This is a genomic window from Anoxynatronum sibiricum (genome assembly GCF_039414295.1).
In the GTDB taxonomy this organism is placed as follows: Bacteria; Bacillota; Clostridia; order Peptostreptococcales; family Tindalliaceae; genus Anoxynatronum; species Anoxynatronum sibiricum.
The window spans coordinates 1-57671 of the sequence record NZ_JBCITM010000009.1; the positions used below are offsets into that span (position 1 = coordinate 1).

The following is a 57671-nucleotide window of genomic DNA, read 5'->3' on the forward strand; positions in this document are numbered from 1 at the left end:
GTTGGTATTAGTGGGACTTGGATACTTCTATTATACCACTTACAGGGGGTTCTCTATATGTTTTTCACGAATGTTTATTAGCGATTTTCAAGGTTTTTTTGCTTTCCCTTGGGTGGGAAAGTTGAGTAAAGTATTGTTGATCATTGATCTGTTATTGTCACTTTTCTCTTGCCAAACTTCACATATCTTGGCGTTCACGACGTACACGAAACGAAAAAATATCATTCCGCAGATAATCATAGGCATAAAATACTGGGACGTTACGTTCATCATAATGAATCTGCTTAAGAAGAATCACCGGCGTCGGATTTTTAAGTTGTAGCAGGCTCAGATGGGGATCTTCTCCTTCAGGTACCCTGATCTCGGTATCAGCCCGTACAATGAAAATGCCCAACTCTTCTTCAAGCATCGTAAACAGCGAACCCTCTAAGTGTTGACGCTTCTTCACTAAACAGCCTGCTTCGCTTTCGGCGTCCATGATGGTAACGGTAACCGCCACGGGTTCGCTATCGGCAGTTCTGACTCTTTCGATTACCACGACTTCGGCACCTTCAGACAGATTCAGTGCTTTCGCACATTCCGTGTCACTTTTGATCAGCCGTATGGTCTCTTTCATTTCACCTTCCCGAAGCCCTGCCCAACGAATCATAGATGTGAGACTTTGTAGTTTCTCCAAACTGCTGGGAATACTCTCCAGTGGTTTGATGATAAACGTGCCCACGCCATGCTTCACCAGGAGTTTTCCTTCCTGTTCCAGCAGTTTAACTGCCGCGCGAAAAGTCTCCCGGCTGACGTTGAACCGGCTGGCCATTTCATACTCTGAAGGCAGCCGCACTCCCACTTCCAGCTGTTTATCTTCAATCATGCGGTTGAGTTCGTCGCGAATTCGCAAATAACTTGGTTTCATAGTTTCCCCCCGAGCTTAATGCACTGCGCTTTTCAACCATTATAACAGATGAGCCCCGCTAAAAAGAAGAGGATAGCCATTAAAAACTGCTGTCCCTTTTTAAGAAACAGCAGTTTCGATGGTACTATGGGTAACAGTTTGCTTTCATTTTCTTCTTGAGGGTTTTTCTTTTTGATCCATAAAAAGGGAAGGCTGGGGCTGTTTGGTGTTGGCATACCCATGAATGGCTTTCTTTCCCTGCTGCACCTGGGTAATCTCTTTTTTTAAAGAGGCCATTTGCTTTTTCATGGTTTCACGGTTTTCGTCATCCACCTGCTGAATCGCCTTCAACAACTGCTGCACCTGGCCAACGGCACCCTGCAGCCCTTGCACCTGTTCCCGGGAAATTTCTCCCGCCGGAATCTCTTCCATGGAACTGATACCCAAATGCTCTTTCAAGCTTTGAAAAGCGGTGAGAAACAGGGCATCCACCTTGTCTGCCTGTTCCATGAGCCGTCCCCTTTCTGTCAAAAGAAGGGTGAAGGCTTCCAGGTCAAGATCTTCTGATGTGTTCAGAATTTCCTTTTGTTCCATGGTAAAACGCAGGAGATCTTTTAGGATCCCCTGCTTTTCATTTAGATACTGCGTCAGATTGTTCACCGTTTCATTGATGTCCATAACTTCCTCCTGAAAAAACCTATCCAAACATAGCTCCCATCTGAGCTCCCAGCCAGTTGCCCTGGCTATTCATTTCACTCATGGCTTTTTCCATGGCGGTGAACCGTTTCCAGTAGGCTTCCTCTTTACGGAACAAAACCTGCTCTTCCCGGGCAATACGGGTGTTAAGAGTACTGAGCTCTCTGTCTATCAAGCTGCGGGAACTGTTTTTAGTGACAAAGTCAATGAGCATATTCCCCTGAACTGACCGGTACAGGCTGGCATTTTCGCCGGTGCCTCCCCGTCTTACCAAATCTTTCATCCCGATGACTACCTCGTCATTGATTCGCTGGTACAGACCGCTGTTTTGTGAACGTTCCTTAGAATCGGTAGCGTCAGAGGTTTTAAAGATCAGATTCATCACACCGTCTGCATCAGCAGCAATGGCTTCCCTCAGTTTATCTTCATCTATTACCAAACGTCCTCCATCACGAAAATTGCCGGTGGTGATGCCAATTTGAGTGATTTGGTTGAAGGTGCCTGTGGTATTTTCAACCTTTTCATATAACAGGCTTCGCATGTTTTGAACCATACGTGTCAATGTTTCATCATTGCGCAACAGCCCACTTTTCGACTTTTCTTCCCATTTTTCAATGTCTTTTTCAGTCATGGAAAGCTTTTGCTCATCGGTGAGTGGTGCGTAGCTCTGATGATAAGCTTCGCCGGTTTTCCCGCCGATTAAATCCAGCATCTCATTGTACTGATCTACGAAACCCTTGATTTTGTCCACAATGCCATCCACATTGGTGCTGACATTGATGTTGATGGTGGCATACTCATCAGTAGTGCCCTCCACTAGAGTGGTTTCCTTTAAATTGAGATTAATGCCGTAAATGCTGATGTTATTGGTGTTTCGTTTCACATCCAGGCCATTAAACGTAATTTCAGCATCTTTTCCATTTTTCAGGCGGTTACCTTCTGCAAAGATGTCCGCACCTATGCCGCCGCCCCCAATATTAATCTTTTGACTGGCGCCTGTTGACCGGGTACTGAGCATCAAGCTGCCCACCTCACGGTCATAGGAAGCGCTGAGCCCCAGGGATTTGCCATCGGCATCTGTAGCACGGTTAATCTGGTTCACCAAAGCGAAGACACTTTCCCCCGCTCTTACTGTAAAATTTTTATCGTTAATTACCAGGTTATGGGTTTCTTCGCCACTCAGGTTAAAGGTGTAGCCGTCGGCCTTCAGCAGATCCTCACCGCCCACCTGAACATCTTTCAAGTTCAGGGAGTTGGTGCGCGCCACTTCCGCCAGCTGCTTCACCTGTACCTGGTGGGTTCCCTGCATGGCGTTGGCATTAGCCGTCGCCGTCACCGCTGTTGTATTGGATGACCGGGCACTCTTCACCCAGTTGAACTGCTCCACATTCGTTGCCCGAAACTGTCCTGTGTAGCTAACCTGTGTCAGGCCAAAGCTTTTTCGGGAGTCCAACAGGAAGTTGGCCAGATTTTTGGTCATGTCATGCAGACCTTCCTGACGCCACTGGGTGCGCTGCTCCTGCTGGAGATAGCGATCCACTTTCATGCGCTCCACCCGCATCATCTGATCAATCATTCCCTGCACATCAATACCGGACGCCAGTCCGCCTAATCGCATTGTCATTCTCAAACACTCCTTTCAGCCGGCAATTGCTGCCTTTTCTGTCATGTGCCCCGGATGCTATATCCATTTATCACTTGACCTGCCGTCGCATCGTTTATGCTTTTTCATCCACAATGATCCCGGCTACCTCCAACATATTGGCAACCACGTCCAACAACTTCTCCGGCGGAATCTCCCGAATCACTTGGTCACTGCTGCTGTCAATCACCTTTACCATCACTTTGTTCAGCCGATCATGTACCGAATATTCAAACCGACGGCTGAAGCTCTTAAAGCTTCTATTGGCCTTTTCGATGGCATTTTCCAGTTCTTTCAGATCAGTGAGACGCCCTTGCTCCTCCTGTTGCTTTTCCTTCATGGCAGCTGGTTGCACCGTTTCTGCCTGTCTGGGAAAATGCCCGGTTTCCATACCTGTCACTTCGACTTGCTGGCTTCCCTGCCGCAGAGCTGTTCTTTCAGCAGGCTGCATGCGCTCTACTGCTGCTCCATCAATTTTCATTCAGGCTCCCTCCTATACGTCATTCTCTAATGTAGTTATCGGTATTATTACCCAATGCTTTACCCTTTGCGCCTGTTTTCCACAGGTTTTTTCTTCAGGGCAACTTACTGCTTTTTCATTTTCCTCCGGTATGATACAATAAGTCCGGAATACGGCATGCTTCAAGCCACAGGAGGAATCATACATGAGTCACCGGGAAATTGAAAAATCTTATTTTCTGTTGAATGACCACTTACATGCTGTTGAAGAATTTGATCCTCATCAGGCCACCCGCTATCCTTCCGTATATGAAGTGATTCGAGTCATCGACGGTGTTCCTCTTTTCTGGGAGGCCCATTTGGATCGCATGCAACAGTCGCTGGCACTGGCCGGTGCCTCTTTTCAACTGAATCAGGAAAACCTCCGCCGCCAAATGGATCTGCTGATCCGAAAAAACCAGGTGTTAAACCATAATTTGAAGGTGGTGGTGAATCACTGGGACAACACATTGAGTCCTGATACCTATCTATTCTTCATCACTACCCGATACCCCAGCGACAAAGACCTGCATCAGGGAGTTTCCGTGATCCTGCACCCGGCAGAGCGAAAAAACCCCAATGCCAAAATCATTTCCACCAGCTTTCGGGCACCCATTCTGAAGGCCATGGAATCCACAGGCGCCTATGAAGCCCTGCTGGTGAATCAAGCTGATGAGGTCACCGAAGGCAGCCGCTCCAATTTTTTTGTCATCAAGCAAAATGTGTTTTATACACCGCCGGCAGCTCAGGTGCTTCAGGGAATTACCCGCCAGGTGGTGATGCAACTGGTGCACCGCCTGGGATACCAGATTCAGGAAACCACCATAACCCGCACCTTCTTACTGGAAAGTGAATCCCTTTTTCTTACCGGCACCTCTCCAGGTGTGCTGCCCATCCAAAAAGTGAATGGTCATTCTTTTTCTGTCACGCTGGAACCCCTTCAGAATCTGCAGGGACTTTATCACCATTTTGTACAAACCTATGTGGATATTCATCGTTCTTCCGCAGACTGAGTGTGAGGAAGATCAACAAAGACAACTGCCAAAGAGAACTTATTAATAGAACAAAGCATTGAAAAACAGGGAGGAACAATCATGAAAATGGGAATTGTGGGCTTGCCCACCACCGGAAAAACAACACTCTTTAACTTGTTGACAGGTCAAAATATTGAAACCAGCGGGTTTTCCACAGGAAAGGTGGAAGCCCATACTGGCATGGCCAGAATCCCCGATGAACGGATTGATTTTTTGGCCAGTCAATACCATCCTAAAAAAACCACTTATGCCACCGTTGAACTGGTGGATGTGCCCGGCCTGGTGAAAGGCGCCAGCACCGGCAAAGGTGTGGGTAACCAGTTTTTGGATGCTGTTCGAAAAGCCGACGCCCTCATCCATCTGGTGCGGGTCTTTGACAACCCCCAGGTGATGCACCCTGAAGGCAGCATCGACCCCCTGCGGGATGTGGAAACCATTGCCATGGAACTCTTGTTTTCCGATCTGGGTGTCATCGAAAACCGCATTGGCCGTATTGACGCCGGCAAGAAAATCACCAAAGAGCATCAGGCAGAAAAAGCCGTGCTGGAAAAATGCCAGGAAGCCCTTGAAAATGGCCAGCTTCTTCATGAAATGGAACTGGATGAAGAAGAACAGGAACTGCTGCGAAATTTCGGTTTTCTTTCAGAAAAGCCCATGATGCTGGTGGCCAACATTGATGAGTCTCAATTAACCAGCGGCGACTTTCCCATGAAAGCAGCCCTGGAAGAATACTGTGCTGACCACCGCTTGCCGCTGATTGTTCTCAGCGCCCAGGCAGAACAGGAGATCAGCCAGCTGGAGGCCGATGAACGGGATATGTTCATGGAAGAACTGCATATTCAGGAGCCGGGCATTCACCAGGTGGCGCGCACCGCCTATGATCTGCTGGGCCTCATTTCTTTTCTTACTGCCGGTGAAGATGAAGTGCGTGCCTGGCCCATAAGACGTGAGACAGTTGCCCGCCGCGCTGCCGGAAAAATTCATACCGATATCGAAAAGGGTTTTATCCGTGCTGAAGTCACTGCCTTTGCCGACTACCATGAGCACCCCAGCATGGTCAAACTGAAGGAACTGGGAAAAGTGCGCCTGGAAGGGAAGGAATATGTGGTGCAGGACGGAGATATCATGAATTTCCGGTTTAATGTGTAGTTTTTTCATTGATGTCGGTTACCAGATGTGCTGAACAGGAGGACAGTTGCCTCAGTTGTCATTCCACTGCGGACAAGTGTCCTCCAAAAAGAGGATTGCCGATTATCGAATCTTACGTTATAATGATACCGAACAGTCTGTCATTTTTACGATTCGTGGAAGCTTGCCACAAAATTGGTAACAGGCTTGATTTTTTTCAGAAAGGTTTTCACAGTTTCAATCACCCGGATAAAAACAGACCGCATGCTGAACACCGGCATCGCATAAGTATTCTATTTTCTGAATACTTATAGGTTTGTTCTTTTTTTACCCTAAATTCTGTTTGGTTTTTGTTTAGGGTGGTCTCTGGTTAAAGTTTGTATTTGGGGGTATTGTTTTCTCATAAACTCATCCACCTGATTTAAGCACGCTGAGGCAGCTGCTTCAACGTGTTTGAATAAAAAAGAAGAGAAGGGAGATTTATCATGAACCAAAAGAAAAAGTACATTTTGCTAAGCCTTATGTTGGTACTGGCCCTGATGGTCACTGCATGCGGCGGCAGCGAACCCGCTCCGGCACCTGCAGAACCCAGCGAGCCCGGCGCAGAGACGCCAGTTGTGGAAGCACCACAGACCGACGAGACCCTCATTGTTGCACAGGGGGCTGACCCAGTTTCTCTTGATCCCCACGCCACCAACGACCAACCTTCATCCCGGGTGATGGCACAAATTTATGAGCGCCTCATCGTCCAAAATGAAGAAATGGAACTGGAACCCGGCCTGGCCGAATCATGGGAAGTGATTGATGAAAGAACTTACGAATTCAAACTGAAGCAGGGCGTTCTTTTCCACAATGGTGAAGAATTCAAAGCCAGTGACGTGGAGTTCACACTGCTGCGGGCTCTTGAATCTTCCCATATCGGGCACATCGTGGGTCAAATTGACCCCGAAGGCATTGAAATTGTTGACGATTACACCATTCGCATTTCTACCAAAGAGCCTTTTGGTCCCATTCTGGCCCATCTGGCCCACACCGCTTCCAGCATTCTGAATGAGAAAGCTGTTACCGAAGGCGGCGAAGACTACGGTCAAAACCCCGTGGGAACCGGCCCTTTCAAATATGACAGCTGGACCACCGGTGACCGTGTTGAGCTGGTGCGTTACGATGAGTACCACGGCACACCTGCCAAAGTGGCTCGTGTCATCGTCAGAAATGTGCCTGAAAATGCCAACCGCGCCATTGAAGTGGAAACCGGCGGTGCTCATATCGCTTATGAAATCGCTCCCAATGATGTGAGCCGCATTGAAGGCAACTCCGATCTGAAAATGATCCGCACCCCCAACTTCTCCACCACCTATGTTGGCTTTAATGCCGCCAAAGCACCCTTTGATGATGTGCGTGTACGCCAGGCCATCAACTACGCGGTGAACATGGATGCCATTGTTAACGCCGTTTACATGGGCACTGGTGCCCCCTCCAGAGGTCCTTTGGGTCCCAACGTGTGGGCTTCCAACCAAAATCTGGAACCCTATGGATATGATCTTGAAAAAGCCAAAGAACTGATGGCAGAAGCCGGCTATGCCGATGGCTTCTCCACCACCATTTGGACCAATGAAAACCAGCAACGTATCGACATTGCCGAAATCCTTCAGAACCAGCTGCGTGAAATCGGCATCAGTGCCGACGCCCAAGTGCTGGAGTGGGGTGCTTACCTGGACGGCACCGCTGCCGGTGAACATCAAATGTTCATTCTGGGCTGGGTAACCGTTACAGGCGACCCTGACTATGGTCTGTATGCCCTGTTCCACAGCAGCCAGCATGGCGAAGCCGGCAACCGTACGTTCTACACCAACCCCCGGGTTGACGAATTGCTGGATATCGGTAAGGTGTCCACCGATACCGATGAGCGTGAAGCTGCTTACTTGGAAGCTCAGGAAATCATTCGAAACGACGCTCCCTGGATCTTCACCTGGACCGGTGAAGAACTGACAGCCACCGCGGGTAATGTGGTTGGATTCCGCAATCACCCTGCCGGCCATCACAAACTGTTCAATGTCTCCTTCGAATAGGAAACAAGCAGCACCGGTTACCACATCTACCATTTGAATCGGCCATTCATGCTGATCAATGACACCATGGCGCTTCACACAATCAAGGCGATCACACAATCATGTAGGGCATTTGCCCTACATGATTGTTTATGGGTGGTATTATTTCATCATTCGCACTATTTATCTTTATGCCTGACCTGCGGGGCAGGTAAAGAACTAGGAGGCTGGCGATGTATAAGTATATTCTCAGAAGACTGCTTTTACTGATTCCGGTGATCCTGGGTGTAACCTTCATCATCTTCACCATGATGTATTTTACACCGGGCGACCCTGCACGAATCATTCTGGGAGAACAGGCATCAGAAACAGATGTACAGCGCCTGCGCGCTGAAATGGGCCTGGATGATCCCTTTTTTATTCAGTTTGGCCGCTATATTAAAGACGTGGCGGTAAATCAGGATCTTGGACGGTCTTACCGAAGCAACCGGTCTGTCACCGGCGAACTGGTGGCCCGTTTCCCCACCACCCTGAAACTGGCTGGTTTGGGGGTGTTGGTGGCGGTGGCCATGGGGATTCCCATAGGCATCATATCAGCCACTAAACAATATTCGTTTTTTGATAACTTTTCCATGGTACTGGCGTTGGTAGGGGTTTCCATGCCAAACTTCTGGCAGGGGATGATGCTCATACTGGTCTTCTCCGTTTACCTGGGCTGGTTCCCATCATCAGGCTTCTCAACCTGGAAACACATGATACTCCCCGCCCTCACCATCGGCACTTCCACAGCAGCGGTGATTACCCGTATGACCCGCTCCAGCATGCTTGAAGTGGTTCGCCAGGATTACATACGAACCGCCCGTGCAAAGGGTCAGGTGGAGTCCAAGGTGATCAATCGTCATGCCCTTAAAAACGCGTTGATTCCCATTTTGACTGTTGTAGGCCTGCAGTTTGGATATCTGCTGGGCGGCGCGGTGTTAACAGAAACCATTTTTTCCATTCCCGGTCTGGGAAACCTGATGGTTCAGTCCATCAGAACCAGAGATTTTCCCATGGTGCAGGGAGGCGTTCTGTTTATCGCCGTCACCTTCAGTTTTGTTAATTTGATAGTCGACATCCTGTATGCTTATGTGGATCCCCGGATCCGATCCCAGTACAAGTAACCTGGATGCCGAAGAGGAGGCCTTACGACGATGCAAGATAAACATGAAGAAAAGCTTGTCCTTGATCAAGAACTGCGAGATGATCCTGTTAAAGAGGATCAGCATCGGCACCCGGAGCATCAGATTCATCATGATAGCCAAACCATTGATGCCCCCATTGAATCCACTGTCAACGCAACTGTCAGTTCAGCCATGAAACCCGCCAACCAGAAAAAACGGAGCCAGTGGCTTGAAGTCTGGCGCCGGTTAAAGCAAAATAAGGCTGCCATGGTGGGCCTGTTTATTATAACCATTCTCATCCTCAGTGCTATTTTCGCCCCCTGGATCGCTCCCTATCACTATGATGACCAGGACCTGCTGCGCACCTTCCAGAGCCCCAGCCGGGAGCATCTGCTGGGAACCGACAACTTTGGCCGTGACATCCTGTCCCGCATCATTTATGGTTCCAGAATTTCTCTCATGGTCGGCTTTATTGCCGTGAGTATTTCCCTCATCGTAGGTGGATTTTTGGGGGCCGTGGCCGGCTACTACGGAGGCCGTTTGGATAACATCATTATGCGGGGAATCGACATCCTCATGGCCATTCCTTCCATACTACTGGCCATCTCCATTGTGGCCTCTTTGGGGCCAGGCCTTCGCAACGTGATGATTGCCGTGGGAATCGCCACCATACCCACTTATGCCCGAATTGTACGGGCCTCGGTGATCACCATCAAAGACCAGGAGTTTATTGAAGCTGCCCGGGCTGTCGGTGCCAATGACATGCGTATCATATCAAAGCACATCATGCCCAATTCCCTGGCCCCCCTGATTGTTCAGGGAACCCTGGGTGTGGCCAATGCCATTCTGTCTGCTGCCGGCCTCAGTTTCATCGGCCTGGGCTTTCAACCACCCACACCTGAATGGGGTGCCATGCTCTCCCAGGGGCGCCAGTACATTCGAGATTACTGGCATATGACCACCTTCCCCGGTCTGGCCATTATGACCACCATTTTTGGTTTAAACCTGCTGGGCGATGGATTAAGGGATGCCCTTGATCCAAGGCTCAAGAATTAAGAGGGGCTGATTTGATTGAGTGAAGCAACCAAACTGCTGGAAATAAAAAATTTAACCATTCACTATATCACCCATGAGGGCACCACCAAGGCTGTGAACAACTTGAGCCTGGAGATCAAAGAGGGTGAAACCCTGGGATTGGTGGGCGAAACCGGTGCCGGCAAAACCACCACTGCTTTGGGAATTATGCAGTTGGTGCCTGACCCGCCGGGCAAGGTTCTCAGCGGCGAAATTCTGTACCGGGGAGAAGACCTGCTGAAAAAGCGCCTTTCAGAAATCCGCAAAATCAGGGGTAATAAGATTTCCATGATTTTCCAGGACCCCATGACTTCACTGAACCCGGTGATGACCGTTGGTGACCAGATTGCTGAAGTGATCCAGCTGCACCAAAAAGTGAGTGCTGCCGAAGCCACCAAACGTTCCCTCAACATGCTCACCACCGTTGGTATTCCACCGGAGCGCTCCACCGAGTACCCTCATCAGTTTTCGGGGGGCATGAAGCAGCGAGTCATCATCGCCATCGCATTGGCCTGTAACCCGGAGCTGCTCATTTCCGACGAACCCACCACTGCGCTGGATGTCACCATTCAGGCCCAGGTGCTTGAACTGATGAATAAGCTGAAACGAGAGTTTCGTACTTCCATGATTATGATCACTCATGACCTGGGAATTGTGGCTGAAATCTGCGATAACGTGGCCATTATGTATGCGGGGAATGTGGTGGAAAATACCACCAAAGAAAAACTCTTCACCGACCCTAAACACCCCTACACCCTGGGACTCTTTGGCTCTATTCCCAATATTGAAGAAGACGACGCCCGGCTGAAACCCATTAGAGGGTTAATGCCTGACCCCACCGACCTGCCGCCTGGCTGTCCCTTCCACCCCCGGTGTCCCAAAGCCATGCCCGTATGCTCTCAGAGGGAGCCTGCCCGCACAGAAATTGCACCCGATCACGCGGTGAGCTGTTTTCTTTACGAATCGATTACCCCCGAAGAGGCAGGTGAACTGAATGGCTGAAAAACTGCTGGAAGCCAAACACCTTAAAAAATACTTTCACACCAAAAAAGGCCTGCTTCATGCAGTGGATGATGTGAACCTCTATATTAACAAGGGTGAAACCCTTGGTCTGGTGGGTGAGTCAGGGTGTGGCAAGTCTACCACCGGCCGTGTGCTGTTGCGTCTGCTGGAGGCAACCGCCGGAGAAATCTGGTTTGAAGGCGAGAATATTCTCACCTACAACAAAGATCAAATGCGGAAAATGCGCCAGGAAATGCAGATTGTCTTTCAGGATCCTTTTGCTTCACTGAACCCTCGGATGAGCATCTCTGAAATCATTTCTGAGCCCCTGGTGGTCAACAATGTCTACCGGGCTAAAAAAGACATGCAGAAACGAGTGGAGGAACTGATGGATACCGTGGGACTGGCCCGCCGCCTTATCAACACTTACCCCCACGAACTGGATGGCGGCCGTCGCCAGCGGATCGGCATCGCCCGGGCCCTGGCCCTGAATCCAAAGTTCATCGTACAGGATGAGCCCGTCTCGGCGCTGGACGTTTCCATTCAGGCACAGATTCTGAACCTGATGATGGACCTGCAGGCAGAGTTTGGGTTAACATACCTCTTCATTTCCCATGATTTGAGCGTGGTGAAGCACGTGAGTAACCGAATCGCCGTCATGTACCTGGGTAAAATTGTGGAACTGTCAGAGTACAACAGTATCTTCAAAGATCCCCTTCACCCCTATACCCAGGCATTGTTATCGGCCATTCCTGTTCCTTCACTACACTCCAGCAAGGAAAAAATCATTCTGGAAGGGGATATTCCCAGCCCCATTAACCCACCGGATGGCTGCCGCTTTTATGGCCGTTGCCAACACAGACAGGAAATCTGCAAGTCCACTACCCCTGAGCTGCGGGAGATAGAACCAGAGCGGTTTGTGGCCTGTCATTTCGCAAGAGAGCTGAAGCCTGCCAGTGTATAGAGGCAAGGCAGGGAATAGTGAACAGCAAAAAGTGATTAAAAGCTTAAAATCATTGCAAGTACTAAATTGACAACTATTTTGAGAATGCTATTACCTATATGATCAAGAAACAGCCTGCGACGTGAGCGAACTCATGCCGCAGGCTGTTTTTTACCCTAAAATCTCGTATGATCCACTTTTGTATGTTGCTATATACGATTTAATGTCGTAAAATGGAACCAAGCCAACAAAAGGAGGTATCCTGATGGATTGGATTAAGCGAACCATCACAGCACACCTGTTAAACACCATGAAAGCATTTCCCGCTGTCTTAGTAACTGGTCCCCGCCAAGTTGGTAAATCTTCTTTGTTGCAAAAAGTTGCTGCTGAATACACTTACGTCACTTTCGATAATCCGCTTCTATTGCAGCAGGCAAAGGAGGATCCAGAACTTTTCCTCATGAACCATCATGAACCGGTCATTTTTGATGAAATCCAGTATGTCCCTGAGCTATTTCCTTATCTTAAAATGCGTATCGACCGTATGCGCTTCGATGCATTGGACAGCCAGCATCCCCCCCAATGTTTATTCCTGTTGTCTGGATCCCAGGCGTATCATTTAATGGAAAATGTCAGTGAATCCCTGGCTGGCAGACTGGCTATTCTTCCGCTGCAGGGCATCTCCTTTCGCGAACGCACACAGGTGACCTGTTCACTTCCCTTCGTACCCACTGAAGCCTATCTGACTGTCAGAAAAACAGAAAATGTGGATTCATCAGATATCTGGACCATCATTCATGGCGGCAGCATGCCACTTCTGGTCTCGTCAGCAGTTGATTGGGAAACCTTTTACGCAAGCTACGTGGCAACCTATATCGAGCGTGATGTTCACCAAATCGTCAAAGTGACTGATAAAGGTGATTTTACCCGCTTCATGATAGCAGTCGCTGCCCGAAGTGGCGAACTCGTCAATTACGACAACATCGCGAAAGATGCAGGCGTATCTGCCACAACGGCAAAAAGATGGATCCAGGTGCTGGAAACATCGGGACTTGTCATGATGTTGTACCCTTACCATAATAACCATTTAAAGCGGATGATCAAAACGCCAAAGCTGTATTTTATGGACACGGGTCTGATGGCCTGGTTGACCAGGTGGGTTTCTCCAGAGACCATTCAACACGGCGCCAAGGCTGGCCAGTTCTTTGAAACCTGGGTCGTGACCGAGATCTACAAGTCTTTCCTGAACGCCGGAAAAACAGGGTCCCACCTATATTATTATCGGGATGCCGACCAAAGAGAAATTGATCTTGTTCTGGAAACTGGCCGCGTCATCCATCCCATAGAAATCAAAATGACAGCAAAACCCCATAAAAAAATGGGGCAGGCATTCCATCTCTTGGCACCCATTGCCCAGGCCGGCGATTTGGAAGTCGGTGATGGTGCCGTGATCAACCAATACCCCCAGGTCATCCTTCTGGATCAACATCTGCGGGGAATCCCAGCAGGTTATGTATAAAATAAGGCCGAGAGACTCCCTTTTGAAGGTTCTCTCGGCCCACTATATCTGAAAAGGATTCTTAAAAACAACTTATCCGTACTAAATGCCAGTCTATTTCAGTTATCGTTTATTATCAGATTCCCTGGCAACACGTCTGCTGGGCCAGTTCCCGAATTCTGCCAGGTCCGTCCCCCGGTACACGAAGCAGCTCAGCTGCCATGGAGATCAGTTCACAATCAATTTCCCGGCGCTGGGCAACATCTTCTATCTTCTCCAAATCGCTGACAGTGGTCATTCCCGCCACTCGGCGCACCATTTCTGCTGCGGCATAGCCAGCTGCATCCTCCCACACCTGATGCAGAAATTTTTCAAGCCATGGGGCCGGCCATTCCCGAGCATCCAGTTTTCGCCAGGAATGACGCATTTCCCTGATAAAGGCTTCCCACAGATCGTCCACCATTTTCAAATGGGTTTCCGGTTTTCCCTGCGCCATCCAGTTAATGAGCAGGCTGCCCATGAGGAGCCCCACATCAAATCCCATGGGACCATAGGTGGCAAACTCCAAATCAATGACCTTGGCTGATGTCTGGTCAGCCAGAATGCTGCCTATATGAAGATCACCGTGAATCAGCGCCTGGGCACTGTTGCGGAACCGATATCGCAGGGTTGCCATGCGCTCCAGCACCTGAGAGTCTTGCCGCAGGGTCTGCACTTCTTTTCGCTGATCAACTTCTTCCCGATTTCCCCATCCTCCTTCTTTAAAGGGATTGATGAGAATCAGGTCTTCTGTCAGTCTTGCCAGGTATGGGTTGGCAAACTTCGCTCTTTTTTTTCGTTTTTCCACAGTGGGTTGCCCAAAGTCAGAGGTTTTGCTTAAGACCTGCCCCAGATAACGCCCCATTTGCTTGCCCAGCAGAGGGAAATGTTCTCCGGCATTCAGTGCTTTCCGCACTTCCTGACGGGGTCGCAGGTCTTGGATAATCATCACATAGGCCTGAGGATCATGACGGTATAATTCCGGCACCCGCTCCGGGCAGCACACATGGTGAAGCTGCATGGCAGCCGCTTCAATATTGAGGCGCTCCGGTGTCAGGGGCCATCCCTTGCCGATGCGGCGCACGTAAGGCAGGGCCTGCTTCACCACCACTGATCGGCCTGGGTCTTCCTCTGACCAGACGCGAAACACCAGGTTAATGGTCTGGTCTCCCAGAGCCTCCGCTCTGAGTTGATGGTTAGGGCTGAAAATCCCCTTGCCATTGGGGTCTTTATGCATGTAGGTTACCACTGATTCAAGGGTTAATGGTTCCAACTGTCTCCTCCTCCCGTCATAAAGCATTGCGTTGTGATATATACCCCTCTTTTAGCTGGTTATGCTTGATTTCGGTTCAATCTTCTGATAATGGAGTTTGAAATTGACTGTAGGCATTGAAAATAGTGTTCATTTCCACTGCTCGATGTTTCCATGTATGTTTTTGAACAACAGCATCATAAGCTTGTTGAGTGATTTCAGTGCGCTTGGTTTCGTTTTTTAAGTAGTTGTCAACTTTATCCACCAGCTCGCCCGGCTGATTTACATCGTAGTAAACCAGGTGTTTATCTTCTTCCAGATCTCCATTACAAAAATGATTGCGGTTGCTCAACACCAGCGTGTGTCTCAGCATAGCACTGAGCACCCGTTCATGTGACCCATTGGCGCACACATTCATGTCGTGAATCACCATTTTGCTTTTGGCCATTTCCATCAACAACTGGTGGTAAGGTACGGGACCGTGATCAAAGAGACACGGGTGACCTTCCAGCTCCTTCACCTGACAGTTGCCGAACAAGTGAACCTGAAACCCTGACTCCAAAAGTGTTTTTAATGCCTGATATCTGAATTGCTGTCTTAGACTCTTGTCCATAGCTGCCATTGTTTGAGCTATGAATCGGGATACTGGTTCACTATTTTTGATGATTTCAGTGGATATCTTTTTCTGGCTCAGTACTTCCTCCAGGTAATCATCCAATGGCTTATGATAGTGTCCCCTGGCTTTTTCATATACTTCGGTCATAATACTTTGAAATAGTGGTTCTCCAATTGATGCCAGCGTTTCGTCAAATTCTGTCGGCTTGCCAATAGTACCCGCAAAAATGATGTCTCGTTCCTTATGCATCACAGGCCCGCCGCCAAATGCTCCCGCTTGGTTCCTTGACATGGATGCTCCATGCATCAGCTGAGCAATGGGAATGTTCCTGTTTATGAACTTTTCGAAGGAGTTCAGAAAGCTGGTTTCATAAAAGCACATGAAAACCTGCTGAGGATCCACATCATAAATACGGGTGATATGGTGGAAAGGGTGATCTACAAAAATGATTCCCATAGGGATGCCACATTCTCTCAGGCATGTCATCACCTGGTTCGTTCCATTGATGTCCCTCACCATAAATCCATTGAAATGAAAAGCCACATCAACACCCTGATGAATCACGGAAACAGTATGCTTGAAAATCGACTCCTTGCTTTGATTCGTCTCGATAAAGTCAACTTTCCATCCCAGTTCAACAAGCCCCTGGCCCAGTTCTTCAGCAAAGTGATTCACCACATCATACTGAAAGAGTCCCGTTGCCTTGAAAATGATGGCTCTCATACCCGTCTCCTTCCTATCGCTGTCCACAGCCTCAATGAAATAAAAAAGCCGCCTCCCCAGCAAAGAAAGCGGCGATCTCATTCTCTTAATCCATTTCCATTCCTGAGCAGATTCACCTTAAAGATACATATCCAGTGCAGCACCCAAATGGGGCATCACTGACTGCTCCATGTTGGAAACGGAGGCATCTGCCCGAATCATTTCTTTCAACATTTCCTGCTGCATTTCTGCCGACTCCATGGCCATTTTCAGCACTTTCACATTGGCCGACTGCTGCACCTGCACCTGGCTTAAACCTGTTGAAGCTGCTGCCACATTCATAAGGTTTCCTCCTTTCAGACAGACTACTCCTGTTTTTCAATGGTATCTATCCGTCTTGTCATCGTTGTTTCAAAATCGATTAAAATATCAAGATACTTCTCTTTTATATGGTCCCTTATCGTCCAGGCTGTTTCTTCGTCGTATGTGAGTGATGTCATATTGCGATCCTGCAACATTTGCAGCCATCCGTCCCCCTCTGCAATCAGGCCTTCCTTATAGGCTTCCCTAATGGCACTTCTGGGGTTGGTTGCTTCATTGTTTCCCATATACTGGAGATACACTTTCATCAGCTTCCATGCCAGCTCATAGGTAAATTCGAAACGCTGGATGGTGGCATCCAATACTAAATCATCTGCATGGGGATCTCTTGCCAGACTGTCTTTTAATTTTCCCAAGGTCTTTTGAAAATCCTTGCATTTGAAGAAAAGCTTGTTGGCAGTCAGTAGAATCTCCCCTTCTTTAGTTGTGCAGAAAAGCAACTTTCCCTGAGTATCAATTTCATTTCGCAAGGCATCATTGGTTATCTGTTGATAGTCAATTAAATCCGCCGTATGAATGATTTCAGCCTTCTCCAAATCTTCCTTAACCGCATGCAACGCCTTCCCCTGATCTTTGGTTATAACTGCCAAATCAATATCTGAAGCATTCTGATAGTCGCCTCTGGCACGGGAGCCATATAAAACGACTTTTTCCAGTATGGCGGAACGCTTTTCAAAAATACGTGTCAATGCTGCCATTTCTTTTTTGGTTAAACCATATAGGCTCTCCATGGGAGCTCCCCCATTCATGGTTTGATACATTGTCTTTTATCCATTCTTTCGGAGAAGCGCGCTTCACAGTTGCTTTTCCAGCACCAGCTGTGTTTCAGTGACTGAAAAGCCCTGCTTTTGGTATAATCTCAAGGCATTTTCATTGGAGCCGGCTACCAGTAATGAGGCGCTTTCAACGCCAAGCTGCCCAACCTGTACCAGCAGTTCTTCCAACAGAGCAGTTCCCAGCCCACTGCCCCGAAATGCCTTTGCCACAACGATATCATAGAGGTACGCCTTTGACAAGGGTTCTTTCACCTGTACGGTGGCCATAGCCACCGGCTCTCCGTCAACCAGCAGCACCCAGGGGGTGACAGTGGCATCCTGCCACATCATTTGGAAGCTTTCAGCTTCAGGCTCATAAGCAAAGCCATCTCTAAAAAGGCGCCTGTAGGTTTCTGCTTCACTATGTGTAAAGGGGCGCAGCCTTGGTGTTTCTGGAGGTTTCCCGGTATTCAGAAGAACTCCCAATGAACTTCCGCCTCCCTGTGAGGCGCTTTGGTCCTGGCGAACTTTTGGTAGTTCCTTTTCCATTTCCCATGCATATTGCGCGACTTCAAAGGATCGCCGCTGGAGAAAGTCCAAAGAGTCTTGAAGACTTTCCTTCACCACTGCCTGAAGGGTTCGGCGTCTGTAATGAACGGCATCCGATATCAGTCTTTTGTAAAGCAGGCTTCCCTGGCCCTGATGCCGCCACCTGGGCCTCACCACCATATTGATGGTGCTTTTCCTGTCTGCTGCTGGTTCTTCATCAAAAAGAGTTCCCAGTCCTGTCAGCTCTTCGCCGCTGAAGACGGTCAGCACCCGGTGGGGTGCCTGTTGCAGCACATAATCGAACCATTCTCTTGAAAGGGAATAGGTCAACTCATCGTGTGAGTTGACCTCTTTGACTAACTGTTGAATTGAAGGGTAGTCTGGCGACTGTAGGTGTCGCAGCTTCCATTCCATTGCATCACGCTCCTGCGGCCACTCTCTTCAGCGAATTGTCATCAGGGGTTCCCTGTATCCCCCTGGGCTTTCGCTGAAACCTTTAGGGGCTGTTTCCACTCACTGCTCCATCTTTGCTTTCTTCATGGCATCCTGCCAGGTAGTCCGCATATCGGTGAGCAGTTCAATCGCTTCTTGGGTTTTTGAAGCTGATTTTTCCACATTGGCTTCCCGCATCAGCCGGTAGATGAAATCATACATGGCGTGAAATTGCTCTGAGATGCCATAGTTTCTATCAAGTCCTCCCATAAGCTCTGCCACAATGGTCTGGGCTCGCAGACTGGCTTCATGGGCCTTTGAATTATCCGCCACTTCCAGATGGATCACTGTCTGTTTCAGAAAGCGCAACGCACCGTCATAAAGCATGAGCACCAGTTCTTCCGGTGTGGCCGTGTTGATCTTGGATTCCAGGTAGGGGTTGGATGCCTTTACATTGTTTTTGGAAGGCTGTGATGCTTTTTTCTTTTCACCTTCCAAATCCAATGTTTTTTTCATTTGGTACAAATTGGGGTTGGGCACCTTCTCCCGGGGAGGCACAAAACCTTCCCGCACCTTAGGCGGCACCGAAACCGGAGTTGCATTCTGGGCCACCTGGTCCACTTGAACTTCTTCCTGTGCACTGCTGATTGCAGGATCCACTTCTTCTTTCTTCGGTTGAGCTGTTGGTTGTACTACAGGCTTATTTTTTGCAAATTTTTGATAGGCTGCATAGGGATTTTTCATTGCCACTGGAACACCTCATTATCTTAATGGAACCTGGTTGACTTAAACGACATGATCGACGTTAACAATTGCCTTTCATGAAGAGTATCGTCACTCCAATGCTTCTACTTTAGGTCATTTTCCCTGTTTTTAATGGTGCCTCCATTGAACCTGTTGAACCTGATGCTTTATTCTTTTTGCTTCACTACTTCTTTGTTCCCTTATTCATTTGCTTCTTCATTTCTTTCTTTCATATTTCTTTGTTTTCTTGCCTTTCATTGCTTTCACTTGCCTTCGTAGGCCAGCACCTTTTTCACCGCTGTCACCACATCACTGGCATCTTCATCTGACATGGCGGGGTAGAGAGGCAGCGTGATGCAGGATTCATAATAGGCTTCTGCCTGGGGGCAAATCCCCTTCTGATAGCCCAGTTGCTGGTAATAAGGATGCCAGTACACCGGCAGGTAATGCACGTTCACACCAATATTTTCTGCCCGAAGGGCATCAAAGAACCATCGGCGCCGGTCCATGGTGTTTTTTCCTCTCAGCCGAATGACGTATAAATGCCAGGCAGAGATCGCTTCTGGAGAAAGGTGAGGAAGCTGAAGAGCTTCCAATGGCAAAAACGCCTGCTGATAAAAGGCCGCCAGCTGCTGCCGTCGTTCCAGAAACAAGTGGATTTTTTTCAGTTGGCTGATTCCCAGAGCACTTTGCAGGTCGGTGAGGCGGTAATTGTAGCCTAAAAGCCTTTGGGCCTGGTACCAAGGGCCATGAGCCTCTTCCAAACCTTCACCTGTGCCACTTTGCTCTGCCGCCTTGGTGATCCCATGACTGCGGAACAGCCTTAATTTTTCAGCCAGCTGCGCATCACTGGTAACCACCGCGCCGCCTTCTCCGGTGGTAATCAGTTTCACCGGATGAAAGCTGCAGGTGGTCATATGGGCCAGGCATCCTACGGGGGTTCCCTTCCATGACCCGCCCAAAGAATGGGCGGCGTCTTCAATGACTATCAGGCCATGCTTTTCGGCAATGGCCATCATGGCCTCCATATTGGCTGGCTGACCAGTGAAATCCACCGGAATAATGGCTTTGGTGCGGGGGGTGATGGCTTTTTCAATGGCTGTCGGGTCAATGTTCCAGGTGAGGGGATCAATGTCGGCAAACACCGGGGTGCCTCCCTGATACAGCACGGCATTGGCAGAGGCCGCAAAGGTGATGGGGGTGGTAATCACTTCATCTCCCGGGCCGATTCCCGCTGCATGACAGGCCGCATGGAGGGCGGCTGTGCCGTTGGATACGCTGACGGCATAAGCTGCTCCAGTTTTTTCTGCCAGCGCTTTTTCAAAAGCCTCCACCGAGGGGCCTGTGGTCAGGTAGTCACTTTGCAATGCTGCGTGCACCACTGCCTCGTCTTCGGGGGTAATCCACTGCTTGCCATATGGCAGTAACTGGCTGCGCACCGGTTGACCACCGTGAATGGCCAGCGGGCTTTCAATTGATGATTTCATAAAGGATTCCTCCTGATACATGCTGTGTATCATACCATATTCACTGCACTGCTTCTTTTCTGATGTAGCTGTTCTTCATGCTCCCTGTTTTGCAGATAATGGGTGGGATCTTGTTGCCGTTACACGCTACCTCACGCTACACCAGGGAAGGGTTTTGTCGAATCCATTCCCTAGTACGGGAGATCCCTTCTTCAAGTGTCACCTGGGGGTGCCATCTCAGCAGGCGGCTGGCTTTTTCATGATTGCACAGCAGCTTTGCAATTTCACTCTGGGGATGGATATGGGGAACATGTTGTATCCTGTCTGCCTGTGGTTCAATCATGGCTGCCAGGTCATTGATGGTGATATCCCGACCAAGACCGGCATTGAGAATTTCTCCGTATACCTGATCCGACATGCCGGCATTCACCACAAAATCGGCGCAGTCTTCTACAAAAAGCAAATCCCGTGTCTGGGTACCGTCACCATAAATGTGCAGCGCTTCACCCGCCAGGTGGCGTTTAATGAAAATAGCCACCACACCGCCTTCGCCTCCGGTTTTTTGGAAGGGGCCGTAGGTGTTAAAGGGACGCACCACCACTGTGGGCAGTCCATAGGCATGCCAATAGGAGAGCACCATGTTTTCTCCGGCAATCTTACTGCCGGCGTAGGGAGAAACGGGTTTGATGGGATCTGTTTCGCTGATGCCCTCCGGGCGGGAGGCTTGATCATACACCATGCAGGTGCTCATGAAAACCAGGGGTGTTTTCCATTTTCGACAGCATTCCAGCACATTGAAGGTGCCCACCACATCGTTGTCGAAGGTGGTTTGGGGATCGTCGATGCTGTCTTGCACGTTAATGCTGGCCCCCAGGTGATAGCATCGGTGGAAGCTATTTTCAAAAAGACTTTCCAGTAATGAACGGTCTTTGATGTCCCCTTCAGTCACTGATATCAACAGAGGATGACCCTGAAACTCCGCCAGGTTTTCTTTTCGTCCGTTGGAAAAATCATCCAGCACCCATACCCTGTGCTGTTCCTCCAACAGTTTTTTCACCACCCATCGTCCGATAAACCCGGCTCCGCCGGTGACAAGTATATTCAATGTGGTCAGCTCCTTTAGGCATCGCATAAACTATGAATGATCACTTTTGCTATCTTATTCATTTAATCTCTTTGAAAAAGGTCACGGGTATACACTTTATCGGCAACATCTTTTAAATTATCATCCATTCTGTTTGCAACAATAATGTGACTCATTTTTTTGAATGCTACCAAGTCTTTAACAACCTTGGATCTGTAAAATTCTTCACCTTTCAGCGATGGTTCATACACCAATACCTCAATTCCTTTTGCTTTGATCCTCTTCATGACTCCTTGGATAGCTGACTGCCGAAAGTTGTCAGATTCTGTCTTCATCGTCAATCGATAAATACCCACGACTTTAGGTTTCCTTCTGGTAATCATATCTGCAATATGATCTTTTCGAGTACGATTGGCATCCACGATGGCTGACATAATATTTTGAGGCACATCTGCATAGTTTGCCAATAACTGTTTCGTGTCTTTCGGCAGGCAATAACCTCCATAGCCAAAAGATGGATTGTTGTAATGATTTCCAATACGCGGATCAAGACTAATTCCTTCGATGATTTGTCTGCTGTCAAGACTTCTTACTTCTGCATAGGAATCAAGTTCATTAAAAAAAGCAACCCGTAAAGCCAGGTATGTATTGGCAAAAAGCTTGATGGCCTCAGCCTCAGTTGGATCAGTATAAAGAATGGGAGCTTCTTTATATATAGCGCCTTCCCGCAGTAGTTCAGCAAACACTTTAGCCCGTTCAGAATGCTCTCCCACAACAATTCTCGAAGGATATAGATTGTCTCTCAGGGCACAGCCTTCTCTAAGAAATTCCGGAGAAAAAAGAATGTTATCTGTGTTGAACTTTTCATTGACTGCTCTTGTATAACCCACTGGTACTGTCGACTTAATAACGATCACAGCCATGGGGTTAATCGATAGTACATTGGCAATCACAGCCTCCACTGATCTGGTATCGAAATAGTTTTCATCTGGATCATAATTCGTCGGCGTCGCAATAACCACATATTCTGCTTCTTGGTATGCTGTCAAAAAATCTGTGGTTGCTTTTAAGTTCAATGATTTTTCCTTTAGAAACATTTCTAAATCGGTATCAATAACGGGGGACTTGAGTTGATTAATTAAGTCTACTTTTGTTTGCAGTATGTCGATAATGGTAACTTCGTGGTATTGTGCCAATAGCACTGCATTTGCCAATCCCACATAGCCTGCTCCCACAACAGTTATTTTCATTGGACACCTCCTCGTACTCACCATATTGTCAGCAATTCTGCTCCCTTAAATCATAATACTCACAATAACATTTGACAAGCTGTCGAAATCTTTCATCAGTACTTGCTAATCATCGATTTCATCAAGGTCTGTGATGCAACACCCTTCTTTAATCAGTCTGTTTGCCAGGTTAAATCAAATAAACCCTGCTAATCCGGTAATAAATATAAGCATTCTTTCATTCCCACTTCATTAATGTGCTTTACGATCTGTCAACGCAACTTCTTATGTTTTGAGAGAAATGAGCGCCCCGTCAATTCCCGGTTCGCCTGCCTCATTGCCATCATAGCAAACTACCAACAAGTGATTGTCCACCACCAGATCTGAATATCCTCCGTCGTAAGGACTGCCTGAATAAAAAGCCAGCAGACTGGGCAGCAATTGTGCTTCCGGTTGGTAGAGAGAAATCCCCGTTTGCCCTGTCATTTTTCAGAAACAAAAATCCCGGAAGGTGAGGTATACCTGGCCCTGGTAGGTAATGGCCATAGGCTCCTGGGCATGGGTGATGAGGCACTGGGGTGTTTCTCAGGCGGAATGATGTTCCTGGTGTAGATCATGACACTTCCACCCCTCTTGATTCCAACAGTGCTTCTACGATTCTATCAGGGCCTTTGCCATCTACCAGCTGTTGCATGTGCCGGCTGCACGTCTGCCTCCAGTCTGTATCTCTAACCGATTCCATCAAACGCTGCTGATACGTCTTTCTGTCCAATGTTTCATGCCATCCAAGAGAACGTGTCACCCCGTTTTCTTCCAGCACATTCACAAAGTGTCGCTGGTTTTCTGCCATCATCAGCGACAGTGCCGGAACGCCCCATGCCGCCAGCTCATACAGGGTTCCACCACCAGCGGTTACTGCCAAATCCATATAATTCATGACCGGTGTCAGATTTTCCAGTCTGGGGTAAACAATAACGTCGTTAAGGTGCTGGGTTTCATCCTGCCATTGCTTAAAGAGAAGACCCGTTGCTCCTGTCAAAAGATGCAGGGTGATGGTCTTCTGAGATATTGATTCCAGTTGTGGTCGAATCTCTTGCGACCAAGCAAGAAGCTTTTCTTGCCACCCAAACTGATTGCCGCCTCCCGTCATTATCAATATGTGTCTGACGACAGGCCTGATTTTCCGCGGTGGCACAGCTCGAAACTCACTGCGGAGAAGCGCATAGTGACTTCCGAGAAGTTTTATCGGTACAGGCAGCTCCCCATAGAAACCACCTGGCCGATTTTCTTTCTCTGCTCCCACTTGATGGTTTATAACGAAATCGGCTTGATGAATTTGATGATGATAGTCATCCACATACCCGACTTTTCCTGCCACTGTTTGTAGCTTCACGACCCAGTCTTCCGATAAATCATACCTGTCGAGTATAACCAGCCGATCAGAGGGCTTTCCCTCCATGACCTCTAGCATAGCCACCAGTTTTGGCAGCGGCTCATGATGCCTTTGCTGGTTCCATCCCGCCTGTCCATAGGCTTTTTCCAGTGGATATGTTTGATGAAGTCCAGGCCAGATCTTACCTATTGATTGGCTGAGCGTATCATTCTCGCATGCCCCCGTCATTAGCAATGCCTGGCAGTTGTTCTCGGTGAAGGCCGCTGCCATAGCGGCACATCGAGTCACGTGCCCCATTCCGATGGATCCATTTGCTTCGGTGACAAAACAAACCTGCTTCATTCCCACCACTTCTTTCTCCATCACTGATATACTTTCTTTGATGAACTTTTATTGATTGTTCATACGGGGGTACAATCTTGTACGGATTGCCTTTGCAACCATCAACCATCTAGTCGAACTTTCTACTCTCCCAGCTTCTTTTGCTTCACATGCCTGTTATAGCTGGCAAGATCCGGATGAGCATCAAGGTATCGAATCACTTCCAAGTCACTGCAATGCATCTCTCCAAGCGCTGATATTACACGTTTCACCACTTCAAAGTCAGCTTCTTCGTCAACGCATAAGCGGTATGGCTTCTGATAAGCTTCCCCCAATGGTGCATGTCCAACTTTAAAGAGACGCGGATGTGTATACATATAGGATGTCACGTGTTCAGTATATTTATCTTCATCTGCTTTCTCTTCTGCCAGAAAGAGTGCTGCTGCTGTCATTACCTCTGTATCAAGACCTCGAATCGACTGTGTGCTGGCATAGTCAAGATCATGCATTCTTCGGTAGAGAAGCGCATAGTCGATCATTGAAGGATCTATCAGAGGGCAGTCTCCGGTCACACGAACCACAATAGTGCCGCCATACTCTCTACAGCAGTCAGCATATCTTTTCAACACATTGGCTCCATGTCCCCTGAAAACTTCAAACCCTTCCCGTTGAACCCTTTCTGCCAACACGTCATCTTCAGGCAGTGTGGAAGTTGCCAACACCAGACAATCAATGAAATTTGAGCGCTTCAGCCGATTCAAAGTATAGAGAATCATGGGAATATCATTTAGTTCTTTCATGACTTTTCCCGGCAAGCGATTGGAACCCATTCGCGCTTGTACAATACACAAATTCATTCAAGCAACTCCTTTCACAGCAGCATCAGCTTATTTAAGTTCACTAAAAGGAATGACAAAAACGCCGGCATATGCCTCTTTGATGCTTTGCAGGCCTTTTTCTTTAAGCGTTTCAAGACAGCCTGTTACCTTTGTCATATACTGATGATAGGCTATCTGGGATCCCCAGGACTCTTTATATCGATAAATATCTGATCCCACAGCATCACAGGACTGCCAGTTATAATAATCATATTTTTCATTTTGAGCGTACTCAAGGCTGCTCCAGTCCAGCAAGATGCCGGCTCCCATGGTCAAGCCCTCATCTGATACCACGCGCATGTAGTTATCCAGAGAGCATGGCTGTTTTAGATAGATGCCGCCGCCAATCATCTGATCCTCTTTCATAGCATACTGAATCAATACCCGGTGTTGTTCCGCCGCTTTTCCCAGTGCTTTGAACACCTGCCAGGGGTAAATGGCACCCCCTGTTTTCGTCAGTCTTGGGAGATAAATGTGTTCATACCAATATTTCAATGAGGTCTCCCGGTGATCCTGTGTCACGATGATCCCCTGCTGTCCGGCTATCCTCATGTTTCTTGTTCGTTTCCGTCGTTGCAGCCCACCCATGGACTGTTGGAAAGGCTGTTTTAGATCGATATACTGGAAAAAATTTTGAAGGGTATAATCCGGCTGCAGGATGCTTTCGATGAGCCCTGAATGACTCGTAAAAGGAGGCAGGCAAAGAGTGATGGTGAGGATATTTTCAGCAGTTGCGTATTCAACGAGATGGATGATTAACCTGTTCAAAGTGTCTTCTTGATCATGCTCATCGACAACAGGTCCACCATAGCCCAGAAAAGGCAACGAATGTATGACATCACCATATTCATGACAAAATCGAACAAAGGGTAATACGCCACGTGTTGCTCCGTCGGCATCGAGACAGACGATACGTTGAAGTATCATTCTTTCGTGATCCTCATAAGCCAGTTTCATCACCGGATGATGTTGCACCAGCCCCCATCTGTTGACAAGTGCAGTTTCTGATGACGAAATCTGATCTTGGAGTGTGTGAAGGTGTGTACGCATCATCATATCAGCAGGACCCTTCAATAAATTTACTTAGAATCACCAGATCATGATAGGCCCCTTCTCTGTAAATTTCTTTCTTCAACTCCCCTTCAATGGTATAGCCCTGTCTGCTAAACAGACGAAGAGACGGTTCGTTGAAAGCTAGGATCTGCACGGTAATCTTGCGAACGTTCAGCTCATTTTCCGCAAATGATTCCATCAGCTGCAGCGCCTGGGCAGCCATTCCTTTTCCTCTATAAGAACAATCGCCTATGACAACAGATAGCAGCACCTTGCGATTTCTATAGTCCAAACCTGAATAGGAAATAAAGCCTATGGTTTGGCCAGTATCCAGCTCCTCGATCATAAAGTAACGACAGGTTTCATCTGCCAGTTTTCGTCTGAACCAATTCAGCTCTTCGTCCAGGGTTCTTGGTATAAATGTGGAGAGGGTGGTCATCCGGGTGGTGGCGTAATCATTATGCCAGCTGCATATGTGCTGGATATCCTGCTCTTCCATAACCCGCAAACGTATCATTTCATTTGCCAGCAACATTACTTCACCCTTTCTTCATGTTCAAGATGAGACCAGGATAAGGGGGTGCCAGGTTCAATAGCTTCAGTTGCATTGTGGCCGAGCACTTCTTTGAGATGCTTGGGTGCCAACCCATCTGCCGGTCGAATAATTCGCAAATTTTCTCTGGTAAAAACTTCCCCCTGCTCAATTTTTCTGACCACAAAAATAGAGCGGCGATGGCTGAGGCTTACTTTTTCACTTTCTTTGCTTTCATAGGTAACGCTTCCCAGCGCTGCTTCTACATCACGAATGCTCCTGACCATATGGGCAAACTCATGGGGTTCCAATGAAAAGGCAGCATCAGGAGTGGGTATGTTTCGGTCCAGACAAAAATGTTTTTCGATCACGCGTGCTCCCAGGGAAACAGCCACCATAGGTGCCACAGCTCCCAATGAATGATCTGACAAACCGACTTCAACCTGGAACCGACGACTCAGGTCAGGAATGGTTTTCAGGTTCATATCTGTCAGCGGAGAGGGGTAGGCGCTGGTGCACTTCAGCAGACAAATCTGGTCATTTCCCTGTTGACGTACCGTATCAACTGCTTCTTCAATTTCCTCCAGCGTCCCCATTCCTGTGGAAATGATCATCGGTTTTTGAAGCCTCGCGATGTACTCCACCAGTGGCAAATCTGTTAGCTCAAGGGATGCCACCTTATACATATCCACCCCAATGCTTTCCAGAAAGTCAACCGCGCTTTCATCAAAAGGTGTAGACAGAAAATCAAGGCCCAGGGATAATGCCTCTTCCTTAAGTTTTCCCTGCCAATCCCAAGGAGTTTGGGCTTTTTTATACAAGTTGTATAGATTTTCCCCCTCCCATAGGCCACTGTTGATCTGAAAACACTTGCCATCACTGTCGATGGTCATGGTATCAGGGGTATAGGTTTGCAGTTTAATGGCATCTGCGCCTGCTTCTTTCGCTGCATAGAGAATGTCCCGGGCTGCCTGAAAGTCACCACCATGATTGGCAGACATTTCAGCAATGATGTAGGTTTTCCCCCACTCCAAAAACTTATTTTTCATTTTGAAACCACTCCGTCCTCTTCAGGATGTGCCGCCACTTTTAGTTGGCTGGTTTTATAGCATTCGTAAAGTCGATAGGACCAGTCAAGGTTTTTACCCACAATAATAATCCCTACTAAAACCTCCACATTTTGGAATAACAGGCATATTGAAGTGATCACATAAATTAGGAAAATATCAAAGGCAGGCATTAGCCCCCGGTCCATAAACCACTGCTTCCAGGGTGCTCTTACCAGCGGATGCTTCCTCATGTATGGTAAAATCACTTTATGGACTATCAAGATATCAAAATAAAACGTGCTCAGGAATACGGCTTTGATTGGCCAGGGAAGATCCGCTGCATAAGCAATGGCGAGAATAAGTGTCGACTGGACCACCTTGTCAAAAATGCGATCCAGCCACGCACCGAAGGTGGTGCATTGATTGGTTAATCGCGCCAGATTTCCGTCTGCTCCATCCAATAAGTAATGTAGCTGCAGTAACAATGCAGCTACCATCAAGTGATCCTGTGTAATCAAAAGACCTGCTGAAACCCCCAGTGTGCCGGAAAGCATCGTCACCACATTGGGATGAAACCCAAGATCATAGAAGAATTTCGTGAAAAACGGATCAATCAGATGTGCATAATATCGGTTGGTTATATATTCATGCTGGCGCCTTACCTCGACAACATATTTACTTCGAAAGCCAGAGTACTCTTTTCGTAATTTTCGGATCAATTTTATCATGTTTTTCTCCCGCATTCATTATCACTTATGCTCCCTTTTCACTTTTTGAAAGGAATGGCATATGTGTATAGAGCTATTTACTTAGACTAAATGAGTTTCCGACATTTTCCTTCTCTTAGCTTTTCTATTACGTCTGCAATCCATATCGAATCACTTTCCGATAGCTTGTATGTGCTCAGCAGATCCCTTTGAACCAGCGAAACAAACTCAGATAGTTCATATCGAAGACCTTCCCCAGCAAATGCTTGGTAATATTTTCGATTGTTGGTTGGATTTTCAAATCGAGTTTCAAAATACTCTGTTTTCCACCAGGGCGCAGGCACATATACGTACCCTTTTGTTCCACTAATCACTAAATCACCTTCAGATTTTACCCCTAAAGCTACTTTAACAGTAGCTATTGCATCCTTATACCTAATATTTATTTTGTTAAATAAATCAATACCTGTAATTGAGTCTATATAACTAAACTGATCAAACTCAATATATTTTTCTCCCAACAGCTTAACCACCGCCAAAAGTGGATATGATGCCAACTCAGAGATACTTCCTCCTGCACTATCTCGTTTCAATTCTCGAGAGTTTTCTTCAGCCAGCTTTGTAAACGTTGCTTCTATGCTTTTAATATCGCCTATGGCTCCACTTTTGGCTAAAGCAATCATTCGATTAAACCCTGGAGCATATGCAGTTTTTATTCCTTCTAGTAGTAAGCATCCGTTTTGCTTGGCAACACTAAATAGTTTTTCTGCTTCATGTCTCCTCAGTACCATCGGCTTTTCACACAAAACATGTTTTTGCTGCTCTAATGCTTTCATGGTGTATTCATAGTGTGATAAATGCGGTGATGCAATATAGATAGCGTCTACTTTGTGTAGGAATGAGTTGAAATCCTTATCAGCAAATGAAAGTTGATGATGTTTAATGAAGTTTTCCATTTTAGAAACACTTGGCCCGAAAACACCTTCAATATTAACACCACTCACGAAGCGTGCTTCCGGAACAAATCTATTTGCTATACGACCGTAGCCAACAACTCCCATCCGAATAACACCATTGGAGGCTGCTCGTATTTGAGAACTTGAGATGCCCTTGGTGCGTTCAAGATAAACAACCGTACAATATTCATTAAGGTAGTCAAACTTTCCTTTCCAATCTGAACCAATCGCGAAGATATCAATACTGTGCTTTTGAATGTCATTGATCTTTTGACCTTCATATTCTTCGATGATTATCTCATCAGCCAATCCACTTTCCTTCACATGCTCTATCCTCTTGATCAGACTCTCTCGTACATTTAATTTTCCACGGCTATCATCGTATCCTTCAGTCGTGACTCCTACAATCAAATACTCTCCCAAGTTTCGGGCCCTTTCCAGCAAACGACGATGGCCTTCATGGAATAAGTCGAATGTTCCGTATGTAATAACTCTTTTCATAGAACTACTCATTCCTTTATTGGTATTTTTTATCTATTGTCCTTGCACAGCTTCCATTTGCTATTGTATAATTTAGAACTCAACTACAGATATAGTTCGCAAAATATGTCCTGTTTATATAAAGGATTATCTTTAAAGATGCAATATATAATCTTATCAAATCCACTTTCCTTGACATTTTCATGCATCTCCTCCTCAAAGCTTAAAGAGCTAATAATAACTGCGTCGATGCCCTCATACTCTTTTATAATATCAGGATGTATGATTTTGTAAGCTTCAAGTGATCTGCCAACCTTTGCCATATCCCGATCGAGAATCGCGTGCACATTGAAAGCTCCCAAAGCTTTAGTTGCAATTAGCCTTTTTGTTTGTTCGCCCGCACCATAAACAACCACATCTCTAATCCCTTTTTCAAATAATTGTGCGTACATTATCTCTTTTATTCCTGGATACTTTGTATTAACATCTTCAGCGGGTATATCTAATCTGCTTTCGTAAGCAAGAATGGCTGTAGCCGCTTTTTCTGAAGCACTCCCATCAATAAAAGAATATACTTTTTTAACTGCTTTTTCCCTGTCCACTTGTATTTCCATTCGATCAATCAGCGCTTGTTCAATGCAGCTCTTTAAATCTGCTGGTTCATCGCAATTAATTCCCACATTACTGAATTCCCAGAAACGAATTCCATGTTCAACATCTCTCCGATACCATGGTGCGTTTAATAGTACTACCGGTCTGCCCGTATATGCAAATTCATAAATAGTTGAACTGTAATCACAAACATATAAGTCCGCTGTTTCGATGACTTCTTCAAAGTGCATTATTGTATTGATACCTTCTTCTTGGCATTCCAGAGATATTTGGTCATAAATTTTGGGATGACCATGCACCGATACTTTCCAGTCTAAGCTTTTACTCAACTCAAACACTTTCTCTTTATAATATGGCCATGTCGTTTTTGTTTCTGGAACGAAATCTCTATCGAAATGAAAAGAAAACACAATATGTGGTGGTTTGCCATTGCTTCTTTTAAGTTCTCGAGACCATTTGTCCAGTTTTGGGCAGCCGACAATCTCAATCGATTTTTCCGGAAAATAATTTTGAAAAAAATTTTGAGCGTATTCATTTGGAACAAGTATTAAGCTAAATTTTTGCATCAGTTCATAATATGGATCATTAGTTATGAAGGTTTGTCCACAGCCATGAGCAAGTCTAACCATGCAGCGTTCTATTTTGCCAACATATTTTGCATTATTATCAGCCATGATTAACATATTTTGCTTTTCATTAGGCAAATTAATCTCTTTTACCATTTCTTCAATGCTCTGTCTGCTTTTAACTGCCATTTTTTTATTTTCAATGATATTCTTGTAGATCTCATTAACTGAACAAGCCATGTAAAATATTCCTTTTCTATCATCAGGTATTTTTTCCCACACGGGTAATAAGTGATCAAAATACTGCCTTTCCCAAGCAAAGAAATCAATCTTCTTTAATGAATTCATGAATATTCTCTCCTTACTTATTCTCCTTAAACTTTCCGATTTATTTATAGCATGTTTCATTAAGAGAGCATCTGCTCGTTCAGATCATCACAAATACAATTTTTATTTTCAAGTATAATTGTCTTATGCGTTACTATTTCTGGACGCATCTCGGCGAATATCGCTTTGTCAGGGATATCTGCAATAATGCAAATCTTCGTCCTGACAACTTCTCCTTTTACCACCATTCTATAGTTCCGATAACTATTCATAAAATCCCGGATTTCATTCGAGATTTTTCTAAGCCCATTTAACAATCCATAGGGTGTTGATTGAACAAGCCCTATGTTGAGTTTTTTCTCGCCTTTCCCACTGAATTTTTGTAGTAATTTCACATTAATTGTACCTTCTTTAGTAAAGTCCGATATTAATACGATATCCAAGTCTAAGTTGTCGTTTTCGGGCAAGAGTATTTGCGGGACATTAAACTTACGAGTCCTTATTGGATACTCATACTTTAAGCTTTGTCCTTTAAAGTGATAGTTTGTATAACTTTCATGATATTCCACTCTTGCTTGAGATTTTATTCCTGTTTTATGACCTAACCCAATGTTGGTGCGGCATGTTAGCGAAGTGTCAAGAATTCGGGTTAGTGATAAAGGCCCCGTTTCAAGATCTTCAATTTGATCTATTCTAAATGAGCTTCTTAGTCGTTTTAACATTTCGCTATCTGCACTAAATCTGACACTATCCCAAAAGCCAATCTCATTCAAGACGATTTCTCTATCAAACATGAGCGAAGAAGTGTTTTGTTCAAGAAATATAGGTTTTCCATTGAACTTACCGAAACTTAAATCATTATTTGTCCGGACAGATTGTGAAGTGTTTGCAACAACCTGCCGATTATTGATGAGATGGTTTGCTTGCAATTCAATTTTTTGGGGGTGTGACCAATCATCAGCGCCGTGACATGTCACATATTTACCTGTTGCATTTAATAGGCCCTCGTTAAGTGCCACGTATGTTCCTTGATTTTTTTTAAGTTCAATTAATGTAATCCGCCCATCTATCTTGGAGAGTCTTTTTATGATGCTCACTGAATGGTCTTCGCTGCAGTCATCCACAACAAGGATTTCAATATTATTCCATGTTTGATTCATAATAGATCTTAGCGCTGTTTCGATTGTATCTTCAGCGTTATATACCGGGAAAAGCACTGTCACTTTACTTACTTCAATATCGGCTTCGTTTGTTTTGCAGAATATCAGACTCTCATCACTTGCTTTTAGTTTATCAAAAGATGTCATCTTAGAATCATCAGAGCTCAATGAAATTCTTTCCAAATGAAATAAATCCATTGCATCGTTTATATATTTAATCCTTTCTTCTATGCTATTACTTAGGTTGGCTCTCAACAATAATATATCTGGATGTATCAATTGTTGAATCTGTTTGTCAAGAATTTTTCCAGCTTCATCATTGTCACCTTTTTCTATCAAGATCATAGCTTGCTTAATGATATCATTGATTTTTATCTTTATCTCTAATTTAGATGTATCCGTGATCCTATAAGAAAATCTATCCGGATTGTAAAAGTTCATATTGCATTCGAATACATATGCCTTGTTTGTTATCTTTCTATTTCTCACCTCTCTTAGTATTTCCTCAGCATGCTGACTTGTAAGAATAATATCTGGTTTGCTTCTGATTTCTTCGATCTTGTCAATGGATCTGATCATCAGCCCATCTATATAAGTACCGTGCTTCTTAGAATCAGAGTCTATAAACCCAACCACATTGAACTTTGTCTTGTCGATATATTTTTGTGCTGCCTGTCCAAGTGTTGAAGCGCCGTAAAGTAAAACATCCTTCATTTTCACACCCCATCTTAAACCTGTCAATTAGTATCGCATGTTGGGTCCATTGCTTTTCAAAATGATATTCGCATCTTTCTTATTCATCTATGCATTCATTACGATAGCATTTCTTTTTCGATAAATTCCTCTTGTATCGACGAGCAAACATGCATGTTCCAAAATCATCTCATAATCAAAACAATCATGATCAGTGCATAAAACCACACAGTCCATTTCTGCAAGTTTATTAGGCGTAAGTTCTGTGGACTTCAAATCAAATTGATGATCTCGCATCACCGGGAACGACTTTACATAGGGATCTGCATAGGCAATTTCTGCGCCCTTTTGACGAAGCAGTTCCATAATTTTGACTGAAGGAGACTCTCTGGTATCACTGATATTCTTCTTGTACGCCAGTCCCAAGATTAATATTTTTGATCCATTGACAGATTTATGGTGCTGGTTCAGAGCATCTGTCACCTTTTCCACTACCCACGCCGGCATCTGGGTATTCACCCGTCCTGCCAACTCAATAAAATCAGTATTCACGCCATACTCCTTCGCCTTCCATGTCAAATAGAAAGGATCAATGGGAATGCAGTGCCCACCCCATCCCGGTCCAGGATAAAAGGCGTTAAACCCAAAAGGTTTTGTAGCTGCTGCTTCGATCACTTCCCAAATATCAATACCCCTTCGATCAGCCACTATTTTCATCTCATTCACCAGTCCAATATTGACTGCCCGATAGATGTTTTCCAGAAGCTTGGTGAGTTCTGCTGCTTTTACCGTGCTAACGGGTACCAATTTCTCAATGATTCTTCCATAGATACGCTTTCCCATTTCAAGACAGGTGGTTGTCACGCCTCCAATCACTTTGGGGATGGTAGCAGTGGTAAAATGTTCATTGCCCGGATCCTCTCTTTCTGGAGAATAGACAAGGAAAAAATCCTCTCCCACACGGAACCCTTTGGCCTCAATAATAGGTTGGATCAGTTCTTCTGTGGTGCCGGGATACGTGGTACTCTCAAGGCTTAAAAGCTGACCTTTTTTGAGAAAAGGTGCAATTTCTTGCAACGTATCTGTAATATAAGACAAATCAGGTTCATGATATTTATTTAGCGGGGTGGGAAGACACAGAATGATGACATCTACTTCTTCCACCTCTGACAAATCCGTGGTCGCACGAAAATAACCATTATTCACCATCTGTTCGATGGTTTCATTGGCGATGTGCAGCAAATAGCTTTCTCTCTTATCCATCAACATCGTCACTTTTTCGTTGTCACAGTCAAGACCAATGACGCGACATTCGGCTGAGGCAAAGGCTACTGCCAGCGGTAGGCCCACATAACCCAATCCAATGATCCCCACACTAATGTCCTTTTCCTGAAACCGTGTTGTGTAGTCTTTATTCATGCTTCGCCTCCTGCTTCAAATATTCACTGATTTTGTCTGCAATGAATTCAACTTCTGTTTTTAGCAAATATGGATGTATGGGCAGAGAAAGCACCACCTGACTAAGCCTGTTGCTCATTTCAAATCCACCATCTCCCTCGTTCAGTACCGAAAAGGCGGTCTGCTGATGAAGTGGTTTTTGATAGTAGATCATTGCAGGAATACCTGCTCCTTTCAAAAATTGTTGCAGATGATCCCGCTGCTGCCTTGATTTCAACTTAATGGTGTACTGGGCATAACTGGATCCATAATCTACAGGAATAACCGGTATCTCAACCATGTCTTTCAGCAATGCTGCATACCATTCGCCCACCTTTTTGACAGCCTCCAGTTCATGGTCAGCAAAAGCATTCAACTTCACTTGTAAAATGGCTGCCTGGAGAGTATCCAGCCTTGAGTTTACTCCAATTCTCACATTATCATATTTATCGTCACCTTTTCCATGAACCTTTAAAGAGTGTAACTGTTGTGACAGCTTGTCATCCTTGGTAAAAATGGCACCGCCATCCCCATAGCAACCCAAGGGCTTTGCCGGAAAAAAAGAGGTGGTGGCGGCATCACCGAAGCTTCCGGCTTTTTTCTCTCCAATCCTCCCCCCGAAACCCTGGGCACCGTCTTCCAACACCTTAAGGGCATATTCTTTGGCAATGATTCTAATGGCTTCATGTTCTGCAGGCAGTCCAAAAAGATCCACTGGAATTACTGCTTTAGGTGTCAGTTTTTTTTCTTGAATAACTTTTTCGATGGCCTCTTTTAGTCGGTAAGGGTCCATGTTGAATGTTTCCCATTTCACATCCACAAAGATGGGTGTGGCACCAAGAAAAGCAACTACTTCTGCTGTTGAAAAAAAAGTGAAGTCCGGCACAAAAACAGCATCTCCTGGTCCAATGTTCCAGGCCATGAGCACTAAGGTCATGGCTTCTGTTCCATTGGCACAGGAGATGCAATGCTTCACGCCCACATAAGCAGCCAGGTTCTTTTCCAGTTCTTCTACCTCTTCCCCGCCAATAAAGACACCGCGGTCCAGCACTCTCTGAATTGCGGCATTGATTTCCCGCTGATATTTGGTATATTGCTGTTTCAAGTCGCGAAATTCCATGCTTCCCGTCCCTTCTTCTACATCAGTCTTTCCCACTAACCAGTGTCAATCTTTCTTGTTGTCCACCTGTATTAAGGGTTGCATTTTAACCCAAAATTATAAATCCCTGCCCAGCTCCTTGCAATGGTTGTCCTCAATCATGAACTCGGAACCACATTCATTACAAATGCAGGTGTGCTTCAACTTCTCTCCACACTGACAAACCCATCCCATCAGCTTGGCCGGATTGCCATAAACAAGTCCATAATCAGGCACATCTTTTGTTACCACTGCCCCAGCACCAATAAAAGCATAGCTGCCTATGGTGACACCACAAACCACCGTTGCATTGGCCCCTATACTGGCACCTTTTTTGACCACTGTTTTCTGATACTCTCCCCAACGGTTAATGTGACTTCGAGGATTGATGACATTGGTAAAAACCATGGAAGGACCCAAAAACACGTCATCTTCACACTCCACTCCGGTATACACAGAGACGTTGTTTTGAATTTTGACATTGTTCCCCAGCTTAACCCCTGGTAAAATAACCACGTTTTGACCAATGTTACATTGATTGCCAATCACTGCATTTTCCATCACATGACAAAAGTGCCATATCTTGGTTCCTTCTCCAATGGTACACGGCTGATCCACATAACTGGATTCGTGGACAAAGTAGTTCATCTCTTTCACCTCTCACACATGATGCTTCCCTTCAATCCAAGGGTAGCGGAATGCTCTTTCCTTCACGGGCTGATTTGTATATGGCCAAGATGATCTCCAGCGATTTTCTTCCTTCTCTTCCGTCTGTATTGGGTTCCTCCCCATTTTCAAGGACATCCAGCACGTTTTGATAATAGCCCGTGTGACCAAACCCATACACATTCGGCGGCAAATAATCTGTTGTTTGAATGAGTTTGTCGTCGTCATCGTACTCTTCAAACTCCCAATGCTCAATTTTGTTAACTGCTATGCCTCCTATTTTCACAGTGCCTTTTTCCCCCAAAATAGTGATGGACCCTTCATAGTTTTTAGGATGGGTGAGCATGGTCACGTTCATGTTGCCCAATGCACCATTTCGGAAACGAAGGGCTGCCACCCCCGTATCTTCAGTTTCGATTCTACGGGCCATAGTGGCTGTGTAGGCCATGACACTTTCAACAGGACCCAACAGCCATTCCATCATATCCACATAATGACTTGCCTGGTTAAGGAATGCTCCTCCATCAAATTCCCAGGTGCCCCGCCATTTGGCCTGATCATAGTATTCCTGGGGCCTTGTCCAAAAGACGTTGACACACGCCATATAGATGCGTCCAAAACGGTCTTTGTCAACCGCTCTTTTGAGAAGCTGAAGTGTTGAATTAAGGCGGTTTTGTTTGACCACAAAAAGCTTAACCCTATTCTGATCACAGACATCAATCAATGCATCTGCCATTTTCAGGCTGGTTGCCATGGGTTTTTCCGATACCACATGCAAGCCCTTCTCAGCCGCCATGATTCCCTGTTTGGGGTGAAGTCCACTGGGAGTAGATAGAATGACTGCATCCAAGTCTTCTCTTTTTAGCAGTTCTTCATAGCTTGTGTATGAGACGGCACCGGTTCTTTCTGCTGCTGATTCAGCACGTTGAAGAATAGTGTCACATACTGCTACGATCCGTGCGCGGTTTTGATATTTTTCAATAGCTTCTATGTGATTTTTTGATATTCTTCCGCAGCCTATTAAGGCAAATTTGATCATGTCTTTACTCCCATCCAGTATTTGTGAGTTGATTGTTTACGTACGCGGTGATTGCATTCTTGTGATTTTGATATAGCTATAAATGATATATGCAACATATGCAAGTATCCCAACTATCAAAGTTAGTACGATCAGAGGACTTAGAATTATTAAAACAATTCCTCCAATTGTGTACGAGATCAACTTCATGCTAAACAAAAAAACTTCATGCTTTCTGTGCACAATAGTCTTTTTAGCAGTGTCTTTGCCTATTTCATACATGATGATCCTTTCTGCTTCAATCGATTTTGCAGCAAGGAGTACATTATAAAAACCTCTTCCAAAGCGTTTATTTACAGGCACAACAACTTCGTCATACCTGGTTTTCTTAACTTCTGATGGCAGGTATTTCTTTTCAATCTTTCCTTCTTCAATGTAGAAATGAAATCGATTTATAAACGGATATACTTCATCTAAAAGAACCGAAGGTGCATGAAGTAATAACTCTATCTCATGATCAGGTTGTTCATTTTTAACATGCTCTAAAGCTATATCCAATTCTTTAAAACTGACAGACTTTATCACAAGTATCCGACTCTTTATGCTGCTCTCTATCACTTATACTCACCTCCCATTTTCCCGCCTACCACCTAAACATATTGCTCAAAGTATCTTTTCCTAAAGACTTGGTAATTCTTTCAATATTCATTTGGAATCGACGCGTAGGCCACAGGAGTGCAAGTTCTTTTGTCTTGAATTGGTCGTATTTCTTTACGTATCGATTCATCAATTGAGTATCTGTTTCAGAAAGCCCTTTTCTTTTTATACCTGCATATATTTCACTAATTATTTCATCTGCATGAAATCCATACCTCAACTCTTTAATGGAAAGAAATGTCTCTTTGCATGTTTTAGCTATCTTTTTTATTTTTTCCTTATCCATCATCATCATTTCAACATCTTTCATATTAGATCCGTTTGGTTCAATCGGAATATAATGTTCTTCAGGCAGCATTACACCACCGTAATCTCCAGGGGTTAATATTTGAACTGTTTCGAGAAGGGCTGCTTCAATATTGCGTGGAGAAATAGCCGTAAAAGTCCATTTGCCCTCTTCTCGCTGAAAGCAATGATCTTTAACATCTTCAAAACTTGCTCCTGGATGTGAAGAAAGATAGTGATTCACCTTAAATCGAATCACGCCTTTTGGGTCAAGTAGACTGCTCCCACTATTACTTCCCAACACAAATTTCGAATCTTCCACAAAGTCAAGCCATTGGTCACCATGAATCGTGTCTTTCGGATTCGTAGAAATATCAAGCACAAGGTCATATTTTTGAATGTTTGACCGAAAAACATTTCCAATAATACCTTTGATATATCGCGTGGAACCCAAGTAGGATTGCTTCGAACGGTAGCTTACATCAATTTTTCTTAACTCAAATGGCTTTGGAGTAGTGCATCGCTCGATCATCGCACCTGATATATATGCCGTATATCCCATTCTGAGCTTGTTTTTATTTGCCAAGTTAGGATACAATACATCCCAATGCTCTGGGCAAACTGTGTATATCAAGTCAACGTCCCATTCGATCAGCCATTTTTCAAGAATTGCACTGCCATCATAATCATCCTGAGGCATCGCAATCTTGAAAGCTTTAGAGTATTTTATGAACTGGTATTCTTTCAGTGTTTTATCGAGCAACGCATAGTGATGTCGATTACATAAAAATGTTGGCCCCAAAACAATGGCGTGAAAATCGATTTCTTTCACAAACTCGGGTAGTGGAAGGGCTGCGTTATGAACAATGTAATGGTGTTCAGGTGCATAATCGGGTAAGCTGTATTCGATATCTCGCACGGCTGAACGCCAGATTCTCGGATCCCCCATGCGGTGAAGTATCAAGATATTTAGCTTATCGGTCATCCGCTTCACCTCGTTTTGACCTGTCCGTTATATACTTATCCACTTCCGGCACAAAATAACTGTGGGTCCGCATAGTTCGCAGGATGTGTTCTTTTTCCCGAATAGTCCACAGTAGTGTTTTTTCAAGTCCTTCCGGGATGGATATTTGCGTTTTAAAACCCAGTTTTTCTTTTGCTTTCTCTGTGGATCCAAATCGTTTGCCGGATCGATCCCAATCCCGGGGCGGCAGCAGATCAACGGGTGTCTTATTACCAGCGAGTTCATTGATCATATGAGCCAGATCCCAGATGGTCGTTTCTTCTCCTGATGCCAGATTATATACTTCTCCCGGCTCACCTTTAAGGGCGCAGGCAATTAGACCTCTGGCCATGTCTTCCACAAAAATAAAGTCCCGGCTAGCATTTCCTCCGTTATCCAGAGGCAGCGCCTCGCTGTGCAATGATTTCCAGACGAAGGTAGGCACTACGTTGCGCCATACGGTGTGAGCTGTTCCCCGCCAACGGCCGGCTCCCAGTATTTCCCGAGGCCCATAAACATTCTGAAAACGAGCCTTTACCAGTGGCAGTCCATAATGCTGGAAGTAGTAGTTCCCATACAGCTCTCCAATGAGCTTGGAAATGGAGTAAGGGCTGTCATGATAAAGGGAGACGGGTGCTTCCTCTGTGGTTGATTTTGCTTCATCAAAAGTTTTCTCTGCAACAGCACAACCAGCAGCGGCGTAGACCACTTTTCGAAGGGATGGAAAGTCTTTCAGGGTGTCAAACAGTTTGAGGGAAGTTAGTGTGTTATTTTCATGATCTGCAAAGGGGTCTGCGATGGAGGACTGATTGCCATGGTAACACGCCAAATGAAACACGTACTGAATGTCCCGGGGCAAGTGGGATAAAATTCTGTTGTCGGTGATAGATCCATGAAGAAATGTAACCCGGGGATCATCTGGCAGATTGCACATATCGGAAGAAAGCAAGTTGTCCACAATAATGAGGGCTGCTACGTTTTCGTCTTCCAGCAAGAAATGGCAGAGATTGCTTCCCACAAATCCTGCCCCCCCCACCACTAGTATCGTGCTATTGGAAAATCCCAAGGACATCGTTATTTCTCCTTATCTGTTGGCTGTTGCAGATGGCTATAAACATCTGTTATGCCGTAAGCATCATACCATTTTAGTTGGTTATTGATGGTATCCTCAAAAGTAACCTTAGCTTTCCATCTTAATATTTTCTCAGTATGCGTGGGATCCAGCACCATTACAGAAACATCGTCCTCTCCAGGTGGCAGGATAGGGACTTCTGGTGGTTCTATTCCCAGGTGCTGGCTGACGACGTTGTAGATGTCTTGAATGCTGTGACCTTCTCCTGTTGAAACATTGTACACGCCTGTGGGTAGATCCTCAGGTTCCAGCAGTTTATCCATCAGGGCAAGAAAATCGCTCATGTCTAGAAAATCCCGGATAGTGTCACTACAAAAACAGTTCTGGCCGTTTTTGAGGCGCTGGTAAAAAGTGGGAATAGGTCCAATGGCTAACCGGGGACCGCAGATATTTGCCATGCGCAGGGAGATAACTGGCAGGCCTGAACTCATCAAATAAGCTTCGCCAGCAGTTTTGGATATGCCGTAACTGGTAAATGGCGCAGTGGGATGGTCAATGGGTACTGGAATGCTATGGGGTCGCCCGTAGCAAAGAGCTGTCTGAAAGTTGATGATACGCTTAACCCCTTTTCGAAGAGATTCCCTAGCCACCAAAATAGCTCCCGTTACATTTGTAGCGACATCCTCCTGCCAGTCTAACGGGTCTTTGTACGCAGCAGCACTGTGAACAACTATTTCCGGCTCAAAAGAGTCAAAAGAGTGGGTCATCAGCCTTTCGTCAGCAATACTGCCTTCAGTGATGGTTAAACCAGGTACTTCTGAGAGCACTTCCTGCTTCCCTGTGGCAAAGTTGTCAATAACCAGGATTTCATGCCCGGCAGGAAGCCAATGTTCCACCATATTTGAACCCAAACACCCAGCTCCTCCTGTGATCAGTATACGCATGTTGTTCGCTCCTTACTTTTTATCGTCGTGCTTCAGGTGAGTATACCCTCCAGAGACACCAAATTGGCTGAAATACGCCACAGCTTCGCCAACCGTAGTCGCCAAGGAGGTGAACTGGATCTCTCCAAAGTCTTTGAAGGTACGTGTGGGGTCTAAAAGGATTGAGGGGGCATCGTCGGGTCCCAAATCACGCACCTCTGGTTCGGGATACTCGGTAAGATTCATGGCTTTCACCACGGCATCGTACAGTTCTGCAATGGCGATGTCTTTCCCAGACGAAAAATGGTAGGCTCCGTGGCCGATGCCATCACACGCCTGTAGCACTGCGCGAGCCAAGTCTTTTACGAAAACAAAATCCCGCCGTGCCTTGGTAACAAAGCAGCGTTTCCCCTCAGACAGGCGTTGGTAAAAGATAGGCAGGGGACCACTGACGTTTCGGGGTCCAACTACGTTGGCTAATCGAAACGTCACATAATCAAGGCCTGATATTTCCAGAAAATCCTCGTTTGCTGTTTTGGTGATGGCGTAGCTGCTATTAGCTGGGAATTTGGGATGCTCCAATGTGATGGGCTGCTCTAAGGGTTTGACGCCGTAGCATAGGGCTGTCTGAAAATATATGAAGCGCTTAACGCCATTGTTTTTGGCTGCATGGATGATATTGGCACCGCCAACGCAGTTGGTCAGGCTGTCGTTGTACCAGTCGTCAGGATCTTTGTATGAAGCAGCGGTGTGGACGACAATATCAGGCCCGAAGTCCGAAACCACCCTGTTCACCAGTCCATTATCTGCAATGGTGTCAATAACCACCTGAAGGTTTGGATGTTCTTTAAGATGTTCTCTCCTTCCAGTGGCCAGATTGTCGATGACTAGCACCTGATCGCCCCGTTCAAGAAGCATCTCGGCTACGTGCGATCCAATTTGACCGCAACCGCCTGTAATAAGTATTTTCATTGCATTCATCTCCATTTCTTCGATCCCTTCATATCTTCTCTTATCATTTCGCTATCAAAGAGCGAAAATGTGTCTTTTTATCATGAAATTCCTGCTGCCAGAGTTCCAGGCAAAGAAGCCCCCAGATATTCCGGCCAAACTCCAGTTCTCCATCCAGCAAATCAAGCACTTTTTTGTTATCTACAAAGCGACGCGTAAGTGCTTTTGATGAAGAAAAAGTATCTTGCACAAAATCTCTTGCTTCTCCTTTCATCCACTGGGTGAATGGCGTGGGAAAGCCCTTCTTATCTGTGCGTTCTGTTATTTTTTTCGGCAGATGGGGCCTGGCAACCTGGTGCAGTATATGTTTCATGCGGCCATCCTTAATTTTAATGTTTGCCGGCATGGTGGCCACCAACTCCACAAGCGGATGATCTAAAAATGGGACCCGCGATTCCACTCCCCATGCCATTGACATTCGATCTTCCACCTGTAGGAGGGCAGGAAGCAGTGTCTTGAAATCAAAATGTGTCATCTGGTCCAAGTAAGATTCTTTCCCCACGTTTTTTCCTTTAAAAATAGAGCGAAATGTTTCGTATGGAGAATACTCACCCAGCTCTTCCCAGCGGATTTCTTCTCTCAAGTCAGGCGCTCTGTTGACCAGTCTAAAGTATCTTTTGTCCATCTCATCAAAGAGTCCTTCCCTCCAAAACTTTTTTAGCATAGGTTTGTAATCATTTAAAGCCGTCAGGTTGGGTATGATGGACTCATAGGTGAGTACAAAACTCGGGCTGTTCATAGTGCCTTCGATGGCTCCTTTGATACACTGTTCAAAATAGGCCACCAAGTAGCGAGTGTAGCCACCGAATATTTCGTCTCCCCCTTGTCCTCCTAAAACAACCTTCCGGTACTGGGAAGCTTCCTGAGATACAAGAAACTGTGGCAGAACGCCTGGCCCTGCAACGGGATAGTCGAGATGATAGATGACTTTTTGGATGTGTTCAAGAAAATCAGCACATTTAATATCACGCACTTTTAGGTCGAAACCGCAGTGCTCTGCAAGGGTTTCTGCGTAAGGACTTTCATCAAAAGACTCGCCATACTCGCTAAAGCGACCGTTAAAACCCATCATTCGATTTTCTGGAATCAGGTGAGCAGCCAAAGATGCAATGGTGCTTGAATCCAGCCCTCCAGAGATGTAGGCTCCCACAGGAACATCGCTTTTCATGTGAAGGGTCACTGTTTCGGTGAGCAACTCAGTAAGCCGTTCCATAAAATATTTCTCAGTATGGTCGAAGTCCAGATTATAATACACTTCCCAGTAACGATCTATCCTTAAATTTCCATCCCTTACTCTCAATTGGTGGGCGGGGGGCAATTCTCGTATTCCATTAAAGAGCGTTTTTCCTTCAAGGCAGAACTGGAAAGTCAAGTAATCCTTTAATCCCTCCACGTCCGTTTCTATATCTGGTACGAAAGGAAGAAGGGCCTTGATTTCAGAAGCAAAGTACAGCACATTGTCCACTATCGTATAGTAAAAAGGTTTGATTCCAAATCGGTCGCGTGCACAAAAGAGCACCTGCTTCCTCTCATCCCAGAGGGCGAAGGAAAACATTCCTCTGAAGCGATTTATACAAGACTCTCCCCATCTTTCATAAGCTCGGAGAATCACCTCTGTATCAGAAGCCGTGCGAAAAAGTTCTTCCCCGAGCTCTCTACGCAACTCCTGATAATTATATATTTCACCGTTGTATACAATCCAGTTCCCATGACCATCGGTCATCGGCTGTGCAGCTTCGGGAGAAAGGTCAATGATGCTCAGGCGGTTATGGCCTAAAGCGATAGAGCCGTTCTTATGTACCCATTCACCAGAACCGTCGGGTCCTCGGTGGCGTAGAAGAGTGTTCATGACCCTGATGATTTCTTGATTGTTTGGGACGGGGTTGTTCGTGATGTTTTTTACTCCCGCAATGCTGCACATTATGTCTCTCCTCCGTCGGTCTTCTCAAGGGATTGTTTTTCCAATTGATAGCACGCATCAATCCCTGCCACAACTCCATTATGCAAAGGAATCCCTTTTTCATTAAATGTCAACTCAGATAAAAACACCCTGTGTTCTTCAGCTAAACGCCGATCCTCAGTTGCCTCCAAGCGCTTTCCGATATACTTCATTTCTGTCTTCGAAATCGCTGCTCCTTTAAGTTTTCCCTCGAATCCATGCGAACGCATCAGAGAAATAAAATCACCCGGTTTGTAACAATTTGATATAGGACAATTCTCTCCATCTGTCGAACGTCGAAAAGCTTCAATTATAGATTTTTCTTTAAATTTTCCTTGTTGAATTTGAAGAATATATGCCACGTATAAGTGAACCCATATACTTGAGTAATTATAGACCATCACTGAAATTTGGCCATCATCTTTCAATATGCGGTGAAGTTCGTTCAATATAGCACCTAAATTAGCACAATGATGCAGTACCCCCGATGTATGAATGTAGTCGACCGACTTGTCTGGCAACGGAATATCATTCTTGTTCTCATCTACTTGCATAAATTCCGCATTTTTGTTGTGTAATTGCAACCTCCTTTTTGCAGCTTCAAGTGCTGTCGGCGAAACATCAGCTGCAATAAGTTTTTTTACATTCGAATACGTTGCAAAGCCCACAACGTCATTACCGGGACCACAACCATAATCAAGTACCACTTTGCCATCCTGACCATGCACAGGCATCAAATCAATATATCCTGGATACTGGTCATTGCGCCAGTGAAAATGCTCCAACGACTCTTCGGCAGATGTGAATGCTTTATTTGCAACCATATGGCCTGTCCAGTAAGCTGCTGACCCCTTGTTTGATACAATGGTATGAGTCGTGTTCGATTTGATATCTTTCAGCTCTCTATTCAAAGAGCATTCCTCCCTCTTGATGTGACAAAAATCCACTCATTTATTACTTCTTTTAATAGCCTCTTTCCGCCATTCGATGAGATTTCTCAAACCTTCTTCCAGTTCAATTTGTGCTGTGAAGCCAATTTCCATTTCTGCTTTCTCAGTGCTCCCAATTCGGTTGGTTACAAATGTCTGGCCTGCTGATTCGTACTGAATATCAAGATCGGACCCGGTGATTTTTAAAATCATTTCACAAAGCTCTTTGATGGTTGTTTTGGTGCCTCTTCCCACATTATAAAAAGTGTCTGTCTCATCCGCCTTAAGGGCACAGATATTTGATCTTGCCACATCGGATACATAGACGAAGTCATAGGCTTGGGAGCCATCTCCGTACACAATGGGAGAAAGTCCCTGATCAATGCGATCCAGAATCTTCATGATAACAGCCACGTAGGCACCTTTGTAATCCTGGCGGGTACCATAGACATTCATGTAACGAAGACCAGCGTAGTCCAACCCGTACCTGTCATGGTATGCTCTGCACATTTGCTCCCCAGCAATTTTGGTGGCACCATAAAAAGTGCGGTTGTTGTAGGGGTGTTCTTCTGACATAGGCAGTTCAACAGCATCTCCGTAAACGGATGCGGATGATGAGTAAATCAGTTTTTTGATATTGTTTCTGACACAGGCTTCCAACACGTTAAAAGTTCCCTGAATGTTGACGTCAAAGGCAGCACGTGGATACTCGTAGCACTGAAGGAGCCAAAGAGCCGCCAGGTGAATGACGTAATCCTTCCCCTTCATAGCACTGTTTAATATGTCTGTTTGGGTAATATCGCCACCAATGTCATATATGCTTACCCGCGGATCTTTCAGGGCAATTTTTAAATTATCATATGTACCGCGACAAAAATTGTCATACACGACGATTTCTGACACATCTTCTTTAATCAGTTCTTCCACCACATGAGATCCGATAAAGCCTGCACCACCAATTACTAAACATTTGCTGCTCTCAATATTTGGCATAAGACCACTCTTAATTTTCATTCTGAATGCTCCTATCGTGATTGTTTAGTAATGAAATGAGTTGTGTGATTGTTCAAAACTCCATCTATAGTCCTGAAATACATGCGTTTTCGAGATGATACATCTTTGTGAAATATTTTTGTCGCTCTCATAAAAAAGCGTGCTACCTCTGTCTTTTTAATAATCGGCTTAATGTTTCGCTTCAAATCTCGGTGTATAATGCTTAGGTATATAATATACCTATCAAACCAGGTCAAGCTAAAAATCTTGTCCTTTAACAATTTCAACTGTTCCTCTTTAATGTGAGAGTCTGACCACCCGTCCGGCTCACGTACTAAATCTTCCCAAATATATACTAACCAGTTTCTTTTTTTAAATTCAAATGTTAAATTGCACCTTCCTTTAATAGCTAAGTAGTCCCTTGCAACCATATTATTCGCAGAACGATACGCTTTTGGTACTAAAAGTTCTTCAAATATTTGGTCATTATTGAAACTTTTCAGGAATGCGAGCGCATGTTTATCGTTCCGAGCTACGTTGCCTCCATTTGATAAGTCTGTCCTAATGTGAACTATCCCAGGATCAGAGAGTTCCATTGCAGATTCAACCAAAGATAGTGCTAAAACCATGGAGGTATAGTCAGGAGCTATAGCGTGAAAGAGGGCGCCAGAGTGCTTGATGATTTTGTGGCAGAGAGCTGCTTTGTATGCTCCAAAGCATATTTTTCCTCTAGTGTAATGGGGGGGATCTTGCTCAGAACGCGAGCACCTGGCCAAGCCCTTCTTTGAAAGTTCTTCTTTGCAGTTAAAGGGTTTGTACTTTTCGCCGCTTGAGACACTACTGGTCTTTTGGTGATAAATGCCCGTTCCAAAGTAGTTGGGGAATTTAATTGGCGAATAACTATTATCGATCCAATTGACGATGTCCGGGCTCATTTCACTGACACAGTGATGTGTGCGTTCTAGCGTATCCGGAAGAAGAAACATTTTATCTGTCAAATAAAGTATGTACTCGCCTTCAGTGTAGCTGAAAGCTCTATTCCAATTTTCAACCATATTAAGGCATGACTCTGTTTGATTGTACTTGATATTCAGCTTCCATGTTTCAGCAGCCCGCTCACATATCTCTTTGCAAGATAACGCAGGATCTGTAAAGTTGTCCGAAATTACTACTTCAAAATCTTTGTATGTTTGCCTTGAGAGAAAAAGCAATGCCCTCTCAATAAATTGAGGGCGATGGTGCGTTGGATACACAATAGAAAAACTTACCATTTTTACTCCTCCGGAATCAAATTCTCCTCAAATATCCCTCTGGTGCAACAGTGATCACCAGCTTGTTCTCGATCATTTCATCCAGTTCATACTTGAGGGGTAATCCATCGGCTGCTTTTCTACCCTCTTCGGTCAGACGACGAAAGTACTCACGCACAGCCGTCTTCGGGTTGTTGCCAGGGCCCCAGGGGCGATCTGGGAACATTTCTGCAGGCATATTCTCAACTATGGTGTCAAAAACAACACAGTAACTTCCTCGAGTGGTGAGAGGGGCATACGCTTCCAGTTCTGCTAACACGTGCTCATGTGTGTGATTGGAGTCCAGCATAACCAGAATTCTGTCGTATTTGGATGCGATTTTGTGCACCTTCTCAACGATCTCCGGCGAAATACTGTCTCCTTCGATCATCTCAATTTTATGGGCCAACGGATGCGCTTCTATTGCTGCTCTATTATGTGGACGTATCTCGATGTCGAGACCAAGAACACGGCGTTGGCTTATCTTAGGGTCCAAAGATTCTCCTGTTACAGCGGCGTCGCAATAATCCAGCATCGCTAGCATAGCAGCGTTCATCACCAGTGAACCTCCGTGAGCGATGCCTGTTTCAATGATCAGATCAGGTTTGATAGACCATATCAGTTCCTGCACAGCGACCATGTCCTGGGGGTACTGGATGATAGGACGACCGATTGATGAAAAGTTGTAAGAGTAGTGAGCCAATAAAGATTCCTTCATCAAGTCATGAGCAGCTTTCTGTAAAGACCTGTTTGCTGAATTTGATATAATTCTCTTTTGAACTTCTTTTTTAAAAGTCATTATCTATCCTCCAATATTGAAAGCGCTCTCCAGCCACGTCATATATCTCTTTGGCGTAGTTCGAGTTCATAATGAAAATTGTCGAGCCATCAGGCAAACTTTTCAAGACTTTATCTGGTGATGAGACTTTCAAACCGGTTCCACCCAAGTACTTCCCTTGTTTTGCAGGATTGATATCTATTATATGCTTGATTTCAGCACCCATCCGCTTCATGAAAAGCGAGAATATGACTCCCTTCGAGGCTCCTCCCCAGACTACATATGTTCCTTCAGGATCTTCTTTCACCATGTTAGATGCAGAATACAAGCCTTTCAAGAAATCATCTGGAATAATAGCTAGTTCTCCCCGGAAAACTGGTGCTTTCAATGTAGAAAGGTCGGCGAGCACATAAAGATACTGCCCATTAAATAAGTGTCCCGACTCGTAAATTTTTCCAAACATGCGGACAAAGTCATCTTTACGGAAATAGTTGACGTGCTCGTAAAAAATATCGAACCATGCACGATTGTGACATATCCAGTCAAAACACGGAACTTCAATGTAAATCATTGCATCAGGTTTTAAGGATCTGATCTGAAATAAAAATTCGACAGGGTTAACAATATGCTCTAAAACATGGCGTAATATAATCCCGTCAGCTTTGATAGAGATCTCCGGGCCGTAATACATCTTTTTTATAGCAGGATTATCACCTTCGTAGGAAGGGTCGTAACCAATAATATCAAAACCCTCCGATGTAAGGTGTTCCAAAAAATACCCTTTTCCGCAACCAATTTCTACTAACCTCATGCCTTTCCAATAATGTAAAATGATATTGCCTACTTCTTGCAAATGTTTGTTGAAAATGGCTGAACTAGCCTGTTCATTTTGATATGACGAATCATAATGCATAAGTGCTTCATCAAAATCGGAGTTGAATATCAGTCCCGTGTTTGTGTCCTGGACCAACACAACATCCCCTTTCGGACATTTAATCGCAGCCACTGGTGAATCATACATCTTATTTTGAAAAACCGGCAACCGATCTACACGGAATATCGTTTCCATTTTGATCTCCTCTCTCAAATTTGGAGAGCTTCATTCCATCTGACCAGAAGGCCATTGGTTCATACTTCGGGTATTGAAAATGTCCCAGATTAAGCTTTATTTTCCATTTGTTCTCGTATATCCATCTTTCCACCATCGTTCGCATTGACACAGGCTGACCAGATGCAATGTTGAGAATGCCAACATTGGCCTCTTCCTTGGCAAGATCAACAATATACGCGGCTGCTTTTTCGATTGGTAGATAGTCACGAAGCTGCTCTCCACCGGACATATTAAAGTACTCTTTACCTCGATGTACAGCCTCTCGCAACTGGGAATAAATCGAGTTTGATGACTGCCCCTCTCCGTAAAGATAGAAGAGACGACCCCATGTGAAATTAAATGGATGTTGTTGTTGAAGATATTCCAACTGGATACGCAACGCATTCTTAGCATAACCATAAGATGTTGAGGGACGTGCTTCGAGTTCTTCCTTTAAAGGGCCGTACTGCATTCCGTACTCAAGACAAGTGCCAGCAACAATAAGAGTTTTCAACCCTTCTTTTACGAGCAATGATAAAAAACGATATTGACTAGGCAACTCTGTCTCAATGTGATGCATCGAGTTATAGTTTGGTAGTCCTCCCCAGGCAAGGTGAATGACAACATCAGGCGATCCGATAGAAGCAAGCACGCCTTCTTCCGCTTCAGAGATGTCCATCTGTCGGATATCGCAACTCCATTCATCTGGTATTTTCGACATGTTGCGTGCAACCGCAACCGTCTCAACAGGGTGTCGAGTTAGCTCCGCAATAACGTACCGTCCAATGTATCCAGCAGCTCCCGTAACAGCAATTTTCATTCTGCACCTCCTCCGATTTTCTGAACAGAAGGCACCGCGACGTAAAACTCGCCACCCCATTCACGGATGTACCCGTGCTGTTCAACAATCTCATCTGCAATATTCCACGGTAACACTAATACTGTATCCGGTTTTCTCTTTCTTAGCTCATCCGGGTGCAGGATCGGGATATGACTCCCTGGCAGATACTTCCCCTGCTTAGAGGGGGCTGCATCACAGACATATGGGATCATGTCGGGTTTTATACCAGCGTAGTTGAGAAGGGTGTTTCCTTTGGCTGCGGCACCGTATGCGGCGATTTTACGTCCAGATCGTTTCTGATGCAGAAGAAAAAGAAGTAGATCGTTCTTGATTGTCTCTGCTCTATGTTGAAAGTCAGCGTAAATTTTATGGTCGGACAAACCAAAACGCTCTTCAATATCAAGGAGCATACGAACATTTTCCATGGTGGGACGTAAATCGTTTGAATGGCAAGCATGGATTCGAAGACTTCCACCGTGCGTTGGCAGTTCCTCCACATGGAAAATACGGAGATCCCCAGAATTAAGAATACGCATCGTCGTTCCCAACGATAGGTATGAATAGTGTTCGTGGTAGATGGTATCGAACTGTGCGTGTTCTATCAGGCGCATGAGATGTGGAAATTCCAAGGTGATGGTACCACTAGGTTTAAGTGCGATTTTGAGTCCTGCGACGAAATCATTGATATCGGGAACATGAGCAAAGACATTATTGCCAATCAGTAGGTCCGCCTGTCGACCTTCATTCCGCAATTCTTCCGCAAGTGTTTGTCCAAAAAAGCGTCGAAGCACGGGGATGCCGAGAGCCTCTGCAGCTTCCGCAGTGCTGGCTGTCGGTTCGATACCCAAGCAAGGAATCTTGCGGGCAACAAAGTTCTGTAGGAGGTATCCGTCGTTGGAAGCAATTTCGATGATAAAGTTCTCCTGTGTCAGTTTTAGTTCGTCGATGATTGCAATGGCGAAAGAAGCAGCGTGCTCCAGCCACATTCCAGAGACAGAGGAAAAGTAGGCATAATCGTGGTTGAAAAGTTGGTCGGCTTCGGCATAGTCCTCTGTCTGGACGAGTCGGCAGTTGTCGCATACTTTTAGCTTCAGCGGAAAGGACAGCTCTGGTGAAACCAGGTCATCTTCCGTCAAATAGGCGTTGGAAGGAGGCGCAAATCCCAGGTCAATAAATGTACGCTTCAACTCTATACCACAGTGTCTGCACTTCATAAAGATACCCCCGTATAGGTCGACAATATGAGCGGGTGGCTATTGTCTTTATCTGAAAGGTCTTTGAGAGGTAGTGGCCATTTTATGTCAAGCACTGGATCAGTAGGCCGAAGTCCTGCTTCACTTTCCGGTTGGTAGAACTGCGTATGTAAATAGAGCATTTCACTTTCCTCCTGAAGTACTTGAAAACCGTGGGCACAGCCTTCGGGGATGACGAGCATCCTGGTGGTATAAGGGTCAAGTTCTTCGGCGTGCCACTGGAGAAATGTTGGAGAGTTTTTGCGCAAGTCAAGAGCCACATCAAAAACTCTTCCCCGAAGACAGCGCACCATCTTCATTTCGGCATGAGGGGAATGTTGAAAGTGCATGCCTCTTACCGCTCCAACTTCCCTCGTTTGAGAGTGGTTGATTTGGACGATGCGCCTCTCTCCGAGAACAGTGGCGAGATCATCTGCGCAGAAAAGACGAGCGAAGGATCCCCGGTGGTCTTTAACTGCTATTGTCTCAATCACAGAGACACCCTGTATTGGTGTTTGTCTTATCGTCAGTCTTTCACCCATGTCATTCCCGCGCCGACGGCATCCTGAATATAGCGTTCCAGTTGATCATCGGTGCGAACTTCCCCCTTTTGTAAAAAAGAATGATACCAAGAAGCCGTATAAAAAACAGTTTTTTCAAGTGACCATACTGGACGCCACATCAGTTCCCGATGCGCTTTTTCGCTGTCAAGAGAGAGCTCAATAGCCTCATGGGGCTTTTGCTGGTTGGAAACATCTTTCCAGAGCACTTCAGTGAAGTGAGATTCAAAGAGGTTAAGGATGTGACTCACTGTGTTGTTCTCTTTCAGATCAGGACCAAAGTTCCATGCCTGGCGAACTCGCTCTTTCCTTCAAAAAGGTGTGCCCCTAAGAGTAAGTAACCGCTAAGGCAGTCCAACACATGCTGCCAGGGGCGAGTCGCTTCAGGCGAGCGGATTTCAAGCGTCTCTTTCGTTGTGATAGAGCGTGCAATATCAGGAATGAGGCGATCTTCAGACCAATCGCCTCCACCGATGACATTGCCAGCACGAGCAGTGGCGGTGAGCGGCATGCAAGATGAGGCAAAGAAGGATTTTTGGTAGCTGTCGACAGCCATTTCACACGCCGCCTTTGAGGCGCTATAAGGATCGTGTCCACCTAATGGATCAATTTCAAGGTAGCCGTTGGGGCGGCTCTGCTCTTGGTAAACCTTGTCTGTGGTGGCAACAACGAGAGCGCGGACGCATTCGGCCTGGCGGCAGGCTTCCAAGAGATTAATCGTTCCCATAAGGTTAGTGCTCCACGTTCCCGTGGGATCAACGTAAGAAGCACGGACAAGAGGCTGAGCTGCCAGATGGAAAACAATTTGCGGTTTTTCTATGGTGATAACCTCTACCGTACTACGAAGGTCTCGGATGTCGCAACGGTACTCGCGCACATTAGTTCGGAGCAAACCCCAGTGGTTAGGCTCAGTTGCAGGGTCAAGGGCCAATCCAATGACGTCTGCGCCAAGATGAACCAGCCAGCGAGTGAGCCAAGTCCCTTTAAACCCAGTATGACCAGTGACGAGGACTTTCGTGTTGCGGTAGATTCCTCCGTATTGCTGTATCATTTCCACATCCTCCAAGGTGCTTTCCCTAAGCTCCACAGCTCTTCCAATTGGTTCTTTTCTCTTAGGGTGTCCATGGGCTGCCAGTAGCCATGGTGTAAATAGGCCATGAGCTGATTGTTTGCTGCCATCTGCTCCAATGGTTCCCGTTCAAGGCTGGTTCTGTCACCTTCTAAATAGTCGAAGATTTCTGGTTCCATGACAAAAAAACCACCATTAATCCATGTGCCATCACCCTTTGGCTTTTCCATGAATGCGCGGACAGAACTGCCATCGTACAAGTCGAGGGACCCAAATCGACCAGGAGCCTGAACAGCAGTGACAGTCGCAATCTTTCCGTGTTGCTTATGAAAGTTTACCAACGCAGCGATGTCGATATCAGCCACACCGTCCCCGTAGGTCAATAGGAAGGTTTCATTACCTATGTAGTCACGGATTCGTTTGACGCGGCCGCCTGTTAGCGTATTCTCGCCTGTGTTGACAAGACTCACTCGCCACGGATCAGCAGCATTTGAGTGAAACTGAACATCATTTCGACAAAGGTCAACGGTGATATCGGACATGTGCATGCAGTAGTTCTCATTGTAGCTGTCCATTGCTTGTGAAAGCTTCGGTAGCAAGTACGGCAGCGAATCTTCCTCATTGAATGCCGGTATTAGTAACCAAATCATCTGCGTGTCTCCTTTAATAGGTTGACTGAGCTCTCAACCCAACATGCCTCTCAGTGATTTCTTGATTTGTTGTGACGATTGCAAAATATCGAAAATTATCAATCCATTCTTGATTTAACATCCATATTTACCCAGTTATTAATTGTAGCAAGGCATGCGTGAACTCAATGCAAATTTACTGCAGTTGAGTCTTCTATTTCATGTAACTGCACTATCTACTTCTTGAACACATTGAAAATTCTGTACCCTCTCTTAGCTTTGATTGCACAATTTGAACTATTTCCAAATTCTATGACTGGAATGTCAATTGCTTTCGACTTATTGCTCGCTATATAGCCTCTGTAAGATTCCATTTCTTGCTTCAAAGCACCCTTAATATTTTCACAACTTATGAAAACAATTTCTCCCTTCAATTTAATAACCGATAACTTTTGTATTACCATATGCTCCTGCTGCATACTCCCATTGTTTTTCGTTGTTAAAGCATTGATTCCAGCAAACTTCATTTTCGAACTCGATACGACCCAATTTTCAATTGGAAATCTGGCATTTCCAAAATACTGTAAAACGAAACCGGCCCATTTTTCAAAGATTTCTAATGATGCATTACGCAGTTCCAGAGGCACTTCTTTATTTTTGCTAAATTGAAGTCCACGCTGGCAGACTCTCAATTGAACTCCATTCTTAATTGAATCAAGCCAAGTTTCTTCACCTATTATGTACGATTGAGTATAACACCTTTTTGATTTGATTAAATTTAGACTCTCATCGCCAAACCTTTTGGATATGTGGAGGAGGGACCAAAACTCTTCTTCAACAGATTTATCTTGATGCAAGTTAAGACAAGGTATCCAGTTTCCAGACGCTTCAACCTGCATGCACACCATCGTTTCACTATCTAAGTCTACGGGAATTTCCCATAAGGCTGTCACATCTTCATACTGTCGATCTTTCATCACATGCTCAGCCGTGCACGTTAACGTCCCATCCTCATTCACAGTCACTGCTCCCGCCAACACTTTTGGTTCTTCCAATAACAGATCTCGAACAACCTTGTGGGAAAACTCTACATAATCCCGTTGTTCATTGATCTTATATACATCTGATTTTTCCTGATCGATGGCTTCATGAAAATCCAATCGGCCTGTTGCGCCAATCTCTTCCAGGAGCCCTTCTTTCAAACGGGTGATGGAAATATCATATATCACCGAGGGTTCAATGAATTTCATTCTTATTGTGGCAAAACTGGATGTGTCAATCTTGATTTGGTTTTCAACAGGCTGCCATTCATCTGAAGATTGCTCTTTCTGATACTCAAAGGCAACATGCTGGGTATAGGCAGTTTTTACCTCGATATATTTCAAATCAATTTCAATGGGTTTTAAGTGGATGCTCCCGTTCCGTCCACCGACGCCCATTGCACTTAACAGTCGGGGGATGGGGTCAATGGGGCTCATTAGTTCTGCCTGACGCAACACTAGAACCCATGCCAATTGAGGGCTTGTGATAGATGCAATGAAATCCTCCATCACCGGCACACTTGTTTTCTCCAAGTCATCGCCCCACTGAGTCATGTGACGCTTACCGTCCAAAGGCAGCAAGGTCATGGAGCGAAGGCCATTGGAAAGTGGAAAGGTTTCCTCATCCAAATTAGCCTGATGGTCTTTAATGGGCAGGATGGAAACCCGATCTGGTTGAAGCTCCATCAGATAGCGAAAGTGCAGTTTTTTCTCTTTCATAGCTTTCAATGGTTGCTGTTCTGAAGGCCTCGGCGCTTCCATTTCTTCACAAAGGTACCACTGATGCTGAATATTGGCACTTAGTGAACGAAATCCCCACACCTCTGCTCCTCGGACGCAGGCATTGAGTGCATCATTTTTCACATAGTAAACATTATACCGATCATGGGGTCGTGCCTGATCCGGTTTCCATCCGGGTCTGCTGGCAGAAAACTTCACAGGAAGGGCGGCATCAACTTCTTCTCTGGTTAAACCTTCTGCCAGAAGTTGGCAGTCTTCTGTCTGGTAACCGCCTGTCTTATTGTAAAAATACTGGAGGTGGCCTTGGCTGTTGACATAGAACTGGGCACCCTTGCTTTTGCTTGTATCAATATCCTGCTTAAAATCAATGACATGCAGTAGATAGTCTTTTTCTTTGATTGCCGCGTAATACTGATCCAATTGTTCCTGAACATTGTTGTGGGCCATCAAAACACCTTCTTTGAATGTTTTCTTATCTTCAAGTATCATTTTCAACTTCTCAAGTCGTTAACCCTCGAGAGTGTGGCAACTTACTCAGCCGATGTGCCTGCCATCATGTCCTGAATTTCCTTCAATGATAATAATGATTCCATACTGGAGGAATATGATTGGATTTTGCGCTCTGTCTCTTGGGAAACCGGCTTCATCATGGGCCGAATACAGAACATGTCTTCATATTCCACCGCATACAGAGCTTCATCTTCCGTCATCAGCTCTTCATACATTTTTTCACCTGGTCGAAGACCGGTAGTTTGAATGGTGACGACCGAAGGGTCAAGTTGCAACTCTTGGCAATAATACTGGATAGCTACCTGGGCCAAGTCTCCCAGTTTGACAGCAGGCATTTTAAGCACAAAAATCTCCCCACCTCGGGCAATTTCGCAGGCCTTACGGATGAGGGTCACAGCCTCTTGCAAATGCATGAAGAAGCGGGTCATTTCCGGCTCAGTGACGGTAATGGTTCGATTTTTTTGAATTTGCTCTTTCCAGAGGGGCAGCACGGAGCCCCGGGAATCGAGGACATTGCCAAAGCGGACGGCGGCAAAGATAGTCTGGTCATGACCTTTGGAGTAGTCGGCGGAGGAAATAAGCCGTTCTGCCAGCAATTTGGTGGCTCCCATGGTATTGGTAGGGGCAACTGCTTTGTCGCTGCTGGTGTAGATCACCCGCTCCACCTTATTTTTCAGTGCGCATTCAATGACGTTTTGGGTACCCATCACATTGGTCTTCACCGCTTCAAAGGGATTGTATTCACAGGCAGGCACGTGTTTGAGAGCTGCGAGATCAAAGACGATATCAATGCCGTTCATAGCCCGGTCCAAACGGGCTTCATCTCGCACATCTCCCAGAAGGAAACGCAGGTTGTTGTGGGCTTTCATATGATGGCTCAGTTCTTCCTGAAGGATAAACTGTTTGTACTCGTCACGGCTGTATATACGAACTACACGGGGGGCGTCTTTCAGAATATCGCGCAGCAGGGCTTGCCCCACTGTGCCGGTGCCGCCGATGATGAGAATACTTTTATCTTTAAACATTGCACCCCTCCTTGACTCATTATATGGGAGTAACATCTTTTGACTGGTCAAACATCACCGTAAATGAAAGCAGTTTGAGAAGGGCTGGTTCCAACTCTTCTTCGACGATGGCAATGTGTGGCGCTATTTCTTCATGAGCTTTTTTAAGTGCTGTCAAATAATGCCCGAAATCGTCATGAATTTGGCGGAATTTTTCCTCCGGCTGCGA

General features: G+C 45.6%; 55 protein-coding genes (1 of these 55 running past the window's edge). 8 read left to right on the plus strand and 47 right to left on the minus strand.

What is annotated here, in order from left to right; all coding sequences use genetic code 11:
* Positions 1–178: 178 nt before the first annotated feature.
* The 4 genes from AAIG11_RS09810 to AAIG11_RS09825 all read right to left on the minus strand — a co-directional run bounded on the left by AAIG11_RS09810 (position 179) and on the right by AAIG11_RS09825 (position 3705).
* Positions 179–907, minus strand: a complete 729-nt coding sequence (locus AAIG11_RS09810; RefSeq protein WP_343186073.1) for a GntR family transcriptional regulator — start codon at positions 905–907, stop codon at positions 179–181.
* A gap of 144 nt (positions 908–1051) precedes the next feature.
* On the minus strand, positions 1052–1564 hold the full coding sequence (gene flgN / locus AAIG11_RS09815) for a flagellar export chaperone FlgN (RefSeq protein WP_343186074.1): 513 nt from the start codon (positions 1562–1564) through the stop codon (positions 1052–1054).
* Positions 1565–1583: 19 nt separating this feature from the next.
* Positions 1584–3206, minus strand: coding sequence for a flagellar filament capping protein FliD (fliD, locus tag AAIG11_RS09820; RefSeq protein WP_343186075.1), 1623 nt, complete (start codon positions 3204–3206; stop codon positions 1584–1586).
* A 94-nt stretch (positions 3207–3300) separates the two neighbouring features.
* On the minus strand, positions 3301–3705 hold the full coding sequence (locus tag AAIG11_RS09825) for a flagellar protein FlaG (RefSeq protein WP_343186076.1): 405 nt from the start codon (positions 3703–3705) through the stop codon (positions 3301–3303).
* A 184-nt stretch (positions 3706–3889) separates the two neighbouring features.
* Here AAIG11_RS09825 and AAIG11_RS09830 point away from each other — a divergent pair, with 184 nt between their 5' ends.
* The 8 genes from AAIG11_RS09830 to AAIG11_RS09865 all read left to right on the plus strand — a co-directional run bounded on the left by AAIG11_RS09830 (position 3890) and on the right by AAIG11_RS09865 (position 13633).
* Positions 3890–4735 (plus strand): aminotransferase class IV, encoded by an 846-nt coding sequence (locus AAIG11_RS09830; protein ID WP_343186077.1) that lies wholly within the window; start codon positions 3890–3892, stop codon positions 4733–4735.
* An 81-nt stretch (positions 4736–4816) separates the two neighbouring features.
* The gene (gene ychF, locus AAIG11_RS09835) at positions 4817–5905 is read left to right on the plus strand and encodes a redox-regulated ATPase YchF (protein WP_343186078.1); all 1089 of its coding nucleotides are present in this window, start codon (positions 4817–4819) and stop codon (positions 5903–5905) included.
* Between the two features lie 464 nt (positions 5906–6369).
* Positions 6370–7953 carry a glutathione ABC transporter substrate-binding protein gene (locus AAIG11_RS09840; protein ID WP_343186079.1) on the plus strand — a complete coding sequence of 528 codons (1584 nt, stop codon included), beginning with the start codon at positions 6370–6372 and terminating at the stop codon, positions 7951–7953.
* A gap of 212 nt (positions 7954–8165) precedes the next feature.
* Entirely contained in the window at positions 8166–9095 is a 930-nt protein-coding gene (gene nikB, locus AAIG11_RS09845; protein ID WP_343186080.1) for a nickel ABC transporter permease, read from the plus strand.
* Positions 9096–9125: 30 nt separating this feature from the next.
* Positions 9126–10151 carry an ABC transporter permease gene (locus AAIG11_RS09850; protein ID WP_343186081.1) on the plus strand — a complete coding sequence of 342 codons (1026 nt, stop codon included), beginning with the start codon at positions 9126–9128 and terminating at the stop codon, positions 10149–10151.
* A 15-nt stretch (positions 10152–10166) separates the two neighbouring features.
* A complete protein-coding gene (locus tag AAIG11_RS09855; RefSeq protein WP_343186082.1) occupies positions 10167–11171 on the plus strand; it encodes an ABC transporter ATP-binding protein in 1005 nt (334 codons plus the stop codon).
* Positions 11164–12135 (plus strand): ABC transporter ATP-binding protein, encoded by a 972-nt coding sequence (locus tag AAIG11_RS09860; protein ID WP_343186083.1) that lies wholly within the window; start codon positions 11164–11166, stop codon positions 12133–12135. The genes AAIG11_RS09855 and AAIG11_RS09860 overlap by 8 nt, the downstream gene beginning before the upstream one ends.
* A 244-nt stretch (positions 12136–12379) precedes the next feature.
* Positions 12380–13633, plus strand: a complete 1254-nt coding sequence (locus tag AAIG11_RS09865; protein ID WP_343186084.1) for an ATP-binding protein — start codon at positions 12380–12382, stop codon at positions 13631–13633.
* A 115-nt stretch (positions 13634–13748) separates the two neighbouring features.
* On the opposite strand, the gene mtnK is transcribed toward AAIG11_RS09865, so the two are convergent.
* The 43 genes from mtnK to AAIG11_RS10080 form a co-directional block, all read right to left on the minus strand.
* A complete protein-coding gene (mtnK, locus tag AAIG11_RS09870) occupies positions 13749–14924 on the minus strand; it encodes an S-methyl-5-thioribose kinase (protein ID WP_343186085.1) in 1176 nt (391 codons plus the stop codon).
* A gap of 76 nt (positions 14925–15000) precedes the next feature.
* On the minus strand, positions 15001–16242 hold the full coding sequence (locus AAIG11_RS09875) for a glycosyltransferase family protein (RefSeq protein ID WP_343186086.1): 1242 nt from the start codon (positions 16240–16242) through the stop codon (positions 15001–15003).
* A gap of 117 nt (positions 16243–16359) precedes the next feature.
* Positions 16360–16563 (minus strand): YjfB family protein, encoded by a 204-nt coding sequence (locus tag AAIG11_RS09880; protein WP_343186087.1) that lies wholly within the window; start codon positions 16561–16563, stop codon positions 16360–16362.
* A 23-nt stretch (positions 16564–16586) separates the two neighbouring features.
* Entirely contained in the window at positions 16587–17333 is a 747-nt protein-coding gene (locus AAIG11_RS09885) for an HI0074 family nucleotidyltransferase substrate-binding subunit (RefSeq protein ID WP_343186088.1), read from the minus strand.
* Between the two features lie 63 nt (positions 17334–17396).
* Complete coding sequence (locus tag AAIG11_RS09890; RefSeq protein ID WP_283410400.1) at positions 17397–18320, minus strand: GNAT family N-acetyltransferase; 924 nt, start codon at positions 18318–18320, stop codon at positions 17397–17399.
* Between the two features lie 99 nt (positions 18321–18419).
* Positions 18420–19082, minus strand: coding sequence for a flagellar export chaperone FliS (fliS, locus tag AAIG11_RS09895; protein WP_343186214.1), 663 nt, complete (start codon positions 19080–19082; stop codon positions 18420–18422).
* A 263-nt stretch (positions 19083–19345) separates the two neighbouring features.
* Positions 19346–20569: a UDP-4-amino-4,6-dideoxy-N-acetyl-beta-L-altrosamine transaminase gene (gene pseC, locus AAIG11_RS09900; protein ID WP_343186089.1), complete on the minus strand. Its 1224-nt coding sequence runs from the start codon at positions 20567–20569 to the stop codon at positions 19346–19348.
* 136 nt (positions 20570–20705) lie between these two features.
* Positions 20706–21653: a dTDP-glucose 4,6-dehydratase gene (locus tag AAIG11_RS09905; RefSeq protein WP_343186090.1), complete on the minus strand. Its 948-nt coding sequence runs from the start codon at positions 21651–21653 to the stop codon at positions 20706–20708.
* A gap of 62 nt (positions 21654–21715) precedes the next feature.
* Positions 21716–22882, minus strand: a complete 1167-nt coding sequence (locus AAIG11_RS09910; RefSeq protein WP_343186091.1) for a nucleotide sugar dehydrogenase — start codon at positions 22880–22882, stop codon at positions 21716–21718.
* 264 nt (positions 22883–23146) lie between these two features.
* Positions 23147–23347 carry a hypothetical protein gene (locus tag AAIG11_RS09915; RefSeq protein WP_343186092.1) on the minus strand — a complete coding sequence of 67 codons (201 nt, stop codon included), beginning with the start codon at positions 23345–23347 and terminating at the stop codon, positions 23147–23149.
* A 127-nt stretch (positions 23348–23474) separates the two neighbouring features.
* On the minus strand, positions 23475–24617 hold the full coding sequence (locus AAIG11_RS09920) for a PseG/SpsG family protein (protein WP_343186093.1): 1143 nt from the start codon (positions 24615–24617) through the stop codon (positions 23475–23477).
* Positions 24618–24718: 101 nt separating this feature from the next.
* Positions 24719–25432, minus strand: coding sequence for a cytidylyltransferase domain-containing protein (locus AAIG11_RS09925; RefSeq protein ID WP_343186094.1), 714 nt, complete (start codon positions 25430–25432; stop codon positions 24719–24721).
* Positions 25433–25462: 30 nt separating this feature from the next.
* Positions 25463–26410 carry a GNAT family N-acetyltransferase gene (locus AAIG11_RS09930; protein ID WP_343186095.1) on the minus strand — a complete coding sequence of 316 codons (948 nt, stop codon included), beginning with the start codon at positions 26408–26410 and terminating at the stop codon, positions 25463–25465.
* 100 nt (positions 26411–26510) lie between these two features.
* Complete coding sequence (locus tag AAIG11_RS09935; RefSeq protein ID WP_343186096.1) at positions 26511–27023, minus strand: GNAT family N-acetyltransferase; 513 nt, start codon at positions 27021–27023, stop codon at positions 26511–26513.
* A 17-nt stretch (positions 27024–27040) separates the two neighbouring features.
* On the minus strand, positions 27041–28087 hold the full coding sequence (pseI, locus tag AAIG11_RS09940) for a pseudaminic acid synthase (protein WP_343186097.1): 1047 nt from the start codon (positions 28085–28087) through the stop codon (positions 27041–27043).
* Positions 28084–28815, minus strand: a complete 732-nt coding sequence (locus AAIG11_RS09945) for a CDP-alcohol phosphatidyltransferase family protein (protein WP_343186098.1) — start codon at positions 28813–28815, stop codon at positions 28084–28086. The genes pseI and AAIG11_RS09945 overlap by 4 nt, the downstream gene beginning before the upstream one ends.
* Positions 28816–28901: 86 nt before the next feature.
* A complete protein-coding gene (locus AAIG11_RS09950) occupies positions 28902–30251 on the minus strand; it encodes a Gfo/Idh/MocA family oxidoreductase (protein ID WP_343186099.1) in 1350 nt (449 codons plus the stop codon).
* 83 nt (positions 30252–30334) lie between these two features.
* Positions 30335–31756 carry a CDP-glycerol glycerophosphotransferase family protein gene (locus AAIG11_RS09955; protein WP_343186100.1) on the minus strand — a complete coding sequence of 474 codons (1422 nt, stop codon included), beginning with the start codon at positions 31754–31756 and terminating at the stop codon, positions 30335–30337.
* A 59-nt stretch (positions 31757–31815) separates the two neighbouring features.
* Positions 31816–33636 carry a glycosyltransferase gene (locus AAIG11_RS09960; protein WP_343186101.1) on the minus strand — a complete coding sequence of 607 codons (1821 nt, stop codon included), beginning with the start codon at positions 33634–33636 and terminating at the stop codon, positions 31816–31818.
* 60 nt (positions 33637–33696) lie between these two features.
* Complete coding sequence (locus AAIG11_RS09965) at positions 33697–35007, minus strand: nucleotide sugar dehydrogenase (RefSeq protein ID WP_343186102.1); 1311 nt, start codon at positions 35005–35007, stop codon at positions 33697–33699.
* Positions 35000–36181 (minus strand): DegT/DnrJ/EryC1/StrS family aminotransferase, encoded by a 1182-nt coding sequence (locus tag AAIG11_RS09970; RefSeq protein WP_343186103.1) that lies wholly within the window; start codon positions 36179–36181, stop codon positions 35000–35002. Before AAIG11_RS09970 ends, AAIG11_RS09965 begins: the two co-directional genes overlap by 8 nt.
* A gap of 60 nt (positions 36182–36241) precedes the next feature.
* Positions 36242–36811, minus strand: coding sequence for an acyltransferase (locus AAIG11_RS09975; RefSeq protein WP_343186104.1), 570 nt, complete (start codon positions 36809–36811; stop codon positions 36242–36244).
* A 31-nt stretch (positions 36812–36842) separates the two neighbouring features.
* On the minus strand, positions 36843–37868 hold the full coding sequence (locus tag AAIG11_RS09980) for a Gfo/Idh/MocA family protein (protein WP_343186105.1): 1026 nt from the start codon (positions 37866–37868) through the stop codon (positions 36843–36845).
* Positions 37869–37904: 36 nt separating this feature from the next.
* Positions 37905–38465 carry a hypothetical protein gene (locus AAIG11_RS09985; RefSeq protein ID WP_343186106.1) on the minus strand — a complete coding sequence of 187 codons (561 nt, stop codon included), beginning with the start codon at positions 38463–38465 and terminating at the stop codon, positions 37905–37907.
* A gap of 25 nt (positions 38466–38490) precedes the next feature.
* A complete protein-coding gene (locus AAIG11_RS09990) occupies positions 38491–39774 on the minus strand; it encodes a hypothetical protein (RefSeq protein ID WP_343186107.1) in 1284 nt (427 codons plus the stop codon).
* Entirely contained in the window at positions 39764–40864 is a 1101-nt protein-coding gene (locus AAIG11_RS09995; protein ID WP_343186108.1) for an NAD-dependent epimerase/dehydratase family protein, read from the minus strand. Before AAIG11_RS09995 ends, AAIG11_RS09990 begins: the two co-directional genes overlap by 11 nt.
* A 2-nt stretch (positions 40865–40866) precedes the next feature.
* A complete protein-coding gene (locus tag AAIG11_RS10000) occupies positions 40867–41808 on the minus strand; it encodes an NAD-dependent epimerase/dehydratase family protein (protein ID WP_343186109.1) in 942 nt (313 codons plus the stop codon).
* Positions 41809–41820: 12 nt separating this feature from the next.
* The gene (locus AAIG11_RS10005) at positions 41821–42759 is read right to left on the minus strand and encodes an NAD-dependent epimerase/dehydratase family protein (protein WP_343186110.1); all 939 of its coding nucleotides are present in this window, start codon (positions 42757–42759) and stop codon (positions 41821–41823) included.
* Positions 42760–42802: 43 nt separating this feature from the next.
* Positions 42803–44719 carry an asparagine synthase (glutamine-hydrolyzing) gene (asnB, locus tag AAIG11_RS10010; protein WP_343186111.1) on the minus strand — a complete coding sequence of 639 codons (1917 nt, stop codon included), beginning with the start codon at positions 44717–44719 and terminating at the stop codon, positions 42803–42805.
* Positions 44719–45648: a class I SAM-dependent methyltransferase gene (locus tag AAIG11_RS10015; protein ID WP_343186112.1), complete on the minus strand. Its 930-nt coding sequence runs from the start codon at positions 45646–45648 to the stop codon at positions 44719–44721. The genes asnB and AAIG11_RS10015 overlap by 1 nt, the downstream gene beginning before the upstream one ends.
* 36 nt (positions 45649–45684) lie before the next feature.
* On the minus strand, positions 45685–46680 hold the full coding sequence (locus tag AAIG11_RS10020) for an NAD-dependent epimerase/dehydratase family protein (protein ID WP_343186113.1): 996 nt from the start codon (positions 46678–46680) through the stop codon (positions 45685–45687).
* 11 nt (positions 46681–46691) lie between these two features.
* Positions 46692–47930, minus strand: a complete 1239-nt coding sequence (locus tag AAIG11_RS10025; protein ID WP_343186114.1) for a glycosyltransferase family 2 protein — start codon at positions 47928–47930, stop codon at positions 46692–46694.
* A gap of 16 nt (positions 47931–47946) precedes the next feature.
* Complete coding sequence (locus AAIG11_RS10030) at positions 47947–48747, minus strand: cephalosporin hydroxylase family protein (RefSeq protein WP_343186115.1); 801 nt, start codon at positions 48745–48747, stop codon at positions 47947–47949.
* Entirely contained in the window at positions 48737–49795 is a 1059-nt protein-coding gene (locus tag AAIG11_RS10035) for a class I SAM-dependent methyltransferase (RefSeq protein WP_343186116.1), read from the minus strand. Before AAIG11_RS10035 ends, AAIG11_RS10030 begins: the two co-directional genes overlap by 11 nt.
* A complete protein-coding gene (locus AAIG11_RS10040) occupies positions 49749–50636 on the minus strand; it encodes an NAD-dependent epimerase/dehydratase family protein (RefSeq protein ID WP_343186117.1) in 888 nt (295 codons plus the stop codon). Before AAIG11_RS10040 ends, AAIG11_RS10035 begins: the two co-directional genes overlap by 47 nt.
* A complete protein-coding gene (locus AAIG11_RS10045; protein WP_343186118.1) occupies positions 50633–51871 on the minus strand; it encodes a methyltransferase domain-containing protein in 1239 nt (412 codons plus the stop codon). Before AAIG11_RS10045 ends, AAIG11_RS10040 begins: the two co-directional genes overlap by 4 nt.
* Complete coding sequence (rfbC, locus tag AAIG11_RS10050; protein WP_343186119.1) at positions 51868–52431, minus strand: dTDP-4-dehydrorhamnose 3,5-epimerase; 564 nt, start codon at positions 52429–52431, stop codon at positions 51868–51870. Before rfbC ends, AAIG11_RS10045 begins: the two co-directional genes overlap by 4 nt.
* Positions 52416–52700: a hypothetical protein gene (locus AAIG11_RS10055; protein ID WP_343186120.1), complete on the minus strand. Its 285-nt coding sequence runs from the start codon at positions 52698–52700 to the stop codon at positions 52416–52418. The genes rfbC and AAIG11_RS10055 overlap by 16 nt, the downstream gene beginning before the upstream one ends.
* Positions 52701–52714: 14 nt before the next feature.
* Positions 52715–53500: a CDP-glucose 4,6-dehydratase gene (rfbG, locus tag AAIG11_RS10060; protein WP_343186121.1), complete on the minus strand. Its 786-nt coding sequence runs from the start codon at positions 53498–53500 to the stop codon at positions 52715–52717.
* Complete coding sequence (locus AAIG11_RS10065; RefSeq protein WP_343186122.1) at positions 53497–54168, minus strand: sugar phosphate nucleotidyltransferase; 672 nt, start codon at positions 54166–54168, stop codon at positions 53497–53499. The genes rfbG and AAIG11_RS10065 overlap by 4 nt, the downstream gene beginning before the upstream one ends.
* Before the next feature lie 215 nt (positions 54169–54383).
* Positions 54384–56009, minus strand: coding sequence for a hypothetical protein (locus tag AAIG11_RS10070; RefSeq protein WP_343186123.1), 1626 nt, complete (start codon positions 56007–56009; stop codon positions 54384–54386).
* Between the two features lie 449 nt (positions 56010–56458).
* Positions 56459–57463, minus strand: a complete 1005-nt coding sequence (locus AAIG11_RS10075; protein ID WP_343186124.1) for a UDP-N-acetylglucosamine 4,6-dehydratase family protein — start codon at positions 57461–57463, stop codon at positions 56459–56461.
* A gap of 19 nt (positions 57464–57482) precedes the next feature.
* A protein-coding gene (locus AAIG11_RS10080; protein ID WP_343186125.1) for a motility associated factor glycosyltransferase family protein crosses the window boundary here: on the minus strand, positions 57483–57671 show its final stretch. 1677 nt of this gene lie beyond the right edge of the window; 189 of the gene's 1866 nt are visible here — the last part of the coding sequence; the start codon falls outside the window, past its right edge; its stop codon occupies positions 57483–57485.

Excerpts from the sequence above, each read along its gene's own strand:
- AAIG11_RS09810 (WP_343186073.1), bottom strand. The coding sequence starts at position 907 with ATGAAACCAAGTTATTTGCGAATTCGCGACGAACTCAACCGCATGATT.
- flgN (WP_343186074.1), bottom strand. The coding sequence starts at position 1,564 with ATGGACATCAATGAAACGGTGAACAATCTGACGCAGTATCTAAATGAA.
- fliD (WP_343186075.1), bottom strand. The coding sequence starts at position 3,206 with ATGACAATGCGATTAGGCGGACTGGCGTCCGGTATTGATGTGCAGGGA.
- AAIG11_RS09825 (WP_343186076.1), bottom strand. The coding sequence starts at position 3,705 with ATGAAAATTGATGGAGCAGCAGTAGAGCGCATGCAGCCTGCTGAAAGA.
- AAIG11_RS09830 (WP_343186077.1), top strand. The coding sequence starts at position 3,890 with ATGAGTCACCGGGAAATTGAAAAATCTTATTTTCTGTTGAATGACCAC.
- ychF (WP_343186078.1), top strand. The coding sequence starts at position 4,817 with ATGAAAATGGGAATTGTGGGCTTGCCCACCACCGGAAAAACAACACTC.
- AAIG11_RS09840 (WP_343186079.1), top strand. The coding sequence starts at position 6,370 with ATGAACCAAAAGAAAAAGTACATTTTGCTAAGCCTTATGTTGGTACTG.
- nikB (WP_343186080.1), top strand. The coding sequence starts at position 8,166 with ATGTATAAGTATATTCTCAGAAGACTGCTTTTACTGATTCCGGTGATC.
- AAIG11_RS09850 (WP_343186081.1), top strand. The coding sequence starts at position 9,126 with ATGCAAGATAAACATGAAGAAAAGCTTGTCCTTGATCAAGAACTGCGA.
- AAIG11_RS09860 (WP_343186083.1), top strand. The coding sequence starts at position 11,164 with ATGGCTGAAAAACTGCTGGAAGCCAAACACCTTAAAAAATACTTTCAC.
- AAIG11_RS09865 (WP_343186084.1), top strand. The coding sequence starts at position 12,380 with ATGGATTGGATTAAGCGAACCATCACAGCACACCTGTTAAACACCATG.
- AAIG11_RS09875 (WP_343186086.1), bottom strand. The coding sequence starts at position 16,242 with ATGAGAGCCATCATTTTCAAGGCAACGGGACTCTTTCAGTATGATGTG.
- AAIG11_RS09880 (WP_343186087.1), bottom strand. The coding sequence starts at position 16,563 with ATGAATGTGGCAGCAGCTTCAACAGGTTTAAGCCAGGTGCAGGTGCAG.
- AAIG11_RS09885 (WP_343186088.1), bottom strand. The coding sequence starts at position 17,333 with ATGGAGAGCCTATATGGTTTAACCAAAAAAGAAATGGCAGCATTGACA.
- AAIG11_RS09890 (WP_283410400.1), bottom strand. The coding sequence starts at position 18,320 with ATGGAATGGAAGCTGCGACACCTACAGTCGCCAGACTACCCTTCAATT.
- fliS (WP_343186214.1), bottom strand. The coding sequence starts at position 19,082 with ATGAAAAATCCCTATGCAGCCTATCAAAAATTTGCAAAAAATAAGCCT.
- pseC (WP_343186089.1), bottom strand. The coding sequence starts at position 20,569 with ATGAAATCATCAATTGAAAGCCCGCTGGCCATTCACGGTGGTCAACCG.
- AAIG11_RS09910 (WP_343186091.1), bottom strand. The coding sequence starts at position 22,882 with ATGAAAATAACTGTTGTGGGAGCAGGCTATGTGGGATTGGCAAATGCA.
- AAIG11_RS09915 (WP_343186092.1), bottom strand. The coding sequence starts at position 23,347 with ATGACAGGGCAAACGGGGATTTCTCTCTACCAACCGGAAGCACAATTG.
- AAIG11_RS09920 (WP_343186093.1), bottom strand. The coding sequence starts at position 24,617 with ATGGAGAAAGAAGTGGTGGGAATGAAGCAGGTTTGTTTTGTCACCGAA.
- AAIG11_RS09925 (WP_343186094.1), bottom strand. The coding sequence starts at position 25,432 with ATGAATTTGTGTATTGTACAAGCGCGAATGGGTTCCAATCGCTTGCCG.
- AAIG11_RS09930 (WP_343186095.1), bottom strand. The coding sequence starts at position 26,410 with ATGAAACTGGCTTATGAGGATCACGAAAGAATGATACTTCAACGTATC.
- AAIG11_RS09935 (WP_343186096.1), bottom strand. The coding sequence starts at position 27,023 with ATGATACGTTTGCGGGTTATGGAAGAGCAGGATATCCAGCACATATGC.
- pseI (WP_343186097.1), bottom strand. The coding sequence starts at position 28,087 with ATGAAAAATAAGTTTTTGGAGTGGGGGAAAACCTACATCATTGCTGAA.
- AAIG11_RS09945 (WP_343186098.1), bottom strand. The coding sequence starts at position 28,815 with ATGATAAAATTGATCCGAAAATTACGAAAAGAGTACTCTGGCTTTCGA.
- AAIG11_RS09950 (WP_343186099.1), bottom strand. The coding sequence starts at position 30,251 with ATGAAAAGAGTTATTACATACGGAACATTCGACTTATTCCATGAAGGC.
- AAIG11_RS09955 (WP_343186100.1), bottom strand. The coding sequence starts at position 31,756 with ATGAATTCATTAAAGAAGATTGATTTCTTTGCTTGGGAAAGGCAGTAT.
- AAIG11_RS09965 (WP_343186102.1), bottom strand. The coding sequence starts at position 35,007 with ATGAATAAAGACTACACAACACGGTTTCAGGAAAAGGACATTAGTGTG.
- AAIG11_RS09975 (WP_343186104.1), bottom strand. The coding sequence starts at position 36,811 with ATGAACTACTTTGTCCACGAATCCAGTTATGTGGATCAGCCGTGTACC.
- AAIG11_RS09980 (WP_343186105.1), bottom strand. The coding sequence starts at position 37,868 with ATGATCAAATTTGCCTTAATAGGCTGCGGAAGAATATCAAAAAATCAC.
- AAIG11_RS09990 (WP_343186107.1), bottom strand. The coding sequence starts at position 39,774 with ATGACCGATAAGCTAAATATCTTGATACTTCACCGCATGGGGGATCCG.
- AAIG11_RS09995 (WP_343186108.1), bottom strand. The coding sequence starts at position 40,864 with ATGTCCTTGGGATTTTCCAATAGCACGATACTAGTGGTGGGGGGGGCA.
- AAIG11_RS10000 (WP_343186109.1), bottom strand. The coding sequence starts at position 41,808 with ATGCGTATACTGATCACAGGAGGAGCTGGGTGTTTGGGTTCAAATATG.
- AAIG11_RS10005 (WP_343186110.1), bottom strand. The coding sequence starts at position 42,759 with ATGAAAATACTTATTACAGGCGGTTGCGGTCAAATTGGATCGCACGTA.
- asnB (WP_343186111.1), bottom strand. The coding sequence starts at position 44,719 with ATGTGCAGCATTGCGGGAGTAAAAAACATCACGAACAACCCCGTCCCA.
- AAIG11_RS10020 (WP_343186113.1), bottom strand. The coding sequence starts at position 46,680 with ATGAAAATTAAGAGTGGTCTTATGCCAAATATTGAGAGCAGCAAATGT.
- AAIG11_RS10025 (WP_343186114.1), bottom strand. The coding sequence starts at position 47,930 with ATGGTAAGTTTTTCTATTGTGTATCCAACGCACCATCGCCCTCAATTT.
- AAIG11_RS10030 (WP_343186115.1), bottom strand. The coding sequence starts at position 48,747 with ATGACTTTTAAAAAAGAAGTTCAAAAGAGAATTATATCAAATTCAGCA.
- AAIG11_RS10035 (WP_343186116.1), bottom strand. The coding sequence starts at position 49,795 with ATGGAAACGATATTCCGTGTAGATCGGTTGCCGGTTTTTCAAAATAAG.
- AAIG11_RS10040 (WP_343186117.1), bottom strand. The coding sequence starts at position 50,636 with ATGAAAATTGCTGTTACGGGAGCTGCTGGATACATTGGACGGTACGTT.
- AAIG11_RS10045 (WP_343186118.1), bottom strand. The coding sequence starts at position 51,871 with ATGAAGTGCAGACACTGTGGTATAGAGTTGAAGCGTACATTTATTGAC.
- rfbC (WP_343186119.1), bottom strand. The coding sequence starts at position 52,431 with ATGGGTGAAAGACTGACGATAAGACAAACACCAATACAGGGTGTCTCT.
- rfbG (WP_343186121.1), bottom strand. The coding sequence starts at position 53,500 with ATGATACAGCAATACGGAGGAATCTACCGCAACACGAAAGTCCTCGTC.
- AAIG11_RS10065 (WP_343186122.1), bottom strand. The coding sequence starts at position 54,168 with ATGATTTGGTTACTAATACCGGCATTCAATGAGGAAGATTCGCTGCCG.
- AAIG11_RS10075 (WP_343186124.1), bottom strand. The coding sequence starts at position 57,463 with ATGTTTAAAGATAAAAGTATTCTCATCATCGGCGGCACCGGCACAGTG.